The following is a 57671-nucleotide window of genomic DNA, read 5'->3' as shown; positions in this document are numbered from 1 at the left end:
CAGCGGCGGCGGGCAGCCCGCCAGTTGATCCGGTCGGCAACGCTCAGGGGACTTCCGGGGGGAAGAAAGCGTGCACGTAGACCGCGCCGAGCAACTGGCGGATGCCGCCCGAGTGATCAGCGACGGCGCCCCGCACCGGGCCCTGTTCTTCGAGGGCGACGAGGGAATCGGCAAGACCGCCCTGCTCATCGAGCTTCACCAGCGGCACGGTGACAGCACCGTCTGCCACGTCGACCTCGCCACCACCTGGGCCGCGTTCGACGTACTGAACCGCATCTGCTGGCAGGCGTCCGGGCAGGGCATCGCGATGGACTCCTTCCGCGCGCTCAAGCAGCGCTACGGCGAGGTGCCGACGGTGAACTTCCACGGGATGTCGATGGACCGCTCGCACCTGGACATCGCCCTGAGCGTCAACGCCGACCGCGAGACCCAGAACTCGGCCATGAGCGACGAACTCGTCGCGCGCCTGGCCGAGTCGGCGACCGGCTCCGGCTCCGGCTCCGGCTCCGGCCCGATCGTGGTCCTGGACGGCTTCGACCGCTGCGAGCCCCCGCTGCAGCGCTGGATCAGCACCAGCTTCCTGCCGGACCTGCTGGCCACCCGCCGCATCACCGTCTTCCTCGCCGGGCGGAGCGTCCCCAGCCTCTCGCACCCCTACGCCGGCGCCGTCCGGAACCTGATCCTGCCCCCGTTCGACGCCGCGACCGTCCAGGAGTGGATCGACCTGGTAGGCATCGAAGAGCTCAAGGGGTCCGCCGAGGAGCTGTGCAGCAGACTGGACGGGCTCCCTTCGGCGATCTCGGAGTTCCTGTCCCACTTCACCCGGGAGGGCTGACCCCTGGACACGGACCTCGTCCTGCGCCGCATCCGCGGCACGTTCGCCGCGCTGCCGCCCGCCCGGCGCTCGCTGCTCGAACACCTCTGCGTGTACGACTGGTTCGATCCGGACATCGTCGAGTACACCGCCGATGCGCTCGGGGTGCCGGCCGACAGCGGGCCACTGGTGCGGCTGCCCGTGATCGAGCCCCGCCCGATGGCGGCGACCGAGGAGTTCCGGCTGCGGCCCCTGCTGCGCAAGGACCTCCTCGACCGGCTCGGCGAGGAGAACGACTCGACGCTCAGACGCGCGCACCGGCTGGCCGCCGCGTACTACTACCAGCCGCTCGACCCGTTCAACACCGACAGGATCGGCTGGTACGTCGAGCAGGTCCGCCACCTGGCCTGCGCCAATCCGGACCGGGCCCTGGGCCGGCTGGCGGCCGTCTCCCACACGGCCCTGCTCGCCGGCCATCCGGAGGCGGCGAGCCGGGCGGCGGCCGCGGCGCTCAAGTCGGGGGCGGACACCCGCGAGCTCACCCTGCTGGCGGAGGTCGTACGGTCCGTCGCGCTGATCCTGGCCACCCAGTCGGAGGTCGACGACCGGGCGATCGTACGGCTGGACGGACTGCTGGCCGGTTCCCGGCCCCCGCGCGACCTGGCCGCCGCGCGGATCGGCCGGCTCGCCCGCGACCTGGTCACGTACTACAGCGAACGCCAGGCCCCCGCCCCGACCCTGACGGCGGCGCTGGCGCTGGAGGCCGGGCGGGGCTCGGACCGTCGGGGCATGCCGGAGGTGTCCGCGAGCCTGTCCGTCGCGGAGCAGTTCGCGCACTTCCCGCACACCGTCATGCGCCGCGACCACATGGTCGAGGTGACCGGCCGGCGCAGGGCGCACCACTCGGTCACCTCGACGCTGCACGCCTCCGGTATCCACAACACCCACGCGGTGATCGACATCTTCCCGTGGAACTACGGCGAGACGCTGGACAAGCTCGACATCAGGGATGCGAACGGCGGGGTGGTGCCCTCGCTGAAGCAGATCGAGGTGCAGTCGCACATCGCGAACGCGGTCTCGTACTGGCTCGCGGACGACAGCGGGGCCGACGACGGCGACGGCGACACCGGCCGCCGACGCGGACACGGCATCGAAGTCCGCGCCCCGCACCGCGGGCTCTCCCTCGCCCTCGGCTCCGCCGTGCAGAGCCGCCAGCACGAGGCCGTCGCCACGCTGCTGCAGACGGCGACCGAGGCGGCGGACGGCGACCTGGGCGCCCGGATCCGCGCGGCCACCCGATACCTGCCGCTGGTCGCCGAGTTGGACAATGCGTACGGCACCTCCCCGCGGCTGCACTACGGCTACGACGGCAAATGCGTCCTGCGCCGCCACGGGCTGCTCGGGGTCTCGGCGGAGCTGGAGCTCTGCCTGCCGACCGAGGCCCGCAACCGGCTGGCCGTCCCCGCGCCCGAAGGGGTCGAGCTGGCCGGCATCGGGACGTCCGATGCGCGGTGGGCCATCGAGCCGGTCGTCGCCCCGTCCGACGACTGGGAGGACGAGGCCCCTCAAGGGCTGCCGGAGCAGTTCGTCGCCCGATTCGCGGACTCCGCCGAGGGCGAGGGATCCGCCGGAGAGGGGGCCCACCGGGTCGCACGCACCACGCTCGGGCTGTACTACGTACCGCGCCGCAAGGACGTCCGCCGCGTCACCTGGGTCACCTTGCTCTGCCTGCTCGTCTGTCTGGCCGCGACGATCCTGGAGCTCTTCGTGGAGTACGCCGAGTGGTCCGGCGTGTTCCCCTTCGCCGTGGTCATGGCCAGCGTCCTGGAACAGATCCAGACCCGGCGTCAGCATCCCTCCGGCAGCGCCGAGGTGCTGCACGCCTACGCGAGCCGCCGGCTCAACCTGATCAACGCCACGGGCATGGTGGCCGCCCTGCTGGCGACCTCCGCCCTCTCGGTGGGCACACCGGCGGTGTCCCTGTCGGTCACCATCTCCTGCCTCGTCGTCTGCCTCGCCTCCACCGGCGCCCTGCTCGCCTCCGTCGCCGGACGCCGGCACCCCCTGGAGGCCCGTGCCGCGTCGCACGCCCTCGACTAGTCATACCGTGATGTCATACGGGGAAGCAGGCCGCGAGGGCGGCGGAACGGACCCGGGCGGACGTATGAGCACACCCCAGTCGGGCGCGGAGGCGGACCACGTCGGTCACCCGGAGGAGGGGCGGCACGCCGACTGGCTCGAACTCTTCCTCGACCTCGTCTTCGTCGCGCTCGCCTCCCAGCTCGCCCACCAACTGCACGGGGATCCGAGCCTGCGCGACTTCGCCGTGTTCCTGGGGCTCTACTTCCCGCCCTGGTGGCTGTGGATCAACCTGATGGTCTCGGCGAACCTCTTCGTCGACAACAGCGCCCGCCGCCGGCTGCTCATGCTGTCGGCCATGCTCTGCATCGCCGTCATGGCCTGCGCCGTGCCCGGGGCCGACACCGACCGCGGCTCCGTCTACGCCCTCGGGTACGCCGGCACCCGGCTGGTGCTGCTCGGGCTGTGGTGGCCGGCCACCAGGTACCCCGAACCCCTGCGCGTCCCGCGCTGGCGCCCGCTGAGCTACTGCCTGGCCTCCGGCCTGCTGTGGGCCGGCTCCGCAGCGGTGCCCGCGCCCTGGCAGTACGTCATGTGGGCGGTGCTCATCGCGGCCGAGATGGTCCTGCTGCTCAGCGCGCGCGGGCGCGGGCTGCCCGCCCGGCTGGACACCGGGCACATCGTCGAGCGGGTCGGCCTCTTCGTCATCATCGTGCTCGGCGAGTCCGTCATCGCGCTGGTCACCTCCGCCGACCACGCCTGGACCCTGCGGGCCGGGATCGTCGGCGTCCTCGGTTTCGTGCTCCTCGCCGCGCTCTGGTGGTCGTACTTCGACTTCGGCTCGACCTCGGCCGAGCTGATGCTCGCCAGGGCCGACGACCGCCAGGCCTACCTGCTCGCCCGCGACGTCGGCGGCTTCCTGCACTTCTTCGTGACCGCGGGCGTCCTGTGCATGGCGGCCGGGCTGGCCACCGCCGTCGAGGAGGCCGACCACGCCCATCTGCCGACCGGCGCGGTGTGGGTCCTGGCCGGCGGCCTGGCCATGTATCACGCGGCCCACGCCGCCATCGCGCTGCGCTACGGCCGCCCGCCGGCCTCCGTCGCCGTCTGGGCCGTTCCCGGAATCGGCATCCCGCTGCTCGTGGTCCGGGCCGCCGGGCACCTCGCGCCGTGGCTGGTGGTCCTGCTGCTGGCCGCCGAGGCGATCGCGCACCTCTTCTACGCGCGCGCGGTCCAGCGCCGCCGCCTGGCGGCGGCGCCGACCTCTTAAGGCACCACGGGCAGGAGCTGCGGGCGCTTGGCCGTGCGGGCGTCCCCCGAGGAGCGGCCGCGCAGGCGCCGGCCCAGCCAGGGCCCCAGGAACGCGGCGGCCCAGCGCAGTTCGGCGGCGACCGGGGGGCGGGCCGCCCGGTCGGGGGGCAGCGGGTGCGTCCAGGAGTCGTCGCTGCCCGGCAGGCCGAGGGCGTCCGCGAGCGAGGCGGCGATCCGCTCGTGGCCGAGCGGACTGGCGTGCAGCCGGTCCGCGCTCCACAGCCGGGGGTCGGTGACCACGGGATGGTGTCCCGTCTCGACGACGAGCACGCCGTGGCGCCCGGCGGCCGTGCGGATCCGGTCGTTGAGGGCGCTGACGCGCGGGGCGAGCGGACGGGCGAGCGGGGTGATCCGCCCGAGGTCCGGGAAGGTCAGCGTGAGGACCCGGGCGCCCTGGGCGGTGAGCGCGCCGAACATCGCCTCCAGGTGACCGGCGACCCCGTCGGCGTCGAACCGCGGCCGCAGCACGTCGTTGACCCCGGCGACCACGGTGGCCAGGTCGGGACGCAGGGCGAGCGCGGGGGCGAGCTGCTCGGCACGGACCTGCCCGGCGAGCCGGCCGCGGACGGCCAGGTTGGCGTACCGGACACCGGGATCGTGGAGCGCGAGGTGCTCGGCGAGCCGGTCGGCCAGCCCCCGCAGGCCGGTGGTGTCGTCGCCGTCCCCGAGCCCCTCGGTCTGGCTGTCGCCGAGGGCCACGTACCGCAGGTACGGGTGCGCGTACGGGTGCTCAGCGCGCGGCACGGGCGGCCTCCCGCTCCCGCAGGACCGCGATCGTACGCTCGCACCAGTCGCGGTTGCCCTGCTCGAAGGCGAGACCGCGCAGGCAGGTCAGGTACGGGCCGACGCGCTCGCCGTACCTCAGGAAGTCCTCCTCGGAGCGGTCGCGGCGCATGGCGCGCAGCAGGCCGCCGAACAGGTCGACCTTGGCCCGGGCGAAGGCGGCGCGCTCGGTGAGCTGCGCGATGAGCGTCGCGGTGTCGACGTGGTCGGCGGCCTGGACCTTGACGACGAGGTCGTCGCGGATGGAGGAGGGCTTGGTGGCGGAGGCGGTGAACCGCTCCAGCTCGGCGAGCCCGGCACCGGTGACGGTGTACAGACGCTTGTTGGGCCGGGTGTCCTGGACCACCTCCCGGCCCGTGATCAGCCCGTCCCGCTCCAGCCGGGTCAGCTCGGCGTAGAGCTGCTGCGGGAGCGCGTGCCAGAAGTTCGCGACGCCGAGGTCGAAGGCCTTCGCCAATTGGTACCCGCTCAGCTCCTCGTCCAGCAGCGCCGCCAGTACGGCGTGGCGCAAAGCCATCGGACCGCCTCCTTCCCGCCCCTGTTTCCGGGGTCGCCCCTGTGCACGGACACCCCTCGCATGATACTCAAGAAACTGACTAATCACATTGATGAGTAGAAGACCCTCAGGGAGAAGCCGTGACCGCAGCAGACCGCTTCCGCGCCGCCGTCGACAGCCGTGACCTCGGCGCCCTGGAGGCCCTGTTCACCGAGGACGTGCGCCTGTACAGCCCCGTGAAGTTCACGCCGTTCGAGGGGCGACCGATGGTGCTGGGGCTCTTCGGGGTGCTGCTGCGCACCTTCGAGGACTTCCACTACGTCGGGCAGTACGCCGGAAGCGCCGAGACGAGCGTCGACGGCTCCGTGTCCCCGTCGGAGATCCTGCTGTTCCGGGCGACGGTGAACGGCAAGGCGATCCACGGCATCGACCTGCTGCACTTCGCCGACGACGGCCGGATCAAGGAGTTCACGGTGATGGTCAGGCCGCAGTCCGCGGTGCACGCCCTGGGCGAGGCGGTCCTCGCCGGGCTGGTCGCCGACGGCCTGGCCCCGGCTCCGGCGGGGGGCTCCGCCGGTCGTTAGGCTGCCGGGGCAGCCAGCTCCCGTACGCACGCCCGGAGGAACCGGTGGACATCCGCTCGGCCCAGCAGCTCGCCTGGGACAACAAGCTCGCGAAGGGCTTCAACACCACCGACGTGCCACTGGAGTTCGGGCTGCTGACGGCCGAGGTCGGGGAGGCCTTCACCGCCTGGCGCAGGAAACTGCCCGACTTCGGCGAGGAGCTCGCGGACGTGCTCCTGTACCTCGTGGCGCTCGCCGAGATGAACGGCATCGACCTGGAGTCCGAGGTGGAGCGGAAGCTGGCCAAGAACCGCGACCGCGTCTACGTACGGGACGAGCGGGGCGTCCTGCTGCGCGTCGAGACCCCGGGCGGCGCCGCAGACGCGGACGACGCGTGCGAAGAGACGGGGAGTTGTCGATGACCGGAGCGATCAAAGTGGCCCTGGCCACGTCGGAGCCGGGCCTGGCCTGGGACTCCGACCTGCCGCTGTTGCTCGAGGCGCTGCGCGGCCGCGGGGTCGACGCGGTGGCGGCGGCCTGGGACGCCCCGCACTTCGACTGGTCGCGGTGCGCGGCCGTGGTCGTACGGTCCACCTGGGACTATGCCGAGCGGTGGCCGCAGTACCTGGCCTGGGCCGATGCGGTGCAGGGCGCGACGCGGCTCGACAATCCGGCCGCTCTGGTGCGCTGGAACACCGACAAGCGGTACCTCGGGGAGCTCGCCGGCCGCGGCGTCCCCGTCGTGCCCACCCGGTTCATCGTCCCCGGCGAGGCCGTCGTCCTGCCCGGGGACGGCCAGTTCGTCGTCAAGCCGACCGTCTCGGCCGGCGCCCGCGACACCGCGCGGTACACGCAGGACCACCACGGGGCGGCCGCCGGGCACATCGCGGCACTCCACGCGGCCGGATCGACCGCGATGGTGCAGCCGTACCTGGCCCGGATCGACGAGGGCGAACGGGCCCTGGTCTTCCTCGGCGGCGCCTTCAGCCATGCGATGCGCAAGGGGCCGGTGCTGACCGACGTCGGGGGCGTCGACAACGACCGCGTGCCGCATCCGGATCTGGTGCCGCACCGGCCGTCCGCGGCCGAACTGGCCCTGGCCGAGGCCGCCCTGGCGGCCGCACCGGGGTCGCGGGGCCTGCTGTACGCGCGGGTGGACATCGCGACGGCGGACGACGGGGCGCCGGTCCTGATGGAGCTGGAGCTGGTGGAGCCCAACCTGTTCCTGGGCCACAGCGAGGACGGGCTGCGGCGCTTCACCGAGCTGGTCCTCGCGCGCGCCACGTGATGTGAGCGGCGACGGGCAGGTGGTCGCTGCCCGTCGCGGGCAGCGACCGGATCCGCGTGACGCTCGCCGAGCGGGTCATGACCTGGTCGATCCGGGCCAGCGGCAGCGAAGCGGGCCAGCTGAACGCGAAGTCCCGGCTCGGCGGGTCCATGCGCGAGGTGACCGGGTCCAGCCCGCGGTCGTCCACGGTGCTGTTGAGGTCCCCGAGCAGGATCAGCGGGTCCGTCGGCTCGGCGGCGATCGCGGCGCCGAGCAGTGCGGCGCTCTCGTCGCGGCGTGCGGAGCCGAAACCGTGCGTCGGGCTCAGGCGTACGGAGGGCAGGTGCGCCACGTACACGGCGACGTCGCCCCGCGGCGTGCGGGCGGTGGCGCGCAGTCCGCGGTTCCAGTCCTCACCGAGGCCGGACGGCCTGATGTCCACCGGCCGTACGTCCGCCAGCGGGTGCTTCGACCAGAGTCCGACCGTGCCCGCCACCGCGTGGTACGGGTACTGCGGCGCCAGCACCGCCGCGTACGCCGGCTCGGCGGCGGGCGTCAGCTCCTCCAGCGCGAGGAGATCGGCGCCGGCGGCGGCCAGGGCGCGGGCGGTGCCCGCCGGATCGGGGTTCTCGTCGCTGACGTTGTGCTGGACGGCGAGGAGATCGGGTGCCCGGCCGCCGCCGGGGAGCAGGTGGCCTCCGAAGAGGGCGAGCCAGGCGGCGGCGGGCAGCAGCGCAGCGAGCCCGGCCACGGCCGAGCGGCGCGGCAGCGCCAGGGCGGCGAGGACCGGGACGGCCAGGCCGAGCCAGGGCAGGAACGTTTCGAGCAGGCTGCCGGGGCGGCCCGGCAGTGCATCGGGCACCACGCCGTGGAAGACCAGCAGGCAGGCGAGGAGAACCGCGGCCCCCGCGAGGACGCGGCCCCGGCCGCGCCACGACCACGACCACTGCCCGGGCCTGCGCCCCGCCCCCTGCTCGGCCACGCGCCCCCGCTCCCGATCGGCTCACCGTCCCACGTCGCACGCTAGGACGACGCCCGGCGCGGTGGTCCGGTTCCCGTACCCGGCGAGCGGCCGGGGACCGCGCTGATCCGGGCGAGGACCAGGACCGTGTCGTCGGTCGCCGTGTCGGGCAGCAGGTTGGCGAGGATCCGGTCGGCGCCCTCCTCCAACGAGCCCAGTGGTGCCCGCAGTTGATCGCGCAGTGCGTCGATGCCGGTGTCGATGTCCTGGCCGCGGGCCTCCACGAGGCCGTCGGTGTACAGGGCCACGGTGGCGCCCTCGGGAATCTCGATCTCGACCGACCGGTACGGTACGCCGCCCACCCCGAGCGGGACCCCGAGCACGTCGCCGACGGCGTGCACGGTCCCGTCCCGGTGCCGTACCAGGGGCGGCGGGTGGCCGGCGTTGGCGATGCGGGCGCGGCCGGTGTGGGGGTCGTACAGGAGGTACAGGAAGGTCGCCCACTCGATGCCGGCCTCCTGCGCGCACGCGTCGAGTTCCTCGATCAGGGCCGCGGGCTCGGCGGTGTGCCGGGCGAGGGTCTTCGCGGTGATCCGCAGCCGGCCCATGGCCGCGGCGGCCGGTACGCCGTGTCCCATCACGTCGCCGACGACGAGGGCCACCCGGTCGTCGGGCAGGGTGATCGCGTCGTACCAGTCGCCGCCGACCTCGGTGCCGCGGCTGCCGGGCAGGTAGCGGTGGCTGATGTCCACGTACGGGCCCGCCGCGGGGGCGCTGGGCAGCAGGGCCCGCTGGAGCGTGAGCGCGATGTCCCGGACCCTGCCGTACAGCCGGGCGTTGTCCAGGCACAGGGCGGCCCGCGAGGCCAGTTCGCCGGCGAGCCCGAGGTCCTCCTCGGCGAAGGCCGGACGGGCGGCGGAGCGGCCGAACATGGCGATGCCCTGCACCGTGCCGCGCGCGATGAGCGGTGCCATGAGGATGCAGGTCAGCCCGCTCTCCAGCAGCAGCTGCGCGCGCTCCTGGTGCACCACGGTCCGGGTGGCGAAGTCCTCGTCGACCGTGAAGCAGACGGGGCGGCCCGTGCTCAGCATCTGGTGGATGTTGGATCCTGGCGGGTACGTGACCTCCTCCAGACCGCTGACGAGTTCGACGGCGGGTTCGGGGAGGGTGGTGCCGTAGGCGATCCGGCGCGTGGTCACCGGAAGCGTCGGGTCGAAGGCCTCGTTCTCGTCCATCCACTCCACGAGTTCGACGACGGAGGCGTCGCAGAACTCCGGGACGACCGCGCCGACCAGCTCGCGCGCGGTGGTGTTCAGGTCCAGGGTGGTGCCGATGCGCGCCGCCGCCCGGTCGAGCAGGGCCAGGCGCTGCCGGGCGGCCGTGGCCTCCAGGATGGCCTGCTCGCGGTCGGTGACGTCCAGCAGCAGTCCGCCCACGCCGCGCCGGGTGTCGCCCGCGCCGCTGAGCGGGAAGAAGCTGACCGAGCGCACCTGGTCGCGGTCCGGGTGGCCCGGTGTGCGCAGGCCCACGAGGGTCCCGATCACGGTCCGGCCCTCTTGTGCCACGGAGCGCAGCATGCGCTGGTATTCCCCGCCGTCCGAGGTGATCATGATGTCCGCCATCCGGCGGCCCAGGTGCGCGTCGAGCGGGATCCCGTCCATGTCGGCCAGGGCCTGGTTGAGGTGGACGTAGCGCAGCTCCTCGTCCAGCATGACCAGGCCGATCGGGCAGGTCTCGAAGAGGGCGTCGAGGAAGGACAGGTTGGTCTTGACCCGGTCCAGCTCGTCGCCCCGGCTCGCCAGCCCGATGACCACGGAGGCACCGGAGGCCCCGGTCATCGGGAAGACCCGGAAGCCGCAGTCGAACACCGAGCCGTCCCGGTGGAGGGCGGGCAGCCGTACGCGCCAGTAACCGAGGGTCCGGGCGCGCTCCGCGAGGTGCGCGGCCGTGCCCGAGCCGCCGCCGGGGGCGTCGCCCGGGCCGTCGCCGGGGCCGTCGCCGGGGGCCGGCTCGGGGAAGAGGACGGCCGCGGGCCGGGTCAGCACCGACCCGGCCTCGTGGCCGAAGAGGTTCTGCGCTCCGGGGCCCCAGTAGCAGACCCTGTCCTCGCCGTCGATGCCGAAGACCGCCACGACCACGTGTTCCAGCAAGGACCCCGGTTCGGACCGGATCGGGCCGGGGTCGTCCGCGCCCCCCAGCCGGTCCGCTGGCATCGGCAGGCCCCCTTCTGCGCGCGTCTCTCCGCGCGCGTGGCTGACCGGCGCCCGCGCGGCGGGCACGGGCTGCCCCCTCAATTCTGCGCGCCATCGGGGAGGACGACATCACGGCGCCGGACGGGAGCCGGCCGGTGACCACCGGTGACGGTTGCCCTCGGTCCGGCGACCGGGCAGGTCAGGGAGGGTTTCCCGGCCGGGCCCGCCGATGGGCGACGGGAAACCCGTCGACCCCCGCGGGCCGCCGGGCAAGTCTGAAGACGTCAGCACGCCTGGACACCGAGGCAACCCAACAGGGGGACATGATGCGCAAGATGATCCGCGGCGCCGCCGCGCTCGCCACCGCCGCTGCGGCCGTCGTGGCACTGAGCGGCTCGGCCGACGCGAGGCCCGCCGACGACTGGGCCGGCTGTCCGTACGGTTCGGTCTGCATCTACCCGCAGGACCAGGACCCGGCCGTCAAGCCGAGCCACATCTTCACCAGCTACGGAGCCCACAACCTGAGCAACCAGTACGGCCGCCACTGGGTCCTCAACAACCAGTACGGCGGGGCCACCGCGAGCCTGTGCACCGGCTACGACGGCAAGAACTGCGGTTCCCCCATCCCCGAGGGCTCGGGCGTCTACGCGGACCTCGGGCCGATCAACTCCATCACCCTCAATCGCCCGTAACCGGGCACCTGTTCGCGGCCTTCCGGGTCCGCCGCTCCCCCGGCGGCCCCGGAAGGCTGCTGTACTGCGCGTTTTCCGCCACGCCGACCCGACGCGCGTTCTGCCGTCCGACCCCCGCGGTAGCCTGGGACGTTATATCTCACGACCTGGGCGCGCTGTGCCATGGGGGATGCCGTGGGGGACCCGGACCGCGGACGCGACACCGATCACCACACCGATCACCAGCCCGATCCACCCGAAGCGGCCGCAGCCGCCGGATCCGCCGCGGCCTTTCCCGCCCAGTTGCGGCGGCTGCGGGTGCAGCGCGGTCTGTCGCTGGCCGATCTGGCCCGTCGTACGCACTACAGCAAGGGCTACCTGAGCAAGATCGAGACCGGCGCCAAGCGCGTCACCCACGACGTCGCGCTGCGCTGCGACCGGGTGCTGGAGGCGGGGGGCTCCCTCCTCCAGCTGGTCCCGGAGGCCGAGGTGCCCAAACCCCGGGGCGCCGCGCCGGCCGGGCAGCCGCAGTCGCAGTCGCAGTCGCAGTCGGCGGGCGAATGCCCCTACCGCGGACTCGCCGCGTTCACCCCGCGCGACGCGGGCTGGTACTTCGGCCGCGACCGGGTGACCGCCGCCCTGGTCGAGCGGGTCTTCGAACGGATCGGCAGTGGCCCGCTGGTGCTCGTCGGCCGGTCGGGCGCCGGAAAGTCGTCCCTGCTCAGCGCGGGTCTCGTACCGGCCCTGCGGCGCACCGGCGGGTTCCCGATGGCGGGCGCCGACGGGTGGCCGGTCGTACGGTTCACCCCGACCGCGCATCCGCTCCAGGAGCTGCTGGACCGCACGGCGAAGGTGCTGGGCGGCCATCTGGGCATCACCGTACGGGAGCTGCTCGACCGGCCGCGGCGGCTGCTCGAAGCCGTCCGCGGGCTGGCGGACGACGCCCCCGACGGGTCCGGGGAGGGGCGGCCGCCCTCCGTGCGGCCGGTATTGCTCGTCGACCAGTTCGAGGAACTTTTCACCCTCTGCGCCGACGAGGACGAGCGGCAGGGCTTCGTCCGCGTCCTGTGCGCCCTGGCCACGGCAGGACCGGAGCCGAGTACGCCCGCCCCGGCCGTCGTGGTGCTCGGCGTACGGGCCGACTTCACCGGCAGCTGCCTGGACCTGCCCGGACTGGCCGCGGCCTGCACCGACGGGCTGTTCGTCCTCCCGCCCATGTCCGTGGCCGAGCTGCGCGAGTCGATCACCCGCCCGGCGGAGCTCGCCGGGCTCACCCTCGAACCCGGCCTGGTCCAACTGCTGCTGCGCGACGCGGGTTTACGGGAGGAGCCCACGGCGGCTGCCGACGCCGTGGCGGCCGGGCCCGGTGACACGCCGTCGGGTGCGCTGCCGCTGGTCTCCCACGCGCTGATGGCCACCTGGCAGCGGCGCGCCGGAACCACGCTGACCGTCGCGGGGTACGAGGACACCGGCGGCATCCGGGGCGCGGTCGCGCACACCGCCGAGAGCGTGTTCGCCCGCCTGTACCCGGAAGAACAACGCACGATCCGCCGCGTCCTGGTGGCACTGGTCCACGTCGCCGACGGCACGGGGGCGACACGGCGGCGCATGGCCCGTACCGAGCTGATGGAACAGCTCGCCGACGCGGACCGGGCCGCGGCGGCCCTCGACGCGTTCGTCCGGGCCCGGCTGGTCACGATGGACAGCGACACCGTCGAGATCACCCACGAGGCCCTGCTGCACGCCTGGCCGCGGCTGCGCGGCTGGATCCACGCCGACCGGGACGGGCTGCTGGTCCACCGGCAACTGGCCCACGCCGCCGAGGAGTGGGAGCGCGAGGGCCGCGACCCGTCCGTGCTGTACCGCGGGAGCCGGCTGGGGGCCGCCCTCGCCCGGGCCGGCGAACTCGACGGCAGGAGCCTGCTCGGCCCCCGGGAGGCGGACTTCCTGCGCGCGAGCCGGTCGGCCGAGGAGGCGCGCCGGACGCAGGCCAGGCGCCAGGTCCGGCTGCGGCAGCGGCTGCTGGCCCTGCTCGTCGTCCTGCTGGCCCTGGCCCTGACCGCCGGGGCGGTGGCGTACCAGCAGCGGGCGGGCGCGCTCGGCCAGGAGCGCACCGCCCGTTCGCAGGCCCTCGCCGTCCGGTCCACCTCCCTCGCCGCCGGCCGGCCCGAGGCCTCGATGCGGCTGGCGGAGGAGGCGTACCGCACGGAGGCGAACCCCGAGTCGCGGGGCGCGCTGCTGAGCACGCAGTCCCAGCAGTTCCTCACCCGGCTCGGGGGACACGGCGGACCGGTCAACGCGGTGGCGTTCGCGCCGGGGAACCGGCTGCTGGCGAGCGCCGGTTCCGACGGGAAGGTGCTGCTGCGGCGGGTCGCGGACCGGCGGACGACGGTCACCCTGACCATGCCCGGCCGGGTGCGCGCGATCGCCTTCGGGCCCGACGGGCGGACCCTCGCGGCGACGTCCACGGAAGGGCCGGTCCGGGTCTGGGACACGGACGGGCACGGCATCGCGGTGCTCCCCGCGCAGACGGCGGACGCCCGGGCCGTGGCCTTCGCGCCCGACGGGCGCACGCTCGCCGTCGCGGGCGCCGACGGGACGGTGCGGCTGTGCGATCCCGCGGGCGGCGGGGCGGCCGTCACCGAACTGGCCGGGCACACCGGGAGGGTCAACGCCCTGGCGTACGCGCCGGACGGCCGGACGCTGGTGTCGGCGGGCGCCGACCAGACCGTACGGCTGTGGGACCCGGTGGCGGCCCGTCAGCTCGCGGTCCTCGCGGGGCACACCGGTGAGGTGCTGGGGGTGGCGTTCGCGCCGGACGGGCGGACGGTGGCCTCCGGCGGCGTCGACCGGACCCTGCGGCTGTGGGACGTGGCCGAAGGCCGTACGACGATGGCGCTGACGGGGCACAACGACGACATCAACGCGGTGGCCTACCTCCCGGACGGCACCACGGTCGTCAGCGCGGGCGGCGACGGCACCACCCGGCTGTGGGACGTGCGCAGCGGCCGGCCGGTCTCGACGCTGGCCGGGCACACCGATTACGTGCTCGGGGTCGCGGTGGACTCCGGCGGCACGATGCTGGCCACCGCGGCCTTCGACCAGTCGGTGGTGCTCTGGGACCTGCGGGGTCCGGTGCTGACCTCGCGCCCGTTCAGCGAGATCTGGCACGCCGCGTACAGCCCGGACGGGAAGCTGCTGGCCACCGCGGACGCCGATCACACGGTGCTCCTGTGGGAGTTGGCCGGGCGGCGGGTGGTCGGGACGCTCACTGGCCACACCGGGACGGTGTTCTCGGTGGCCTTCTCGCCGGATGGCCGGCTGCTGGCCTCGGCGGGCTCCGACGGGACGGTCCGGCTCTGGGACGTGGCCTCCCGTACGGCGCCGGCCACGCTCACCGGTCACAGCGGGATCGTCTACGCGGTGGCCTTCTCCCCGGACGGGGGGATGCTGGCCTCGGCCGGTTCCGACCGGACGGTCCGGCTCTGGGACGTGGCCTCCCGTACCGCCCTGGCCACGCTCACCGGTCACACGGACTTCGCGAACGACGTGGCGTTCAGCCCGGACGGCCGCACGCTCGCCAGCGCCGGAGACGATCTGACCGTACGTCTGTGGGACGTGCCCGGGCGACGGCCGCTGGCCACGCTGACCGGCCACGCGGGCGCGGTGAGGGCCGTCGCGTTCGGCCCGGACGGGCGGACGCTGGCGAGCAGCGGGAACGACGGCACCGTACGCCTGTGGGACGCCCGGCGGTGGGGGGCCGGGATCGGTACCGGTACCGGGACCGGGACCGGGACCGGGACCGGGGCCGGGGCCGGGACCGGGACCGGGGCCGAAGCCGTGCTGTCGGGCCACACCGGCTCCGTCCGCGCCATCGCCTTCTCCCCCGACGGGCGATGGCTGGTCAGCAGCGGCAACGACCGTACGGTGCGGCTGTGGGAGGTGGCCGGAAGACGACTGTGGGCCGCGCTGACGGGCCACACGAGCGCGGTGTGGGGCGTGGTGTTCTCCCCCGACGGGCGGACGGTGGCCAGCAGCAGCAACGACGGAACGGTGCGGCTGTGGAACCCGGATCCCGGCGCCCGGCTGGCGGAGGTCTGCCGACTGCGCGCGGGCATCACATGGCCGAAAAACGCCCCCGCCTGCACGCTCTGAGGCGCCGGGTGCGCGGGCCGTACCCGGTGGGCACGTACGATCACAGCCCGCGGACTTGACCGCCCCGCGGCGGCGAGTTCGCGACTGCGACAGCTAAACCTTTTCCGTTACCCCGTAGTTGAGGAACACCGTGCGCCTGCCTATCGACCGACGCCTGACTCTCAGTGCCGCCCTGCTCGCCGTCGTGGCCGGGGTGGTGCCGGCAACCGCCGCCCACGCCGCCGCGAACCCGTTCTCCGCCCCGACGGGAGCGCAGACCGCCACGGCGCCCGCGCCGACGCCCGACATGGAGGCCGTGACGCAGGCGTTGAAGAACACCACCGCGGTCGGGGCCCCCGGCGCGATGGTCCGCATCACCGGTTCCGGTGCGCCGCTGACCAGTGCGGTCGGCGTCCAGGACCGGACCACGGGCGCGGCCATGGACGTGAACGGCCGCTTCCGGATCGGCAGCGTTACCAAGACGTTCTCCAGCGTCGTGCTGCTCCAGCTGGTGGACGAGGGGAAGATCAGCCTGGACGCCCCGGTCAACAAGTACCTGCCGGGCCTGCTGCCCGACGACCGCATCACGGTGCGTCACCTGCTCACCCACCGCAGCGGGTTGTCGGACTACACGAACGCGATGTTCGACAAGACCGTGCCGGGCTTCGAGGCCGTCCGGAACAAGGTCTTCACCTACCAGGAGCTGGTCGCCCTCTCGCTGCGCGAGCCGCGCACGACCGAGCCGGGCGTCTCGTACCAGTACTCCAACACCAACTTCGTGGTCGTCGGCATGCTCATCGAGAAGGCGACCGGGCGCGGTGTGGCCAAGGAGTACGAGAGCCGCATCATCAAGCCGCTGAAGCTGAAGAACACCTCGTACGTCCACCCCTCGACGGCGATCAAGGGCGCGCACCTGCACGGCTACCTGCACCCGGACGAGGCGGGGGCGCCGCTGGTCGACTCCACCGAGCAGACGGTCTCCTGGGCCCAGTCCGCCGGTGCGATGATCTCGAACGCGGCCGATCTGAACACCTTCACGTCCGCGCTGCTCGGCGGCAAGCTGCTGAAGCCGGGCACGCTGGACGCCATGCTCACCATGACCCCGACGGACGCCGCGAAGACCCGCTTCTACGGGCTGGGCCTGCGCCGCTACGACCTGTCGTGCGGTACCTCGGTGTACGGGCACACGGGCACGGTGCAGGGCTTCTACACGTACGCCTTCTCCACCCGTGACGGGAAGCGCAGCCTGGCCGCGGTGGCGAACACCTCGAACAAGGGCGAGGCCAACACCGCCCTGGGCGGCACGCTCGAAGGCGCGTTCTGCGGGAAGAAGACCCCGCCGGCGGCCCCGGCCGCGGCTCCGTCGGCGGCTCCCGCCCAGCGCAGCTTCGCGCTGCTCCCGGCCGGGACCGCGGCCCCGGCCGAGCAGGACCTGCCGGAGCACGGCTCGCGCTGACCCGGCCGGCCCGAACCGGCTCCTACCCGGTCAAGTGGTCCGGAGGCGGGGCGGGAGGCGGGGCGGAGTGCGCGGGCCCGGCTTCGGCGGGCGGCCGGGCGCGGCCGTCAGATCGCGGATGCGGTCGGTGAAATCCGGGTCGGGCAGGGGCAGTTCGAGGTCGTCGTCGACGTAGCTGACCGCGGCCGAGACGTACTCCATGACGGCCTCGACGGTGCCGGTGCCGCGCCTGGTCCCGGCTCCGCCGGGCCGCAGCGCCCGTAGGACGCGCAGGGTGGTGGGCAGGCTCGCGTCGGCGGCGAGGTCGCGCTCCGCGCCGTCGAAGACCACCGTGGCCGCGTCCTGCGCGGCCGACGGGTCCGGTGCGTCCGGTGTGCCTGCCGCCTGCCCGGTGGCGGTCGGCGCCGTCTGGCGGCGCCACCAGACCGCCTCGTGGTTCTCGCCGAGCGCGAGGTGGTGGAGGTACAGGCAGTACGAGGCGATCGAGTCCCCGGCACCGGCGGCGTACTGCCACCAGAAGCGGGCGGAGTCCTCGGCGTCGGTCAGCAGCAGGATGCAGCCGAGGACGCGGGCGCCCGAGGGCTGGGGCAGTTTGTGGGTGAGGAAGTCGCCGAGCGCGGTGACGGCGGTGCCCGTCACGGCCGTCTCGCACAGGGCGTGGAGGTCGCGGGCGGCTCCCCGCATGTCCTTCTGCGGTTCGCCGGCCGCGGCTCCGGGCGTCCGGGCGCCCGCCCCGCGGTGGGGTGCGCCGCCGGTGTCCGCGATGTCGGCGGGCGCCTGCGAAGTGGTGTGGAGGCGGGCGCGGGCCAGCAGTTGGTCAATGGTCGAGGTCACCGGAGACCTCCTCCTCGGTGGTGGTGTCCGGGTACATGGCGGCGTGCAGATTGCGCTTGGCGTGCCGCGCGGTGGACCGTACGGAGGCGAGGGAGACGCCCAGTTCGTCCGCCGCCCGGGCCTCCTCCAGTCCGCACAGGTACAGCAGGACGATGACGTCCCGCTGCATCGGCGCGAGCGCCCCGACGGCCCGGAACAGGGCCATCGACTCCTCGACCTGCCCGATCGGATCCGGGGCGAAGTCGAGGGCGACCGTGTCGAATGCGGCCTCGACGAGGGAGGGGCGGCCGTTCTCCTTCGGGGCGCGTTCGAGCACGGTCTGGCGCAGCATCGGCCACGCGAAGCGCTCGGGGTTCTCGCTGGCGAGTGCGTCGTGCCACAGCATCAGCAAGAGCGTGAAGACGTCTTCGACCGCCTTCTCGACCAGGCCGCCCCGGCGCAGGAACGCCGCCGCGTAGCTGGTGTAGTGCGGGCGGTGCATCTGCTGGAAGGCCCGGAAGTCCAGCGGGGCCGAAGCGGTGGCGGTGCGGTGGCGGGCGCCGCCCTCGTGGAGGCAGTCCTTGATCCACGAGGTGCGCTTGCCGATGTCCTGGGCCGCGATCACCCAGCGCAGCCGCATCGTGTCGTACGGCAGGCCGGGCCGCTCCAGCGCGAGGAGCACCGTACGGACGAACACCCAGCGGGGGTAGCGTCCGACGGCCCGCAGCAGTTCGGAGATGTGCCCCTTGTCCCGGCCGGTGCGTGCCTGGAGCTCGTCCAGCGTCACTCCCCTGCCGTGGATGGCGTCGCGCAGCGGCTCCAGCCAGGCGCGGTGCGCCGGTCCGGTGCCTTCGGCGATGGGGCCCAGCGGCCGGCCGGGCTTGCCGCGCCGGCCCTGGGGGAGGTCCTGGGGTGCCGAGTGGAGGTTCATCCGCGCGGCTCCTCGTCCCGGTCGGGCACCTGTGCGGCGGCCCGCTCGCGGCGGCTCTCGGCCACCCCGGTGCCCGCCTGCACGATCTGCTGCACGCCCAGTGCGACCGACGGGATCAGGGCGGTGACGGCCGCGACGGGCTGTCCCGCCACCACCATCACCACACTGAAGGCGAAGATCGCTAAGAGCGCCACCACGGTGACGATCATCCGGTTGTTCTTCATCGCGCCGTCCTCTGGCTGCTTTTGCGCCTGGTTGGTGTCTGTCCGTGATGCGGCTCATGGCGTTGCCACGCCCCCCTTCAGGAGCCGAAGCAAGCATGGAGTGAACAGAGTTGGACAGGTGCGAAAAAAGCAGAACGGGGAACAATCAGAAGCCGGTGTCCGCCCCGCTTCCGTCAGGTTCCAGGGGGATCCTGGCCACCAGGCGGGCGCCGGCCGGAGCGTCCTCGACCGTGAGGGATCCGCCCAGGCGGGTGGCGATGTCACGGGCTATGGCCAGGCCCAGGCCCGAGCCCCCCTCGTCGCGGCTGCGCGCGTCGTCGAGGCGGGTGAACCGCTCGAAGACCCGCTCCCGGTCCGCCGGCGCGATGCCCGGCCCGTCGTCGCGGACCTCCAGTACGGCAGTGCGCCGGGGCCCGTCGACGCGCAGGACGAGCCGGACGCGCCGGTCGGCGTGGCGCTGGGCGTTGTCCAGCAGGTTGGTGACGAGCCGGGAGAGCCACAGCGTGCTGCCGCGCACGACGGCCTCGGGAGCGATCTCCATGTCGACGGGGATCCGGTCCCGGCGGCGCGACCGGGCCGCCTCCCGGGCGACGTCCGCCAGGTCGACCGCGGCGTCCGGCGGCGCCTCCCCGGTGTCCAGGCGGGCCAGCAGGAGCAGGTCGGCGGCGAGGTCCTGCAGCCGTACGGTGTCCTCCAGGGCCCCGCTGACCAGCTCGCCCCACAGCGCCGGGTCGGGGTGGGCCTGCGCGACCTCCAGCTGGGTACGGAGCACGGTGATCGGGCTGCGGAGCTCGTGCGAGGCGTCGGCGATGAACCGGCGCTGGCGGATCCCGGCGGCTTCCAGCCGGTCCAGCGTGGCGTTCATGGTGACGGCGAGCCGGGCGATCTCGTCCTGGCTGGGCGGCACCGGAACCCGCCGGTGCAGATCGCGGTCACTGATCGCGGCGACCTCGGCGCGGATCGCCTCGACGGGCCGCAGCGCCCAGCCGGTCACCCGCCAGGTGACCAGGGCCACCGTGAGCACGAGCAGCGGAGCCACGACGGCGAGCACACCGGTGATGGCGTCGTCGGCGGTGTCGGCCTCCCTCAGGGAGGTCCCGGCGTACACGGTGACCAGCCCGTCCGCGGTGACGGTGGTGACCTGGACGACGCGGTGGCGGCGGTCGCCGCGCGCCGGGCCCTCCTTCCAGGTGTCGCGGACCGTGCCCGGTCTGCCCGGCCGGGCCGGGGAGAGGGCGGGGCGGCCGGCGAGATTGGGGCTCGCCGCCAGGACCCGGCCCTGGGCGTCGACGACCTGGACGAAGTCGGTGCCGCGCCCGGGGGTCACCACGGTGTCGAACCGGCCCGCGGCCACCAGCCCGGCGGTGGAGAGGGCCTGGCGTTCGGCCGCGGCCTGGGCGTCGCGCATCAGGTTGCCGTCGAGGATCCCGAGCAGGGCGAAGGACGCCGCGCCGAGGGCCAGGGCCACCACCGCGGAGGCGCCGAGCGTGGCCCGGGCGCGGACGGACCGGGGGCGCAGACGCCGCGCGAGGCCGCGTACGGACCTCGGGCGCGGGCCCCCGGACTCCGGGCGCGGGCCGCGCGCGAGGTCGCGGATCCGGCCGGAGGCGCGCAGGGCGAGGCGGCGGCCGGGGAAACGGGCGGCGGCGCCGGCGGCGCCGCGCTCAGCCACCGTCGGCCGCCAGCCGGTAGCCCGCCCCGCGGACGGTCTCCACGGCGGCCCGGCCGAAGGGTGCGTCGATCTTCCGGCGCAGGGCGCTGACGTGGACCTCGACGACGTTGAGGTCGCCCTCGTACGCCGCGTCCCAGACGTGCTCCAGTATCTCCCGCTTGGGGACGACCTCCCCGGCCCGCCGGGCCAGGTGCACGAGGACCGCGAACTCGCGCGAGGTCAGGCGGGCTTCGGTGCCGGCCCGCGTGCACCGCTGCCGGGCCGGGTCGATCAGCAGATCGCCGAACTCCATGACCTGCGGGCTGCGGCGGCCGGTGCGCCGGATGAGGGCGCGCAGCCGGGCGACGAGGACCACGTAGGAGAAGGGCTTGGAGAGGAAGTCGTCCGCGCCGGTGTCGAGGGCCTCGGCCTCGTCGTACTCGCCGTCCTTGGCGGTGAGCATCAAGATCCCCGACTCGCAGCCGCTCGCCCGCAGCCGGGCGCAGACCCGGTAGCCGTTGAGTCCGGGCAGCATGATGTCGAGCACGATGGCGTCGTAGTCGTGCTCGCCCGCCAGCCACAGGCCCTGCGGGCCGTCGTGGGCCACGTCCACGGTGAAGCCCTCGGCCCGCAGACCCCGCTGGAGGGCAGCGGCGAGCCGCCGTTCGTCCTCGACCACCAGTACGCGCATGGGGACAGGTTCTCAGGTCGCGTCGGCCGCTTGCTGAAGAGGTCTTCAGGCGGCTTCAGCAGAGCTTCAGCATCCGGCGCGCAGGATCTGCCGAGCCGGGCGGATGGCTCGGAGAACGCGAGGAGCATGTCGATGACTCAGTCCAGTCCCCAGCCCGCCGGATCGCCCGCCGAGCCGCCCGCCGGCCCGGGCGAGGCGAAGAGCGCGGCCGACGCGACCGGTGCGGCGGCGGGTCGCCGCGGCCGGCTGGTCCGGCTGGCCCGTGAGGGGCGTACCAGATGGGTGGCCCTCGGGGCGGTCGTCGTGATCGGCGGCGGGTTGGCGGCGGTGGCGGTGGCCGAGCACGGTCACCGCGACCACATGCGGGGCGGTTTCGCCGCCAAGGTCCGTGTGCACGGCCCCGGGGAGAAGCCGGCGGAGGGCTGGGCGGGCCCGATGCCGCACAAGGGCGGCGAGCCCGAGGTCGTCGACGGCGACCGCGGCTTCCCGGGCGGCCGGGGGCCGGTGGGCCGCGGTCCCGGAGGCCGGGCGGACGGCTCCGCCAAGGCCGCCGCCCCGGTGCCGCTGCCCGCGCTGCCGGCGGCGCAGGCGGTGGAGAAGGCCACGGCCGCCGTCGAGGGCGGCAAGCTCGAATCGCTGCGGACCGTGGCCCAGGAGGGCGGCGGCAGCGCCTGGCTGGCCGTCGTCCTCGGTCCGGACGGGGTCCGGCATGCCGTGACCCTGGCCGGCGCCGACGGCACGGTCACCGGCAACACCGTCACCGTCGCCGGGAAGGGGCCGGTCGGCCCCCGCTGACGGCACGAGCCGGCGGGGCCGCATCCGGCCAGCCGTCGGCCGCTGCGGCCGTCAGTCGTTGCGGCCCACGGAGTCCAGGACGGCGAGGTCCTCGGCGGAGAGGCGCAGGGAGGCCGCGGCCACGTTGGCGGTGAGGTGGTCCGGGTTCCCCGTCCCGGGGATGGCCAGGACGTGCGGTCCGCGGTGCAGGGTCCACGCCAGCCGGATCTCGGCGGCGCCCACCCCGTGGGCGCGGGCCACGGCGAGCACCTCCGGGTGCTCGGCGCCGCCCGCGCCCGCTTCGCGTCCCGTGCCGGCGATCGAGTAGAACGGCACGTACGCCACCCCCTGCTCGCCGCAGGTGCGCAGGAACGCCTCCTGCTCGGGCAGGGCGCCGAGCCCGTACAGGTTCTGTACGCAGACCACGGGCGCGATGGCCCGGGCCTCGACGAGGTGCTCGGGCTGTACGTTGGACAGGCCGAGGTGGCGGATGAGCCCCGCCTCGCGCAGGTCGGCCAGGGCGCCGAAGCGCTCGGCGATCGAATCGCTCCCGACGATGCGCAGGTTCACCACGTCGAGGTGGTCGCGGCCGAGCTGGCGCAGGTTCTCCTCGACCTGGCCGCGCAGTTGCCCGGGGGTGGCGTGCGGCAGGAACTCCCCCGACAGCGCCCGGCCGGGGCCGACCTTGGTGGTGATGACGAGGTCGTCCGGGTAGGGGGCCAGGGCCGCGTTGATCAGCTCGTTCGCGGAGCGCAGCGGGGAGAAGTAGAAAGCGGCGGTGTCGATGTGGTTCACGCCGAGCTCGACGGCGCGGCGCAGGACGGCGATCGCCCGGCCGCGGTCGCTGGGGGCGGCGCCGGGGGCGAACGCCGGGCCGTTCTGGGTCAGGCGCATGGCGCCGAAGCCGAGGCGGTTCACTTCGAGGTCGCCGAGCCGCCAGGTGCCGGCGGCCGCCGCGGTGAGGGTCCGAGAGGTCATGGAGGTCATGCCGGAATGATCTGCGGGCGGTAGGGTCGGGGCCATTGATTCGGGCATGTGTGAATCCAAGGGGTGGTCCTGCTGGCGGAGTTGGCGTTCTCGGCGGGCGATCTGGCGCAGATGCGGTTCGCCGTCTCGCCGCTCTGGGAGGTGGTGACCAGCTTCCGCCGGCTGCTGAACGACGGGGCCGTGTCGCCCGTGTACCGGCCCTGGGCGGAGCAGGTACGGCCCCGGCTCTCGGCCGCCGGACTGGACCGGGGGTGGCTCGCCGAGCTGATCCCGGCCTCGAAGTACGTGCCCCACTTCCTCAACCCCGCGCCCGCCGGACCGGCCCCCGCCCTGGCGGCGGAGCTGGCCGAGCTGGTGGCGGCGCCCGCCGAAACGGTTCGCCGCAATCTCGACCACCTGCGCCACCACCAGGGTTCGCTCGGCCCCCGCGCACGGGCCCTGCACGCGGATCCGCCGGCCCGCCTGCCGCGACTGGCGCAGGAGGTCGAGGCGTACTGGAAGCTGGCGCTCGCCCCCTACTGGGCGCGGATCCGCGCGGTGCTGGAGGCCGATGTCTTCCACCGGGCCCGGCAGGCCGCCGAGCAGGGAGCGGGCCAGGTCATCAACGAGCTGCACAGCGCCGTGCGTTGGGACGAGAACGCGCTGAGCCTGGTGCGCCGCACCCGGCCGCTGACCCGGGAGATGGCGGGCCGGGGGCTGCTGCTGGTGCCCTCGGCCTTCCTCGGGCCGGGCCTGCTGACCCGGATGACTCCGCCGGATCCGCCGCAGATCGCCTACCCGGCGCGCGGGGTCGGCGCGTTGTGGGCGTCCCGGCCGCCGGCCGCGAAGGCGGATGCCGTCGCCGCGGTGCTCGGCCGTTCCCGGACCCTGTTGCTGACGGAGCTGGAGGCCCCGGCCTCCACCACCGAACTGGCCCGGCGTACGGGGCTGTCGGCGGCCGGGGTCTCCCAGAGCCTGACGGCGCTGCGCGACGCCGGCCTGGTCAGCGCGCACCGGGCGGGCCGCTCGGTGCTGTACGCCCGTACCGCGGTCGCCGAGGCACTGCTCGGCGCGGACACCCGCTAGGGTGCGTCGCCCGCCCATACGGCCGGCTTGCGCTCCGACCAGGGGTCGGCCTTCTCCAGTTGCGCGGCGAGCCGGAAGAGCACGTCCTCGCGTCCGTAGCCGGCGGCGAACTGGACCCCGATCGGCAGGCCGGTGGCCGGGTCGGATCCGAGCGGCACCGACATGGCGGGCGTGCCGGCGACGTTGAAGGCGGCCGTGAACGGAGAGCGGTGGAACAGGTGCTCCACCCAGCCCAGCCCGTCGGCGTTCTCCGCCCCCTGTCCATAGGTGTTCAGGGCCACGGGCAGCTCGGGGAGCGTGGGTGTCAGCAGCAGGTCCCGGGCCTCGAAGTGGGCCCCGATCGAGCGGGCGACCCGGTTGCGCACGTCGAGGGCATGCACGAACTCCGCGCCGCTCACCGTGAGTCCCCACGCGTAGCTCGCGAGCATCTCGGGCTCGACGGTGGACTCGTCCACGGGCCGGCCGAACGCCCCGGCGAAGCCGTCGATCCACTGCACCAGGTTCGCGCACCACAGGCGGGCGTTGGCGAGGACGAACTCCTCCCAGCTCACGCCGAGGTCCACAGTGGTGACGTCGACCTGGTGCCCGAGTGATTCCAGCAGCCGGGCGGCGGCCAGGGTGGCCCCGGTCACGGCCGGTTCCACGGCACGTCCGCTCTCGGGGGCGGTCACCAGGCCGACGCGCAGGCGGCCGGGTTCCCTGGTGATCTCTTCGAGGTACGGGCGACGGGGCCGCTCCGCGAAGTAGGGGTCGCCGGTCTCCGGGCCCTGGATCAGATCGAGCAGGGCGGCGCTGTCCCGCACGGTCCGGCTGAGTCCGCCGTGCACCGCGAGACCGTTGAAGACCTCGTCGGCCTCCGGCCCCAGGGAGACCCGGCCCCGGGTGGGCTTGAGCCCGAACAGCCCGGTGCTGGCAGCCGGTACCCGGATCGATCCCGCGGCATCGGTGGCGTGCGCGAGGGGAGTGACGCCGGCGGCGACGGCCGCGGCCGACCCGCCGCTGGAGCCGCCCGGTGTCCGGTTGAGGTCCCAGGGGTTGCGGGCGGCTCCGTACAGGACCGGCTCCGTGGTCGTGCTGAAGGCGAATTCGGGCGTGCCCGTGCGGCCCAGCGTCACCAGGCCGGCCCGGCGGAACCTCCGCATCAGGAAGGAGTCCTCCCCCGCCACGTTGCCGGCGGCGAGGCGGCTGCCCAACTCGACGCGCTTGCCCTTCATGGACACGGCCACGTCCTTGATGAGGAACGGCACGCCGGCGAGCGGGGTGCCGCCCGGGGCCGGGGCGTCCTCGGCGGGCCAGCTCTCCACGACGGCGTTGATCCGCGGATTCACGGCCGCCATCGCGGCCTGGGCCGCGTCGCTGAGCTCCGCCCGGGTCACCTCTCCCCGGGCCACGAGCCCGGCCAGTCCCACCGCGTCGTACCGGGTGTATTCGTGCAGCTCCACGGAGTTCCACCTCTGCTTCCGATCGGTCCCGTGCGATACCGATCGGTATCGTTTGGGGGTGGTCGGTAACGTAACATGGCCCGAGAGACGCCGGCCGGCGCGACCGAAGCGAGGCACACCATGACGAGCAGCACCCCGAGGCCGGGGCGGGACTCGAGGGTCCCCCGCCTCCCGCCGCGCGAGCGCATCCTCGACGCGGCCGAGGAGCTGTTCCTGCGCGAGGGCGTCAGGGCCGTCGGAGTCCAGGCCATCGCCGAGCGGGCGAAGACCACGAAGATGGCGCTCTACCGTCACTTCGCCACCAAGGACGCGCTCATCGAGGAGTGGCTGAGGATCGTCGCGGCGGGGTACTCGACCGCCTTCGACCGGGTGGAAGCCGAGCATGCGGACGACGGCCGGGCCCAAGTGCTCGGTGTGGCACGTTTCGTCGCCGACGGACTGCCGGACATCGTCCGGCGGGGCTGCCCGTTCGTGAACTCCATCGCCGGCCTGGGCGATCCCGGCCATCCGGCCCGCCTGCTGATCGAGACCCACAAAGCCCATCAGCGGCGCCGCCTCACGGCCATGTGCGAGCGGGCGGGCGCGCACGCGCCCGACGACGTGTCCGCCGAGGTCACCTTCCTCCTGGAAGGCGCCCAGGTCAGCGCGCAGAACGGCAGCGTCGACCGTGCGGGCGAAAGGCTCGTGGCGGCGGTCACGGCAGTTCTGGACCGGGGCACGGCGGTGCGGGAGGAACGCCGATAGGCCCTGAAGGGAGCCTCCGGGACGTATCGGCGTTCCTCCCGAAGGACTCGGCTTCCAGAAGGGATCGGATCCCTAGAAGGGCTTGGTCGGGAGGTACTTGCCGTCGAGGGTGATGACGGCGCGCTCTCCGCCGTCCGGGTCGGCGACCTTCTTGACGTCCAGCTTGAAGTTGATCGCGCTGATGATGCCGTCGCCCAACTGCTCGTGGACCAGGGCCTTGAGGGTGGTGCCGTAGACCTGGAGCATCTCGTAGAAGCGGTAGATGGTCGGGTCCGTCGGGATGCCGCCGGGGATCGAGCCGCGGGTCGGGATGGTCTGGAGGAGCCGCGCGACGTCGGCGTCGAGGCCGAGGAGCTCCGCGACGGCCTCGGCGGAGGCTGCCGGCAGCGGGTGCTGACCGAGCACGGCGGCGGTGACGAAGGCGACGGACAGGCCGGCCGCGTCGGCGATCTGCTGCCAGGAGAGGTCCTTGCGGATCTTGGCGTCGACGGCGGCGACGGCCAGGGCCTGTCGGGCGGAGGGGTCGAACTGGGCGTGGATCATGGGAGGTTCCTCTACCGGGTGGGGTGGGGTGGTTCGGGGAATTCGGCCGGGGGTCAGGCCGCGAGGGCGGCGGGCCGGCCGGTGGCCGGGGCGATCCGCTCGACCGCGCCGGTGGGGATGTCGTACACCCAGCCGTGCAGGGTGACGGCCCCGGCGGCCAGGGCGCGGGCCACCGCGGGATGCGTGGCGAGGTTCGCGAGCTGCGCGGCGACGTTGCTGCGGATCAGGGCCCCGAGCTCGTGCTGCGGCGCCTCGGCGGGAGCCTCTGCCGGAGCCCCGGCCGGGGCCGCGTGGCGCAGCCAGCGGGCGATGGCGGGCAGCTCCGCGAGGTCCTGTCCGGCGGCGAGCGCGGTCATGGCGCCGCAGGCGGAGTGTCCGCAGACCACGATGGACCGGACGCCGAGGACGGCGACCGCGTACTCGATGCTGGCGGCGACGCCGTCGCTGCCGTCGGCGCCTTCCGCGGCGTGCGGGTGGGCCGGTACGAGGTTGCCGGCGGTCCGGATGACGAACAGCTCGCCCGGCTCCTGCTGGGTGATCAGCTCCGGGACGACGCGGGCGTCGGAGCAGCCGATGAAGAGCGTCTGCGGCCGGTGGGTGGTCGCCAGGTGGGCGAAGAGCTCCGCCTTGGCCGGGAAGACGTCCTGCTGAAAGTGCGCGAGACCCTCGGTGAGATCGTGCACGGTCACTCCCTTCGGTGGTGTCGGCCCTGGTCGGGCTGACGAGATCCACCATGCACGACCTGCATCTATAGTGTCCAAGACGTGCTTTGCATGATCGCTATTGCTGCGATCTATACTTGCTCCATGCCTCTGGAACTGCGCCATCTCCGCTATCTGCTGGCCGTGGCCGAACACGGCAGCTTCACCCGCGCCGCCGAGGAGCTGCACATCTCGCAGCCCACGCTGTCGCAGCAGATCAAGCAGCTGGAGCGGACCGTGGGCGTCCAGCTGCTGGACCGTACGGGGCGCGCCGTACGCCTGACCGGCGCGGGCACGGCCTTCGTCCCGTACGCGCGCCGCGCGCTCCAGGACCTGGCCGCCGCCGAGCGGGCCGTACTGGACGTCGCGGACCTGTCCGTCGGCAGCCTGCGCCTCGCGATGACCCCGACCTTCACCGCGTACCTCCTGGGCCCGCTCGCCGCGGAACTCCATGCCCGCCACCCCGGAATCACCCTGAACGTCAAGGAGATGACGCAGGGTCAGCTGGAGTCGGCACTGCTGTCCGACTCCGTCGACCTCGGCATCGCCTTTTCGGGCGCGCACCTGCAAGGCATCGGCGCCACCGACCTGTTCACCGAAACCCTCGGCCTCGTCGTCGGCCCCGACCACCCGCACGCCGGCCGCACCGAACCGCTGCCCGTGGCCGAACTCCTCGCCTGTCCCCTCGCGTTGCTCAGCGAGGACTTCGCCACACGGGCCCACATCGACGCGTACTTCCGCCGGCACCGCGTCGCACCGCGGATCGCGGTCGAGGCCGACTCCATCAGCGCCCTCACCGAGATCGTCCGGCGCACCGGGCTGGCCACGGTGCTCCCCGACGCCCTCACCCGCGACGGCACCCCGCTGCACCCCGTCCCGCTCGCGCCCGCCCTCCCGGCGCGGACCGTGGTCCTGCTGCGCCGCGAGAGCGCGTACGAGAGCGCCGCCGCCGGCGCCTTCACCTCGCTCGCCCGGCAGTGGGCGCACCCCTGAACAGGCCGGTCAGCCCGCGAACACCACCGACGCCTCGGCGGCGTACGCCCGCAGCTGCGGTTCCAGGACGGCCGGGGCCGCGGCGCCCGCGGGCAGCAGGCGGCCGGCCTCGTCCTCGGTGGCGTGGCTCAGCAGCCAGGCCCGGGACCACACCGGGTCCGCGGACCGGTCCGCGCTGCGGATGCGGGCCTGCGCGGCGGCGTAGGCGGCGCCGGGCACCTGGCGGGCGATGACCGGGAGTACGTGCTCCTCCTCGGCTTCGATGTGCTCGGCCAGCAGGTCCCGCTGGTCGGCGAGGAGCCCGGCCAACCTCCCTGCGTGGCGGCCGGGTTCGGCGGCGAAGCGGGCGGCGACCGCGTCGCAGTCGGCCTGGAGGGCGTCGAGCGCCTGGTGGTCGGCGACGAAGCGGACGATGCCGGCCACCGCCTCGGCCGCGTCGGGCACGGCGTCCAGGACGACCGGCCACAGGATCTCATCCTCGCGGTGGTGGCCGCGTACGACGTCGTTGTAGCGGTGCACGTACCCGGCGATGGCCTCCGCCCGCGCGGGCTCGGCCGGTTCGGCGGCCGCGGCGAGAGCGGCGAGCAGCCCGGCGAGGCGCTCGATGTCGGCCAGGATCGCGCGATGGGCGACCCGGACGCCGGTGAGATCGGCAGCCGCCGGGCCGTACGGCCTCGCGGGGGCGACGTGTTCGCTGTCCATACGGACGACTGTGCGCGCCCCGGTTCAGCATCGGGTCAACGTCCGATGAACGCCACCCGTCCACCACGTCGATGAAGGCCACCCGTCCACCGCGTCATAGGCTCGGGGGTCCGTCCGGTCACCAGCCCGTCCGGTCACCGCCCCGTCCGGTCACCGCCCCGTCCAGTCACCACCCCGTCCGATCACCGCCCCGCCCAGTCACCACCCCGGGAGAACGCCCGCCATGCCGCCCACCGGCCCCCAGTCCGTCGACCGCGCACTCGCGATCCTCGACGCCGTCGCCGACGCGCCCGGACCGGTCGGCGCCAAGGCCCTGGCCCGCCGGATGGAGTGCTCCCTGTCCACCGCCTACCACCTGCTGGCCCCGCTCACCGCACGCGGGTACCTCGTCCGCACCGCGCAGGGGTACGTGCTGGGACCGCGGATCCCCGGGCTGCACCGGAGCCTGCTCCGCCACCTGGAGCCCGCGCCGCGCATGGCCGACCTGCTGACCCGGCTGCGCCGCACCACCGGCGCCGAGGCGTACTACACCGCCTACCGGGGCGGTCTGATCACGGTGGTCGACACCACCGCCCCGGTCACGGACGCGGCGCATCCGTTCACCCCCGGCCGGGAGACCCAGGCGCACGCCACCGCGCACGGCAAGGCGCTGCTCGCCGAGCTGCCCCTTCCACTGCGGCGGCGGTACCTGGCCGAGCACGGGATGGCCCGCCTCACCGGGGCCACCATCACCAGCGCCGAGCTGCTGGAGGCGGAGCTGTCCCGGGTCCGCGGGCAGGGCTTCGCCGTGTCGATCGGCGAGGCCGATCCCGCGTACACCTGCCTGGCCGTCGCCCTGCCGCGCGGCCGGGACCACGACGGCGACGCGGTGCACGCCCTGTCGGTTTCGCTGCCGACCGAGGAGTTCCGGCGGCGCCCGCGCGAGATCCGCGCCGCGCTCGGGCAAGCGGCTGCGGACTGCGTCTGAGGGCGCCCGGCGCGCGGTTTTCCGACGCTGCCGGAAATACGGCGCGATGGGGATGCGCGGGGCCCGGCGGGGTGCCAGGCTGGTCGGCATGATCTTCATCGCCGTCAGGTTCGACGTCCGTCCGGAGCACAGCGACAACTGGCTCACGCTCGTCGACGACTTCACCCGGGCCACCCGCAACGAGCCCGGCAACCTCTTCTACGACTGGTCGCGCAGCGTCGACGACCCCACCAAGTACACGCTCCTGGAAGCCTTCACCGACGCCGAGGCGGGCGCCGCGCACGTGGCGTCCGACCACTTCAAGGCCGGTATGGAGACCCTCGCCGGCGCCATCGCCAGCACCCCGGAGATCATCCACGTCGAGGTGCCCGGCCAGGGCTGGAGCGCCATGGCCGAGCTGTCCCCCCGTAGCTGAACCGCCCGGGTCGGCGGCGCCGCCGCTACGAGGAGAGCCCCAGCAGGCGGGCCGCCGTCTCGCGCATCTCGACCTTGCGGACCTTGCCGGTCACGGTCATCGGGAACTCCTCCACGACGTGCACGTACCGCGGGATCTTGAAGTGGGCCAGCAGTCCGTCGCAGTACGCGCGGACGGCCTCCGCGCTCAGCGGCCGCGCCCCTTCGCGCATCCGCACCCACGCCATCAGTTCCTCGCCGTACTTGGCGTCGGGGACGCCGATGACCTGCACGTCCATGATGTCGGGATGGCCGTGGAGGAACTCCTCGACCTCACGCGGGTACACGTTCTCCCCGCCCCGGATCACCATGTCCTTGATGCGGCCGGTGATGCTCAGGTAGCCCTCCTCGTCCATCACCGCCAGGTCCCCGGTGTGCATCCAGCGCGCCGCGTCGACGGACTCGGCGGTGCGCTCCGGCTCGCCCCAGTAGCCGAGCATCACCGAGTAGCCGCGGGTGCACAGCTCCCCCGGCTCCCCGCGCGGCACGGTCCGCCCCGACTGCGGATCGACCACCTTGACCTCCAGGTGCGGTCCGACGCGGCCCACCGTGGACACCCGGCGCTCGACCGAGTCGTCGGCGCGGGTCTGCGTGGACACCGGCGAGGTCTCCGTCATCCCGTAGCAGATGGACACCTCGCGCATGCCCATCCGGTCGATGACCTCCTTCATCACCTCGACCGGGCAGGGCGAGCCCGCCATGATGCCCGTACGCAGGCTGGACAGGTCGTACGTGTCGAAGCCGGGCGCGGCGAGCTCGGCGATGAACATCGTGGGGACCCCGTACAGGGAGGTGCACGACTCGGCCTCGACCGCGGCGAGGGTGGCCGCCGGGTCGAACGCCGGCGCCGGGATGACCATCGCCGCGCCGTGGCTGGTGCAGGCGAGGTTGCCCATCACCATGCCGAAGCAGTGGTAGAAGGGCACTGGGATGCAGACCCGGTCCAGCTCGGTGTAGTGGCACAACTCGCCGACGAAGAAACCGTTGTTGAGGATGTTGTGGTGCGAGAGGGTCGCCCCCTTGGGGAAGCCCGTGGTACCCGACGTGTACTGGATGTTGACGGGGTCGTCCGGGCTCAGCTCCGCCGCCGCGCGGACCAGGTCGGCCGGGTCACCGCGGCGGCCCCGCTCCAGGAGGGAGATCCACTCCGGTCCCTCCAGCAGGACGGTGAACTCCAGATCGGGGCAGCGCGGCCCCACCTCCTCGATCATCCCGGCGTAGTCGGAGGACTTGAAGCGCTCCGCCGCGACGAGCAGCCGGATCCCGGCCTGGCGCAGGACGTACTCCACCTCGTGCGAGCGGTACGCCGGGTTGACGGTGACGAGGATCGCCCCGATCTTGGCGGTGGCGTACTGCACCAGCGTCCACTCGGCGCGGTTGGGGGCCCAGATGCCGACCCGGTCCCCCTTGACGATGCCCAGGTCCAGCAGGCCCAGCGCGAGGGCGTCGACGTCGGCGGCGAGCTCCGCGTAGGTCCACCGGCGCCCGGCGCCGAGGTCGACGAGGGCGTCGCGGTCGGGGAACCGGCGGACGGTGCGGTCCAGGTTCTCGCCGATCGTGTCGCCCAGCAGCGGTACTTCGAAGACCCCGGACGCGTAACTCGACGACGCGGTCTTCGACGACGCGTTGTTCGATGACGCGGTGCTCGACGCGGCAGACACACGTACCTCCTGGACTCGGTGGCGGGGCGGGGCCCGGCGGGCCGGCGCCCCCTCATGATCCTCTTCGTCCCCGGCCCCGGCCACCCTCCTGACGCCGTTCCCCCCAAGGGCGTTCGGTGTTCGGTGTGCATGGTTCAGTCTTCCGTGTTCAGCGCAGGCAGCCGACGATCCTGACGGAGGTCTCCGCACTGCCGCTGAGTCCGGACGCCGGATCGGTGGCCGTGAACACCAGCTTGTACGTCCCGTCCGGCAGCAGCGGGACCAGGAAGCGGCCGGACGCGCCCGCGCCCAGCGTCACCGGCCCGTTCGGCCCGTTGATCCGCCAGCTCGTGTACTGCGGGTCGGTGAGGGGCTGGTCGCCCGGGCGGGTCCGGGCCGTTCCGGCGAACGACTCCTCGCAGCCGCGCCTCAGCTGGCCGCCGCCGGACGGCTGCTGGATGGCGACCGCCGGGGCCTGCGGCTGCTGCCGGGTCGGCGAACCGCTCTGCGACGGGTTCCCCGGCCGGCTCGGGCCCCCCTTGGTCGGGGTCCCGGGACCGTTGGGGCTGCCGGGCGTCGGAGACGTGCCGGGCGAGGCGGACGGGCTCGTCGTGGGCGAAGCACCGGGCGTCGGGGCGGAGGGCGAGGCCGAGGGCGGCGCGGAGCCCGTGCCGTCCGTCGCGCCCGGCGCCGGGGCCGGATCGAGGGCGTGCGGCAGCTCCGGCTTGGTGACGGCGGGCGGCGAGGGTGCCTTCGCGGGCTCGGTGGCCTTGGCGTCGATCGTGGCGCAGACCGCGCTGGCGACCAGCTCCTGGCTGTCCGGCACCGGCGAAACGTGCAGCTCCTGGTCGTCGGGACCGCGGCGGTGCGTGTCGAAGTAGCCGTTGCCGGTGAGCGTCTCCCGGTCGCTGTGCTCGACCCAGACCGAGTTGTAGTAGTCCAGACCGGCCTTCTGCTGGTTCCTGCCGGTGACGTGCCAGGCCGTCACCTTGCGGCCCGAGGGCTCACCGGCCGCCGGGGCGTCGGCCGGGGCGTACAGCCAGCCGTCGCCGAAGAAGCGCGTCGGGGCCTGCGAGGTGCCCGTCTCGTTGGCCGCGGGGAACTGGAATCCGCCGCCGACCACCAGCTTCCCCTTGGGACAGGACACGGCCGCGTCCGCGCTGCCGCCCGCGCTCACCGCCACCTTGACGGTGGCCACGGACACGCTCGCCAGCCGGACGCAGATCGGGCGGACGGTGACCGCGTAGTTCGCCTCCGGTGGCTGCGGGTCCTCGATCCGGGTCTGGTGCGTGATGAAGTCGGAGGAACGGAGCGGGAACGTGCCGCTGCTCAGCCGGCTGCCCGGGTTGAGCGTGACGGAGGGCACGGCCTTGGCGGCGTCGGAGAACGCCGACTTCGTGGTCAGGCCGTCGAGCGGGACCGGCGCGACCGCGCGGCCCGCCACGCTGCGGCCCGACCGGAACTCGGTGCCCAGCGAGGTGAAGTCGCCCGGGCAGGAGGGCGAGGCGGAGGCGTGCTTGGCGGCTTCCGTGAACGGCCCGTCGGTCGTGAGGTCGTGAATCGTCCCGCCGCCGCTGGCGCTGGTCATCTTGTTGCCCCGGTCGTGGAAGGCGTGCGCCTGCTCCGACCATGTGACGCCGCCCAGGAACTCGGGTTTCGCGTTGACGCACAGCGCGTACGAGGTGAGGGTGGCCGGCGCGGCGTCGGGGTTGTACGCGGCCACCAGCCAGGCATCGCCCGCGAAGAGGCTGCTCGTCGCGAAGCCGGTACCGGTGACGGCGTACCCTCCGCCGAGCGCCTTCTCGTGGGGCCGGCAGGCGGCGACCGCGGACTGCTCCCCGCCCGCCGCGACCGATACGGAGGCGCTGCGCTGGACGACCGCCAGTTGCGGGCCGCCGCCCAGCGCCCATACCCCGGCCCCCACGGCGCCCGACACCACCAGGGTGCCCGCGGCGGCCACGGCGGCCGTTTTGACAGTGATCGCGCTCCCCAGCTTCGCGAAGACTCCAGAGCCCATCGTCGATGCCCCTCCCCCGGCCGCACGGCCCGCGCACCGCCCCGCAACCGCGGGGCGTGGGCAATGTAGCGCTGCGTGCGATACACGTCACAGAGGCCTGAAGTATCGGTTCTGCCACAGACTCCCCGCCCCGAGGCAAAGCCGCCGCACCCGCCACGTTGTGGCACTGGTGGCACTGGTGCCACCACGGATGCGGATGGCAGGGATATCGAACGCGCGGGGGCCGGCGCGGGACGATCACGGAGACCAACCGGATCCCAGGGGGAGTTCAGACATGCACGTGTTCAAGACGCCCGGGCGGTGGCTCGTGGCCGCCGCCTGCACGATGCTCGCCGCCGCGGCCCTGCCCGTCGGCCCGGCGAGCGCCACCAGCACCACGAGCACTGCGAGCACCACGAGCCCCGCGGCAGCGGCCGGCGCGACACCGCCGGTGCCCGGCCGGTACCGGCAGCAGCAGCTCGACTGGCAGCCCTGTGCCGACGGTTCGCTGGAGTGCGCCTCGATGTCCGTGCCGCGGGACTGGTACCACCCGGACTCCGGACCGGGCCTGACGATCGCGCTCTCCCGGCACCGCGCGGCGGATCCGGCGAAGCGCCGGGGCGTGCTGATGGTGGCGGCCGGCGGCCCCGGGGCCTCGGGGCTCCCCCGGCCGGCCCGGCTCGCCTCGTACAGCCCGAAGCTGGCGGCCGCGTACGACATCGTCAGCTTCGACCAGCGGGGTGTGGGGGCGAGTACGAGGGTCGTCTGCTCGGACCAGGACAAGGTCGACGCCCTGTTCGGCGGCGCCGACCTGCGCGACCGCTCGGCGGCCGCCGTCCGGCGGACCTTCGACCGCGCGCGGGAGTTCGTACGGGACTGCGAGCGCAACTCGGGCGGGCTGCTGCCGTACATCACCACCGATCAGGCCGTCCACGACATGGACCTGTACCGGGAGTTGCTCGGCGCGGAGAAGATCTCATACTACGGGCCCTCCTACGCCACCTTCCTCGGCGCGTACTACGCGACCGAGTTCCCCCGCCGCGTGGACCGGGTCGTCCTCGACAGCAACGTCGACTTCACCGGGGACTGGCAGTCCTTCCTGACCGGGCAGCCGATGAGCTTCCAGCGCCGCTTCGAGCAGGACTTCCTGCCGTGGCTGGCGGCCAACGACGCCACGTACCACCAGGGGCGCACCCCCGAGGAGGCGCAGGCCTCGTACGAGCGGGTGCGGGCCGCGCTGCACGACCGGCCCCTGGACGTCGAGGGGACGGTCATCACGCCGAACCACCTCGACGCGGCGGCCACGAACGCCCTGTACAACGCGGACCAGTTCGCGGATCTCGCCTCGCTCCTGACCTTCCTGGAGCATCCGGAGCAGGCTCCGGCGCAGACGCGGAAGGCGGTCGCCGGGAAGCTCAGGCACCTGATGGGCGCGGAGTTCGTCGCCGACTTCTTCTCTGTCACCTGCGGCGACACCCCGTGGAACCGCGACAGCCGGTACTGGGTGAAGGAGAGCGCCGAGGCCACGCGCACCCATCCGCTGGCCGGGGCAAGGGAGTTGACGTACGCGGCGGTCTGCGCGAACTGGCCGCGCTCCAAGGCGCCGCGCATCAAGGTCACCGGTGAGGGGCTGCCGCCGGTGCTGATGCTCAATTCGAAGAACGACCCGGCGACGTACTACGAGGCCGCCGTTCGCGCCCACCGGGGGCTGGCCGGGTCGCGGCTGGTCACCGTCGGGGGCGGCGACCACGGCCAGTTCCAGAACGGCAACGCGTGCGTCGACGCCTTCGTCGAGGGCCATCTGCTGGACGGCGCCCTGCCGGCGGAGGACGCCGCCTGCCCGGCGGCGCGGCGGTGACCCGGCCGCGCGCGCGGTGACCCGGCCATGCCCACGAGGACCCGGCCGCGCGCACGAGGACCCGCCGCGGTGACCGGCCCTCGCCCGCCTTCCGTACGGGGGCGCCGTCACTCCTCGATGGCGCCACCCATCCGGCGCAGGTGGCGGCGGAAGGTGTACGAGGGGTCGGCCTCGCGCAGGACCAGGTAGTCGGCGAAGGCCGTCTGGCTGCGCAGCGTCTCGCCCGAGCGGATCCGGCGGGCCTGTTCGCGCTCGGTCTCGCGGATCGCGAGCGCGGTGTCCAGCACCTCCTCGACGCGGTCGGCGGGCACGAACAGCACCCCGTCGGCGTCGCCGAAGACGAAGTCCCAGCCGCCGACGAGATGCGGCCCGAACCGGGCGGTGACCAGCGCCTCGGGCTCGCGTTCGTCCAGCCGTACCGGCCCGGGCGGGTGGCTTCCGTAACTGAAGACGGGGAGGCCGATCTCCGCCAGCTCGGGCGTGTCGCGGTGCAGCCCCCACACCACGAGGCCCGACACGCCGGCGCTCTCGGCCTCGAGCGCGGCGAGGTCGCCGACGCAGGCCTCGTCCGTCCGGCCGCCGTTGTCGATGACCAGGACGTCGCCGGGCTCGGCGGATCCGTACGCCTCCAGGAACACGTCGACGCTGCCGTAGTGGCGCACCGGCAGCGCGCGCCCCGCGACCCGGTGCCCGGGCAGCACCGTGCCGATGCCGGGCGGTGCCACGCGCAGCGGCACGCCGCTGCGGACGCAGGCGTCGGCCACGAGCGGCGTGGACAGGTCGGTGAAGGCCTTCAGCATGCCGTCTCCCCTTCTTCTCCCGAACGGACGGCTTGGGTCAGCCACCGCTCCCCATGGTGCCTTCCCGGTCGCCCGGGTGCGGGGGTTCGGGGGGCGAAGTCACGGGATGTCGGTGTCCGAGGGCTGCGCCTCGTAGGTGTGCGGCTCGTCGCCCTGCCATTCGACGAGCTCCGAGTCGCCGAGGACCACGTCGTCGGGGTCGGGTACGCCGGCCCGGCGCAGGAACTCGATCACGTCGGCGTCGTTGAAGGCCAGGCCGAGGGCGTTGTCCCGGCCCTCGGCGCGCAGGGAGACGCGGCGGCCGCCGGCCGGGGCGATCGGATGGACGAGGATCGGCGCGTGGTGCATGGCCCCAGCCTCCGCCCGGACGCCCGGCGCCGCATCCGCGGGGCCGCGAGCTGGTCCGGTCGGGTGAGACCGGCTCATTCGGCGGCGATGCGGCCGCCGAGCCATTCCAGCGCGGGCGGGATCTCCCGCCGCCATGTGTTGAAGCCGTGGCCGCCGCTGTCGAGCGTGATCGACGAGACGCGTGCCGGGGCCTTCACCTTCGCGATGAACTTCTGCGTGTCCTTGCGGTTCGGCTCGCCCTGCTCCGAGGTCGCCACCAGGAAGGAGGACTTCCCCTGCGGCAGGTTGTCCAGGCTCCACAGCAGGTCGGATCGTTTCTCTTCGGCGGCGTTCCCGTGGAAGAGATCACCGGAGTCCTTGTCCAGCTCCGGTTTGTAGTCGGTCGACAGGCCCACTCCGGCCGCGTAGCGCTCCGGGTGCTCCAACGCGGTCTTCAGCGCGCAGTAGCCCCCGGTGGAGTCGCCCATCATGGCCCAGTTCGCGGGCGAGGTGCCGACGCGGTAGGTGCCGGAGACCGCCTTGGGCAGGTCGGTGGCGAAGAAGGTCTCGCTGAGCGGGCCGCCCGGCACGTCGACGCACTGGCTGTTGCGGGTCGGTATCACCGAGGGCTGCATCATCACCAGGATCATCGGCGGCATCTTCTTCTGCTTGGCGAGCCTCCACGCCGTCTTCGGGTAGTCCAGCCCCTTGAGCAGGTTCTCGGCCATCCCGGGGAATCCGGTGAGCACCACGGTGGCGGGGAACTTCCTGTTCTCGTTCCCCTTCTGGAAGTACTCGGGCGGCAGGTACACGTACGCCTGGACGACGGCCTTGGAGCCCTCGCCCCGCACCGTGACCTTCTCGATCTCACCGCCGATGTGGGGTGTTCCGCCGCCGGGTACGTCCACCGGCTGCCGGCCGAGGACGCGAACCGCCGAGGCTCCGGGCGCGTCCTGGCCGCCCATGGAGGGCATCGACCCTTCCTTCCCGGCGAGGTCCGCCCAGGAACCGTAGAGCAGGAAGGTCCGGTTGGCGGTGAGGCCGACGGAGGCGAGCAGCAGCACCTGGAGCGTCAGGACGACGCCGACCCGGCCGAGCGCCGCCCGCCCGCTGCGGCGGCCGAGGCGTGGCCAGAGCCATACCGCGGCGGCGAAGGCCAGCACCGTGGCGAGTACGAAGAGGGTCAGGAGTGTGCTGCTGGTGAGGCTCACGGATCAGGGGAACTCTCTGCGCTGGGCGGTCAGCACGGACCTGCGGCCCGGCGGCGCCGCCTGTACCGGCGCACAGGGCTAGACAGCAACGGGGATCGATCCGTTCCATGCCGTTCGCAGGAGAAGGGGAGGCGGTGGCTGACCGTGGGCCTCGGTGGTCCAGGGCGAAGTCCAGCCAATCGCTTGACATGGGCCTGACATTTCAAGGTCCCTGTGGGACCTTCCCTGGCGTGTCTCGAAAGCTCTCTCCCCCGGCCGGTACGGAACCGTCACCGTCGGGCCGGGCGCACGCCGGCGAGGCCCCCCAAGGCCCCGCTTCACACCCCACGAGGACGTGGCGAAGAGGAGCGACAGCATGAAGATCTCGACATGGCCGGGCGCGGCCGTACTGGCAGCAGCGGTGATCGTCGGCGGAGCGACGTCGGCGACGGCCCTGGGCCCCACCGCGGATCAGCGGCTCGACGGCGTCATCGTCGTCGCCGGCAGCACCTGTACGTGGACCAACGCGCACACCAGCGCCAACCCCCCGAGCGCGCTGACCGTCGACCGCACCACCATCAACGCACCCGGCGGCAACCTCGGCTGCAACGGCGGCATCACCGCCTCCCTCAACAACAATCCCGCGTTCACCTTCGACGACGCCGCCGGCCTCGCCAAGACGGACGCGATCGACATCACGGGCAAGCAGAGCTTCATCTCCTGCCGCTACAAGGCCACGAACATCACGTGGAACCGGGACGGAGCCACCCGCAAGTACGTCAACCAGGCCTTCACCGCGACCAAGACCTCGGGCAGCTTCCTCTGCCCCGGCTCGGTCACGACGGCGGCGGGCGACGCCTCGATGCTGTTCCACTGACCCCGTATCCGCGGATCCGCGCATCCGCACGCGCCGTGTGCCGCGGCCCCGCCCGGGGCCGCGGCACACCGGCACGACGGGCAGGGGTCAGGGCCGGATCTCAAGGGTGCAGCACTTGACGCTGCCGCCGCCCTTGAGCAGTTCGGACAGGTCCACGCCGACGGGGCGGAAGCCGCGCTCCCGCAGCTGCCCGGCAAGACCTCCGGCGGCCTCGGGGAGCACCACGTTCAGGCCGTCACTGACGGCGTTCAGCCCGAATACGGCGGCATCCTCCGCGGATACGAGCAGCGCGTCGGGGAAGAGCGTCTCCAGCAGGGCGCGGCTGCCGGGGGCGAAGGCCTCCGGGTGGTACATGATCTCGTCGCCGTCGAGCACGGCGAGCGCCGTGTCGAGGTGGTAGTAGCGCGGGTCGACCAGCTCCAGGCTGATGACGGGCCGGCCGAAGAAGGCCTCCGCCTCCCGGTGGCTGCGCTCGTCGCTGCGGAAGCCGTATCCGGCCAGGACGTGGCCCGCGGTGACCAGGAAATCGCCCTCGCCCTCGTTGACGTACTCGGGGTCGTGCAGCGCGGTGAACCCGTTCTCGCGGAACCAGTCCAGGTACGCGGGACCCTCGGCGATGCGCTCGGCGTTGCGGAAACGGGCACCGAGGACGCGGCCGTCGACGACGGTGGCCCCGTTGGCCGCGTACACCATGTCGGGCAGGCCGGGCACCGGGTCGATCAGGTCGACGGTGTGCCCGAGTTCGCGGTACAGCTCGCGCAGCCGCTCCCACTGGAGGACGGCGAGGTCGGCGTCGACCGGCTTCTCCGGGTCCATCCAGGGGTTGATCGCGTACACCACCTCGAAGTGGGAGGGGCGGCACATCAGGTACCGGCGCAGGCGCTGTTCGCGCGGCCGGGCGGACGGCGTCGGGGCAGAGGAGGTCATGGTCGCTCCCGGGCGGGGGCCACGGTGGTGGCCGAGATGAGGGGGGTCTTCCCCGGCCGAGCTTGCGCGCCCCGGGCGAACGCCGGATGAAGCCGGCGCGGCCGCCGGGGGCGTTCTGAAAAGAGTCCGGGAGCCGCAGAGGCCCGCCTCGGGCGACGTCACGGGCGACAAGCTCGCCGGCCTGTGGGCCGTCAGTGCGCGCCGAGCACGGCACCGCTGCCCCGTCCCCCTCCCGTAGTGCCCGGCGGCGACGGCTGACGCCGAGGAGCACCGCGAAAAGGAACCGCCCCCGGCAGTGACTGCCGGGGGCGGCTTCGTGTGGGCGCCGGCGCCGGGAGGGCGCCGCGAGGGTGGTCAGGCCTGGCAGAGGGCGCGTTCGTGGTCGATCGTGGCCGTCGCGCGGGAGTACTGCCACTGCGGGGCCAGGAGCCCGGTGTTCAGCTGGGCGGCCGCCGCCGGGCTCTCCACCACGTAGCCGAAGTCCTGGAGCCACGCCGGGTAGAGGTTCTTGGAGCCGATGTAGAAGGCCGAGTCGTCGACGGAGACCACCTTGTGGTGCTGCGCGTACGGGTGGCCGTCGGCCCAGGTCGGGCTCTGGGAGCTGCGGAAGGTGGCCAGCTGGAGGTTCGAGCACATCGTGGCCTTGGCCGTGCCCTGGTCGCCGGTCAGCAGGGCGAGGCGGTCGCGCAGGGTGTCGCTGATCTCCGAGAGCGACTTGATCTGCGAGTAGCCGCCGCTGCCCACGGCGCCGCGGTTGGCGGGGTCGCTGACGACGATGCGGACCTTGACGCCGGCCGCCATCCGCGCGGCCAGGGCGTCGTAGACGCGGATGTCGTAGCGGGGCAGCGGCGGGCAGGTCGCGTTGACGTCCTGCTGGGAGATCTCGATGTGCGCCTTCGCGCTGGAGATCAGCGTCCGCAGTGCGCTCTCCTCCGGGTTGACCGTGTCGTAGTCGCGGTCGGCGTTGGTGTTGTCGTGCAGGCCGACGACGCACTTGGTGTCGGGGGCGCTGGGCAGCGTGGGCCGGAACGCCGACGACGGGTCGTTGCGCTTGATGCCGACGCCGAGTCCGCCGACTGCGACGGCCGGTACGTCGCCCGGGCGCGCCGGAGGCGTTGCGGGGGTGGTGTCCTTGGCCATCGTCGGCATGCACGCGGCGCCGTTGGAGGAGGCGAACCAGACGCTGGCGATGTTGCTCTTGTTCTGGCAGGTCCAGGACCACAGCTCGTCCAGGTAGCGCCCCGCCGACGCGGCGGCCGGCCCGCGCAGGGCGAGGTCGACGTCGGCGACCGGGTGGGCGGTCTCCAGGTAGTCGTCCTTCCAGTCGTTGATGCCGCCGGTGATCACGGACTGGCCGTCGACCACGAGGAGCTTGGAGTGGTTCCAGGAGAACGCCGTCTTCGAGGTCGTCATCGAGGCGACGTTGAGGTCGACGTTGCGGGCGTCCGCGCCGAGCTTGGCGACGAGCTCGTCCCGGTACTTCGACGGCAGTACGTTGAGGTGGTAGACCGGAGCGGCACCGACCAGCACGCGCACCTTGACCTTGTTCCCGCGCGCGGCCGAGGACTTGAGGCCCGCGACGATCGCGTCCTGGAACGCGCCGTTGGGGAACGGCGCCAGGGTCGATATGTCGACCGTCCGCGTCGCCTGGGAGATGTTCTGCGTCATCTTCGAGAGCAGCTGCTCGGTGCCCGGGCGCGCGGTGCACTTGTCGTCGCCCCAGCAACCGGGGGTCTGCAGCAGCCAGTCGGCGCCGCCGGGCGTCGAGGCGTCGAGGACGTTGCCGCCGGTGCGTTCCCACACCTGGCCTTCGAGGCCGGGGGAAACCTGGCGGAGCGTCTGCTCCACCGCGTCGAGGTGGGGCGCCGGGGCGGCGGCGGGGCCGGAGCCGGCCGCCGGGGCGGCCGCGGCCGGAACGGTGGCGGCCGCGGCCAGGGCCAGCAGGACCGCCGGGACCGCCGCGCGCGCGGCGAGGACTGACGGACGGTGAGCGGACGGACGGTGAGCGGAGGGGCGGTGCAGGGTATGGCGGTGCACGGTGACTTCCTTGCGAGAGGGATCGCCGTCGCCGCGAGGGGGCGACCGGCAAGATCAACTCGCGGAAGTTACCACCGGGTCAGAAGGGCGCGGAACTCACGCACATCGGATTCAGCCACCGCGGTGCGGCCGCCGCACAAGACCGACCGAAAAGAAGCCGATCTGGCCGGATTGGACAAGTGGTCGATGGAGCGACCACGATGATGCGCGCTACATCGCGGCAGCTCAGGGGGGCAAACCGGATACATGGTGATGTTCCTCCGATCCATCCGCTACGTCCCCGTTTCCGACACCGGAGAGATTTCGCCATGAGCTTCGGCGACCCGAACAACCCGTACGGCCAGCCCCCGCAGGGTCAGCCCGGCCACCCGCAGCAGGCACCCCAGGGCGTGCCCCCGCAGTACGGCTACCCGCAGCAGCCCCCGCAGGGCGTTCCCCCGCAGTACGGCTACCCCCAGCAGGCCCCGCAGCAGACCCCGCCGCCGTACGGCGCCTACCCGCCGCCCGGCATGCCCGGCATGCCGGGTTCGGGCATGCCGCCGCTCGCCCACTGGGGTCAGCGCTTCGGTGCGTACCTGCTCGACGGGCTGATCATCGCGGGTCCGATGTACGCCCTCGGCTTCATCGACCTGGCCACCAGCAGCGACCCCGCGAACGCCGGCCCCGGCGTGTTCTTCATCATCGGCTGGCTGTACGCGCTGGGCATGGGCATCTTCCAGCTCTACAAGGAAGGCACCACGGGCCAGACGATCGGCAAGAAGGTCGTGGGCATCAGCCTGCGCCGCGAGGCCGACGGCGCCTTCCTCGGGTTCGGCATGGCGTTCGTCCGCAAGCTGGCCCACATCCTCGACGGTCTCCCCTGCTACATCGGCTTCCTGTGGCCGCTGTGGGACGAGAAGAAGCAGACCTTCGCCGACAAGGTGTGCAACACCGTCGTCATCCAGGTCCCCAAGGGCTGAGTCCCCAAGGGCTGAGTCCCCAAGGGCTGAGTCCCCAAGGGCTGGGTCCCCAAGGGCTGAGGCCGCCCCTCTCCCCTCTCTCCCCACCGCCCACCCGGCAGCGGAGCTCCTCCGCTGCCGGGTGGGCGCGTTTGCGTCCCCGTATCCGCTCGGCGAACACGCTCCCTCCGGAAGCCCTGCCGCACGGGCCCGAACCGGCCCAGGAGGAGGAGTCGGTCCGGCGGTACGGTCCGCAGGCATCTGCCGGCCCGTCACCTCCTTCCTCCCGGCCGCGTTATCGGGCTGCCGCCCTGCGGGGACGCCGACCCGGGAGGAACCCCGATGCCACGATCCGACCGGCCCCGGCCGTCCCTCCGGGCCGGGATCCTGGCCCTCCTCGCGCTGCCGGCCCTGGCGGCCGTCCCGGGCGGGGCCGCCGCCCTGCCCGCCCCCCGGCCGGCTGTCGCGGCCGACCCGGCCCCGGCCGCCGCGTCCGCCGAGTCGCCGCGCGCCCGTGTCCCGGCCGCCGAGGCCGCGCTCCGCCGGCTGCTGCCGCCGCGCCACGCCCTGCAGTTCACCCTCCTGCCCGGACCCCGCAGCGCCGACGGCCAGGACCGCTTCACGGTCTCCGGCCGGGCGGGCGCCGTCGTGGTGCGGGGCAGTACGCCCGCGACCGTGCTGACCGGGGTCGGCTGGTACCTCCGGCACGTGGCCCGGGTGGACGTCGGCTGGCCCGGCGACAGCCTGGACGCGCTCCCCGACGTCCTGCCCGGCGTCCCGCAGCCCGTCACCCGCACCGCCCTCGTCCGCCACCGGTACGCCCTCAACGACACCGACGACGGGTACGCGGGCGCGTACCGCACGTGGGAGGAGCGCCGGCGGCAGATCGACCTGCTCGCCCTGCACGGCGTCAACGAGGTACTGGTCCAGGTCGGCGCGGAGTACCCGTACTACGCGGCCCTCCAGCGGCACGGGTACACCGCGGCGGAACTGCGCGCGTGGATCCCGGGCCCCGCGCACCAGAGCTGGTGGCTGCTGCAGAACCTGAGCGGGTTCGGCGGGCCGGTCAGCGAGCAGCTGATCGAGGAGCGGGCCGCGCTCGGCGGGCGGGTCGCCGACGAGCTGCGCGCCCTCGGCATGACCCCGGTCCTGCCCGGCTACTTCGGCACCGTGCCGCCCGGCTTCGCCGGCCGCAACCCCGGCGCCCGGGTCCACCCGCAGGGCACCTGGGACGGCTTCGCCCGGCCGGACTGGCTGGACCCGGCCGGTCCCGTCTTCGCCGCGCTCGCGGCCGACTACTACGCCGCCCAGCGCGCCCGGTTCGGCGACAGCGCGATGTACCGGATGAGCCCGCTGCACGAGGGCGGTACGGCGGCCTCCGTCGACGTGAAGGCGGCCGCGGGCGCCGTACAGCGGGCCCTCCGCACGGCGCATCCGGGTGCGGTCTGGGCCGTACTGGGGTGGCAGGAGGATCCGACGAGAGAGCTGCTCTCCGGGGTGGACACCTCCCGGATGCTGATCGTGGACGGGATGTCCGAGCGCTACGAGAACCTGGACCGCGAGACCTCCTGGGCGCACACCCCGTACGCGCTGGGCACGATCCACAACTTCGGCGGGCACACGACGATCGGCGCCAACACCGGCGTCTGGCTCCGGCGGTTCGGCCAGTGGCGGGCCAAGCCGGACAGCGCGCTGAGCGGGATCGCGTACATGCCGGAGGCGGCCGGGGTCGATCCGGCGGCCTTCGCGCTCTTCACCGATCTGGCCTGGGAGCCCGGTCCCGTCGACCGGAAGGAGTGGTTCGCCGCCTACGCGCGCCGCCGCTACGGCGCCGAGGACGGGTACGCGGCGGCCGCCTGGGAGGCGCTGCGCAGCGGCCCGTACAGCACCGGGACGGACTCCGCGCAGCCCCAGGACGGCCTGTTCACGGCCCGTCCGAGCCTGACGGCGAACAAGGCGGGCACCTGGACGCCCGGGGACATGCGCTACCCGGCGGCATCGGTGCGCACCGCGCTGGACGCGCTGCTGAAGGTCGCGCCCCGGCTGCGCCGTTCGAGCGCGTACCGCTACGACCTCGTGGACACGGCCCGTCAGGCCCTCGCCAACCACTCCCGGGTGCTGCTGCCGCAGGTCAAAGCCGCGTACGAGGCCAAGGACCTGGGCCGGTTCCGGCTGCTGGTCGGGGAGTGGCAGCGCGACGAGCGGCTGCTGGCGGCCGTCACCGGATCCGACCGGCACTTCCTGTTCGGGCGGTGGACGGCCGGCGCCCGGGCCTGGGGCGCGGACGAGGCGGAGCGCGACCGCTGCGAGTACGACGTCCGCTCCCTGCTGACCACCTGGGGCACCCGTACCGCCAGCGAGCGGCCCTCCTCGCTGCACGACTACGCGAACCGCGAGTGGGCCGGGCTGCTGGAGGAGTTCTACGCGCCGCGCTGGGCGCGGTACTTCGCCTCGCTGGACCGGGCCCTGGTCTCGGGGGCCGAGCCGCAGGCCATCGACTGGTACGCCGTCGAGGACGCCTGGGCACACCGTACGACCGGCCACCCGACCGAGCCGAGCGGGGACCCGTACGCCCTCGCGCGCGCCGTCGCGGACGCGCTGCCGCCCGCGGACGCCCGTACGTGAGCGGGGCCGGTCAATCCCCCGGCCCGTGCGGGGCGAGCCGTTCGACGACCTCGGCCAGGTCCTCGCACACCCGCTCGATCTCCTCGCGGATGTTGTTCTGCTCGGTGACCAGTGCGGACAGCAGCAGTGCGGTCAGGGCCGCCGAGCCGTTGAGCGCCTGGAGGTTGACCATGACCTCGAAGAGGGTGTGGCCGGCGAACGGTCCGAGGCTGTTGGTCGCCGCCGAGATCGCCACGACGGACACGAGCAGCACGCAGGGCGCGCTGCCGGCCAGTTGGAAGCGTACGGCCGACCAGATCAGCAGCGGGAAGACGAGGAAGAGCAGCGACAGCGAGCTGCGGGTGGCCACGAAGGCGACGGCCCCGGCGGCGATGGTCAGCCCGACCGCCTCGGCGACCCGGTAGGCGTCCTGCGGCATCCGGACCCGGGGTACGACGAGCAGCAGCGGGGTCAGCACCAGCACCCCCATCGCGTCGCCGGCCCACCACGCGGACCACACCGGCCAGAAACCGCCGGGAGCCAGGTCCCCGGTGGCCACCAGCACCCCGGTGCCGATGGACGCGCTGATCATCATCGGCACCAGTCCGCCCAGGAAGACCAGGGCCAGGCCGTCCCGGAGCCGGTCGATCTCGGCGCGGAAGCCCACGCGGCGCAGCAGCAGGTACGCGCACAGCGGCGCGAGGGTGTTGCCCACGATGATGCCGGCGTCGGCGATCTGGAAGGTGGCGAGGTGTTCGATGGCGAGGAACGTCCCGAGGGCGATGCCCGGCCACATCCGCGGCCCGAACCACAGCAGGGCGGCGACCGCGATGCCGGTGGGCAGCCACAGGGGCGTCACCACCGCGCCGTCGACCTCCACGCTCAGCAGGAGGCCGATCCGTCCTGAGGCGTAGTAGGCGGTGGCGACGATGAGGATCCCGAGAAGGGTTCCGCTGAAACGTCGCCATTCCTCGGTGCGCACCACAGCATCAGACAACAACCGCCGCCTCCGGACGGTCCGTGACACGCGCTACCGTCACGGGGGTCCTGCGGCGTCGTGGCTGAGGACGAGGACCGCCGCGTCGTCGGCGTGGCCGGTGGAGTCGGCCACCTTCATGATTTCGGCGGCGATCTCGTCGGGGTCGGCTCCCGCCGCCTCCCTGACCACGCGGGCCACCCGGTCCAGTCCCACGTCGATCGGGAACGAGGGCCCCTCGACGACGCCGTCGGTGAGCAGGACGATGGAGCCCGCCTGGTCCAGCCGCCGCCGGGTCACCGCGTAGCGGGCCCCGGGCTCCACTCCGAGCGGCAGGCCGCCCTCGTCGTCGGAGATCCCGTAGCGGCCGTCGACGGTGGCCCAGACGGAGGGCACGTGGCCGGCCCGGGCGCTTTCGAGCACCCGGCTCTCGGGGTCGAAGCGGAGCAGGGTGCAGGTCGCGAAGAGCTCGCAGTCCATCGACAGCAGGACGTCGTTGGCCCGGCTCAGCACCTCGCCCGGATCCACGACGACGGTCGACACCGCGCGCACGCCGACGCGGACCTGCCCCATGAAGGCGGCGGCCTCCACGTCGTGCCCCTGTACGTCGCCGATGGAGAAGGCGAGCCCGCCTCCGGACAGCCGGAAGCCGTCGTACCAGTCACCGCCGATGTCCAGGCCGTGCCGGGCGGGCGCGTAGCGGGCGGCGCTGCGCAGCCCGGGCAGGGCGGGCAGGGAGCCCGGCAGCATCTCGCGCTGGAGGGCCTCGGCGAGCTCCACCCTGGCCAGTTGCAGCTCCGCTCCCGCGCGGGCCCGGGCGGTGAGCCGTCCCAGGGTGCTCAGGAGGTCGGCGGCACTCACCGACTTCGGGGGGCGGCGCGGGGTCATGGACCGCTCCCGGGTGCATCCATATGTCCCTGCTCTCGGCACTCGGCTCTCGGCTTTCGCGGCGGGCGCTGCGCCAGAGATCCGAGCACATCATATTTCCGCCATCCTGCGGTCGCGAGAGATGCGGGCCGGGCCGCCCGGCACCGGCCCGGCCCGACCACAGGGCGTGAGCTATGTTTGAAGACGAGTGACATGAGAGGGAGGCCCATCGGTGTCATCGGGGCAGCAGGCACGCGCACAGGCGGCTGCGATCACGCCGAGTGGGCAGGCGCCGCCGGTCCATGAGCGCGCCCCCGGCGACCGGGTCCGCGCCCTCTTCGACGGCCACCGGCTGTCTCCGGGGCAGCGGCGGATCGCCCAGTACCTGGTCGACCACCTCACGGAGGCCGCGTTCCTGTCGATCACCGAGCTCGCGGAGCGGGTGGGCGTCAGCCAGCCGTCGGTGACACGTTTCGCCACCTCCCTCGGGTTCAGCGGCTATCCGGCCCTGCGCGACGCCCTCCAGCCGATGGCGCTGAGCGCGGTCGCCGGCTCCCCGGAGAGCCGCGAGCAGTTCCGCCGCAACGAGCTCCAGGCGGCCGTGGACGCCGAGATCGTGAACCTGGAGAACGTACGGCGCCTGCTGGCCGACACCGACCAGGTGCTCGACATCGGCCGCGAGCTGGCCCGCTCGGTGCCGCTGACCGTCCTCGGCCTGCGGATCTCGGTCTCGCTCGCGGAGTACTTCGCGTACGCGGCACGGCGCATCCACCCCGATGTCCGGCTGGTGACACGTGGAGGCAGCGTCGCCTACGACGCCCTGCTCCAGTCCCGGGAGGCCGGCGGGACCTGGGCGCTGGCCTTCGCGATGCCGCGGCACGCCAAGGAGACCCTGTCGGCGCTCCGGGCGGCCCGCAGCGCAGGGCTGAAGATCGCGCTGATCACCGACACCACCCTGGGCCCGCTGGTGGACGAGGCGGACGTGGCGCTGACCGCCGGGACCGGGGCGCGGCTGGTGTTCGACTCGTACGCGGCCCCGGGGATGCTGTCGGCGGCCTTGCTGCAAGCGATGGCCGACGCGGATCCCGAGCGGACGCAGGCGCGGCTCGAAGGGTACGAGCAGGTCGCCGACCAGCACGGATTCTTCCTGTAAGGCCGTTTTTCAACCGGTACGGGGCAGTCCACTTTCACGCCCTGTAGGCGTATGTAATTTTTCATTCTCTTGTCTACTCGACGGTATATATGTTTACTAAGCATCGCGCCGGATCCACGGACGCCAAGGAGAGCGACCCCACGCCCTCCCAGAACGGACACCCGCGCGGGACGGCTCCTCCTCACGCCCCGCGCCGGGTGCCCGTTCCCGGCACCGGTATCCAACCAGAGCGCTTGTGGCGGCCTCGGTCAACCCCTGGGCCGAGGCCGCCCACCAACGTCTCGATCAGAGTTCGACACCATTCGGAAGCGACGAGAATGCGCCAGACGGTCTCCACCACGCTCAGCCCGGACTGGCCCTGCCAGGTCAAGGCCCCCGGTACCCATGACTGGGAACGCACGGCCATGCGCTGGCTGCGTGATCTCCTCCCGGCCCGCTACGGCAGCTACTCGACGCTGACCCGCAGCCCCGCCCTCCTCACCCGGCACGCCCAGCTCCAGCTCCAGCACGAGATGCGCGCGGTCCGGGTCGCCCTGGAGACCAGCCGGGCCGAACTGCCCTCGATGGGCGTGGCCGAGATCGTCATCGAGAGCTCGATCCGGATGTACGCCGTCGAACTCCAGCAGCTGGGCCGCCTCTCCCGCGCGGTCCGCCTGGTCGGCGACGCGCTGCGCGTCACACAGAGTTGACGCCGTTCCCGTCGACGGGGGCCTGCGGGACCGCGTAGTCCCATGACAGGCTGTCCCGTATGAAAATCCTGACAGTCGGAGCCGGCGCCGTGGGCGGCTGGTTCGGCGCCCGTCTCGCCGAGGCCGGGCAGGACGTCACCTTCCTGGTCCGCCCGGAGCGGGCCGCCGTCCTGCGCGAGCGTGGGCTGCGGGTGACGGGCCTCGGCGAAGACCTGACCCTCACTCCCGAGTTGGTGACCGCGGACGCGCTGTCGCGCCCGTACGACCTCGTCCTGCTCTCCGTGAAGTCCACGGCGCTCGACCGCGCGGCGAAGGACCTGGCCCCGGCGATCGGGCCGGGGACCGCGATCGTGCCGCTGCTCAACGGCATGGCCCACCTCGAACACCTCACGGACCGCTTCGGCGGGGCGCCGGTCCTGGGCGGCGTCGCCAAGGTGGTCACCACCCTGAACGAGCACGGCGACATCGTGCGCATGGCCCCGCCGTCCGTCGTGGTCACCGGTGAACTCGACGGCCGGCCCTCCGCCCGCGTGGACGCCGTGCGCGCCGTGCTGAGCGGGGCGGGCATCGACAGCCCCGAGACCGCGGACGTCGTCGGCTCGATGTGGCACAAGTGGGTGTTCATCTCCACCCTGGCGGCCGTCACCTGCCTGGGGCGCGGCTCCGTCGGCGAGGTCGGCGCCGTGCCCGGCGGCGCCGAGCTCGGGCGGGCCGTACTCGCCGAGGCGGCCGCCGTCTCGGCCGCGGCGGGCCGTCCCGTGCCGGACACCGAGCTCGCCTTCACCACCCGTACGGTGACCACGCCCGGCTCCCCGCTCACCCCGTCGATGTACCGGGACCTGGTCGCCGGCCGTCCCACGGAGGTGGAGCACGTCTTCGGCGACCTGATCGCCCGGGCCCGCGCGCTCGGCGTACCCACCCCGCTGCTGGACCTCGCCACCCTCCAGCTGCGGGTACACGAACGGCGCGTGTCCCCCGGGGCGTGACCTCGGGGGCGGTCCGTCGTTGTACACGGCGGTCAAGCGAAGTGCACCAGTGAAGTCCCGGGCCTCCCCGCGAGGCCCGGGACTTCGCGTGTCCGCGCGCGGGCCCTCCCGCCGATCCGGTCGGCCCGGGCCACCGCCCCGGCCCGGCCCGGGCCCCTGGAGCGGAACCCGCTGGTCAGGGGGGACGGTGGGTGACAGACTGAGACGGCTTCAGGTCGACCCAGGAGGACACATGGCACAAGAGTCGGACACCCCGCAGGACGAATCGCCGGCCGAGGAGGCCAAGCGCAAGTTCCGGGAGGCCCTCGACCGCAATGCCCGCAGTGCCCATGCACAGCAGGCTCACCAGAGCCGGGCGAAGATCCAGGGCGCCAGCGGTGGCGCGGGCGGCAAGAACAAGAAGACCCGCCGCAAGACGGGCTGACCGCCCGCGACCGCCTCCACGGCGATTCCCTGAAGACGTCGGACGAAGGGGCCGCCTCCAGCTCAGAGAGCCGGAGGCGGCCCCTTTCGCATGCCCGCCCACGGGGGACGCGCTGGGCCACTCGGGTGACAGGCGATAACCAAGCGCGCGGATTGCAGTTGATCAGCTCGTCCCGCCGGGGGCAGCCATCCCATGCAACAGCGCTAAAAGAAGGAATCTCCTCATGCTCAAGAAGCTCATGGCCACCACTGCGGTCACCGCCTCCGTGCTGGGCCTCGGCGCCGCGGTTGCCGCCCCGGCGATGGCGATCGGCAACGACAACGGCATCAACACGGTCAACGGCAACGGCGCGGCGCAGATCTACGGCAACCAGGAGACCGAGGGCGCGATGAGCCCGCAGCTCAGCCTGGTCCAGGGCACCCTCAACAAGACCTGCATCGGCCTGCCCGCGAAGGTCAACGCCCAGTCGCTGCTGGCCGTCATCGCCAACGTCGGCGTCCAGGACATCAACGTCCTGCACAACCCGATGAACCAGCAGTGCACCGAGAACTCCACCCAGGCCAAGGGCGACGACTCGGCTTCGCACATCCTCAGCAACATCCCGGTCCTCTCCGGCAACCTCTCCGCCGGCAGCTGACCGCTCGCTCTTCGGCAACCGGCAGGGCCCGTATGCGCGTCGGCGCGTACGGGCCCTGCCCGTTTGTCGTCCGAAAGGAATGAATACTGGTCTAGACCTTGACAGGTCCAGACCAGCTTCGCTTCAGTGGCGAGGAATGCCCCCCACGGCAATTCCCCCCATTGAAGGAGCAGTTACGTGATACGTGCGCTTCGCCGCCGAGCACTCGCCCTGGCCGCCGCCACTGCCGCCACCATCGGCCTCGCGGTCGCCCTCCCCGCCTCGCCCGCCTCCGCGGCCGCGGCCTGCGTCACCCCGTGGTCCTCGTCCGCCGTCTACACGAACGGCATGAGCGCCTCGTACAGCGGGCACAACTGGCAGGCCAAGTGGTGGACGCAGGGCGAAACGCCCGGCACCACCGGGCAGTGGGGCGTCTGGTCCGACCTCGGCACCTGCGGCGGAGGCGGCGGCCAGGACCCGGACCCCGGCAACCCGTCCGGATTCGTGGTCTCCCAGGCCCAGTTCAACCAGATGTTCCCGAACCGGAACCCCTTCTACACCTACAACGGCCTGGTCGCGGCCCTGTCGGCGTACCCCGGATTCGCCAACACCGGTGACGACACCGTCAAGCGGCGCGAGGCGGCGGCGTTCCTGGCGAACGTCTCGCACGAGACGGGCGGGCTCGTGTACATCGTCGAGCAGAACACCGCCAACTACCCGCACTACTGCGACGCGAGCCAACCGTACGGCTGTCCCGCCGGGCAGGCCGCCTACTACGGCCGCGGCCCGATCCAGCTCAGCTGGAACTTCAACTACAAGGCCGCCGGCGACGCCCTCGGCATCAACCTGCTCGCCAACCCGTACCTCGTGGAGCAGGATCCGGCGATCGCCATGAAGACCGCCCTCTGGTACTGGAACACCCAGAACGGCCCCGGCACCATGACCGCGCACGCCGCCATGGTCAACGGGGCCGGCTTCGGCGAGACGATCCGCTCCATCAACGGCTCCCTGGAGTGCAACGGCGGCAACCCCGCCCAGGTCCAGAGCCGGATCAACGCCTACCAGTCCTTCACGCAGATCCTGGGCGTGAGCCCGGGCGGCAACCTCGGCTGCTGAGGCTGCCGAGGCTGCCAAGGCGGCTGAGGCTGCCAAGGCGGCCGAGGCCCGGGGCCGCCGCCTCGCCCGCCCTCAGCGGGTGCGCAAGGCGGTGGCCAGCTGGGCCCGGGACCGTACGTCGAGCTTCTGGTAGATCCGGGTCAGCCGGGCCTCGACCGTCTTGACGCTGACGAACAGCTTCGCGGCCGCCTCCTGGTTGCTGGCGCCCTCCGCCACGAGCAGGGCGAGACGGGTCTCCGCCTCGGTCAGCGCCGCCAGGGCCACACCCGCGCCGCCGACCGGGGCAAGGCCCGCCTCCCGGTTCTCCGCGGCGAGTTCGGTCCAGGGCTTCGCGCCCGCCGCGGTGAACACCTCGGCCGCGGCCCGCAGCGCGGCCCGGGCGGGGGCGCGCCGGCGCCGGCGCCGTTCCACCCGGGCCAGGGCGAGCAGCGTACGGCCGCGCTCCACCGGGAGCTCCAGCGCGGCGAACCGCTGCGCCGTGGCCTCCAGCAGGTCCACGGCGGCGTCGGCCCCGCCGTGCGCGGACAGGCACAGGCCGCGGGCCCGGTCGAGGGCGGCGACCACCGCGCCGCGGCCCAGCCGGAGCGCCACCGTACGGACGGAGCCGATCAGTTCGGCGGCCTCGTCGGGCGCGTCGGCGGCCACCAGGGCTTCGGCCAGCTCTCCGTGCCAGCGCAGGATCGAGGGGTCGACGACCTGCTGGGCCTCCTCCAGTTCGGCGACCCGGCGCAGGGTGGCCACGGCTCTGGCGGCCTCCCCGGTCGCCAGCTCGGTCAGGCCGAGTGCGTACAGGCTGCGCGAGAGGAACACCTGGTCGTGTTCCTCCTCAGAGGCCTGGATGCCGCGCCGGGCGTAGCCCGCGGCGCGGGCGAAGCTGCCGCCCATGGCCTCCGCCATCGCGGCGGCGTACCAGGCGGGGCCGGGCGAGAGTCCCGCCTCGATGGTGAGTTCGAGGGCGCGGCGGGCGTGCGCGGACGCGGACGTGCACCGGCCGCGGCGCAGTTCCACCTCGGTGAGGCTGCGCAGGACCTCGAAGACGTCCTCGGCGGATCCGGTGCGCCGGACGGCGGGGAGCAGGACGAGGAGCTGGCGGCGGGCGTCGTCGAGGCGGTCGTCGAACAGGGCGTGCCGTACGGCGAGGTACTGGGGCGCGTTGCGCATGCCGAGCGGCACCTCGGGGGCGGGCAGGGCCAGGGCCTCGGCCAGGATGTCCTCGGCGTCGGGGTCCCCGAGGATGCGGCCCATCCGGGCCCGTACGGTCAGGGCCATGGCCTCGGCGACCTGGTCGCCGCCGAGGGCGGCGAGCGCGCCGGCCTCGGCCGCGGCGTCGCGGGAGCGTACGGGGTCACCGTCGCTGAGGTTGTACTTCGTGGCGATGCGCAGCTGTACGGCCGCCTGGAGGGCGGGATCCGAGGCGGCGTCGTCCATGGCGTGCGCGAAGGTCTCGTCGAGGGCGGCGAGGGCCTGTCCCGCGGCGTCGATCACGGCGAGCCGGGCCCGTACCCGGTCGGCGGGCGAGGCGTCGCGGGCCAGTACGGCGCGGGTGGCGCGGCGGGCGAGGTCGGCGCGGCCGGCCCAGCCGGCGTCCTCGGCCGCGGCGACGAGGCGGGCCAGTTCGTCCCCGGGGCGGTTGGTCGGCGTACGTTCGGCCGCGAGCAGGCCGAGCTCGGCGGCCAGGGCGCGCTGACCGCGTCTGCGGCAGGCCGCGGCGGCCTCGGTGATCTCGGCGGCGAGCCACTCGTCGGGGGTGTCCACGGCAAGCGCCCGGTGGCGTACGGCCTGGACGGGGTCGTCGACGGCGGCGGCGAGCGCGGAGTGCCCGGCGGCGCGTTCCGGCCAGCCTGCGTCGGCGGCCAGGGCCATGGGCAGGGCCCCGGCGGTGAAGGTGACGGCGCCGTCCTCCCCCACGGTGACCAGCGCGGCCCGTTCGGCCTCGGCGAGTTCGGCCTCGGCGTGGGGGCGGCCGGCGCGGCGCAGCAGGGCGGTGGTCGGGCGGGCCGCGAGGGCGGCGAGCAGCAGGGTGCGGCGCGCGGGGGCCGGGGCCTCGGCGAGGAGCCGGCGGGCGACCTCGCGGGCCTGGCCGGACAGGGGCAGCGGGTCGGCGTGGTGGGCGCTGCCGTCACGGGCCTCGGCGGCTTCGGCGAGGGAGTGGCCGAGGGCGAGGGCGAGGCGCGGGTTTCCGCCGCTGGCCTGGTGGATGCGGCCGGCGAGGCGGGCGGGGAGGCCGTGGTGGGCGAGGAGTTCGGCGATCTCGTCGGCGCCGAGCGCGGGGACGCGGATCGCGGGGGTGCCGGGGCCGCACAGGGGGCCGCCGACGGGGGCGCCGCCCTGGACGCATTCGGCCACGAGGACCCGTACGCGGGGTGGGGTCAGCCGCAGGGCGAACCGGAGCAGATCGGTGCTTTCCGCGTCCAGCCACTGGGCGTTGTCGAGGACGAGCAGGACGGGGGTGCGGGCGGCGAGGGTGCGCAGGACCTCGACGACGGCGAGGCGCAGGGCGACGTGGTCGCGTCCGGCGCGGGGCGCGTCGGTCTCCCGGCGCAGGAGGGCGATGGCGGTGCGCTGGGGTCCGGAGAGCCGTTCCAGCGCGAAACAGGGCACGGAGGCGAGCAGTGCGGCGGCGGAGGCCTCCGGTATCCACTGGTCGGCGGCCTCGGGAGCGAGTCGGAGCACGGTCTCGTGGCGGGTCGCGGCCGCGGCCGCGACTGCGCCGGCCACCTCGGTCTTGCCCGCGCCGGCGGGTCCGGTGAGGAGGGCCCGCCCGTGCGTGGTCAGCGCGCGTTCGACCTCCTTGATCAGTTCACCGTGTCCGACGGTCGTGTCAGCGTTCCCCGTCGCCGCCACCACGCAACAGCCACCAGCCTCTCGTCCCCACTTCTGTGCATGTCCTGTGAGACGCGACAATACGAGGTCGGATGCCGGGTGGACCCGGATTGTGACGCAGAATTCAGTCAGCTGTCAGGAAACGGCTGCGGACCTGCCAATACGAGGTGTATCGGCAGGTCCGCGGGCTCATTGGTCCGTACTAGCGCGCCCGGCCGGTGCTACTGACCGGCGCGGTCGTCGGGTCCTCAGAAGCCGAGGCTCCAGGAGTCGATGAAGCCGGTGTCGCCGCCCGCGTTGTCGTTGACGCGGAGCTTCCAGGTGCCGTTGGCGACCTCGGAGGAGGCGTTCACGGTGTACTGCTGGTTGATGTTGGCGGTGCTGCCGCCGGCGCGGTTGTGCAGGGTGTAGACGGAGCCGTCCGGGGCGACCAGGTCGACCTTCAGGTCACCGATGTACGTGTGCACGATGTTCACGTTCACCTTGAGCGCGGCCGGGGCGTTGCCCGCGACTCCGCTGACGGTGATCGGGCTCTCGACGGTGGTGTTGTCGAGGATGTTCACGTTCGTACCGTTCTCGAAGCCCGGGACGGGCGCCGAGGTGACGGCGGTGATGGTCGCGGCCGCGTCGGCGATGCCGGTGCCGCAGCCGCCGGTGCAGGTGCCGGGCAGCGGGCGGGCGTTGGCCTTGATGGCCGCCTCGACCTGCGCCGGGGTCAGCGAGGGCTTGGCGGCGACGACGAGCGCGGCGAGGCCCGCGATGTGCGGGGCGGCCATGCTGGTGCCCTGGTAGGGCTTGTAGATCTCGGAGCCCGGGGTGGTGGCGCCGTTGTTCAGCGTGGAGAGGATGCCGTTCTCGGGGGTGGTGACGGTGCCGGGCGTGTCGGTGGCGCGGCGGGTCTCACCGCCCGGGGCGGAGACGTCGACGCGGCTGCCGAAGTTGGAGTAGAAGGAGCGGTCGCCGGTGCGGTTGGTGGCGGCCACGGAGACGACGTTGTTGCAGCTGGCGGGCGAGAAGCCGGCCGCGTCCGCGTTGCTGTTGCCGGCGGCGACCACGACCGTGGTGCCGCGGGCGACGGCCGCGTTGATGGCGTTCTGGTAGCTGGAGGTGCAGGCGCCGGAGCCGCCGAGGCTCATGTTGATGACCTTGGCGGGGGTGGCGTTCGCCGGGATGCCCGCGACGGTGCCGCCGGAGGCCCAGGTGATGGCGTCGACGATGTCGGAGGTGGTGCCGCCGCACTTGCCGAGCACGCGGACGGGCTGGATCTTCGCGTTGTACGCGATGCCCGCGACGCCCTTGGCGTTGTTGGTGGCGGCGGCGATGGTGCCCGCGACGTGGGTGCCGTGCCAGGAGGAGCCGCTGGCCGGGGAGCCGGTGCCGCACTCGCCGGCCGCGCTCCAGTCGCCGGCGTCGGCCGGGTTGTTGTCGCGGCCGTTGCCGTCACGGGCGCCGGTGGCGTCGGAGATGAAGTCGTAGCCGGCGACGATGTTCGGGGCGACGTCGGAGTGGGCCACGTAGCCGGTGTCGATCACGGCGACGGTGACGCCGGAGCCGGTGGTCTTGTCCCAGGCGGCAGGAACGTTCATGCCGCCGGTGGGCTCGAAGAGGTCCCACTGCTTGGCGTACTCGGTGTCGTTCGGGGTGGCCATCGCGTAGGCGCGGGAGTCCGCCTCGACGTACGCGACGTCCGGGTCGGCACGGAACTGGGCCATCACGTCGGCCGCGGCGGCCGGGGCGACGGAGCCGCCCAGGTTGACGAGGGCGGCACCGGTGCCGAGGCGGCGGTCGAACTTCGCCTTCTTGCCGGCCTTCTTGCCCTTGGCGGTCGCGTCGTCGGCCGCGGCCTTGTTGGAGCTGGCCTCGGTGGCCGAGGACTTGTAGCCGACGATCAGGTTCTGCACGGGCGCGGCGTCGGGAGCGGCCGGCGCCCCCGCGGCCGGCAGGGTGGAGGCGGCGGCCGGGGCCGGCGCGGGCTCCGAGCCGGCGAGGGCCACGGAAGCGGTGGCGGAGCCGGCGAGCAGGGTGACGGACATCGCCACCACGGATATGAGCCTGCGTCTCGTTGCGTGCACGGTGTTCCCTTTCGCGAGCCCTTTCCGGGCAGGCCGGAGCGGGCGGTTGGAGCAGTGTGGGAGGTGAACCGGCGGCTACGGGGCCGGGGACGGGTCGGTCAATCCCGTCCCGGCCACCGCTGCTCGCCGCGTTGTCCCGGCCGCTTCGGCGGGGCTGGGGCAACGGCGGTGCGGGCGATCCGCCCGCCCGCACGGCTTCGCACCATGTGGGGTTGGCGCGGGATCCGTTCGGAGCGGGAGAGATCGCCGGTGGGCAGACAGTAGGCAACGCGAGGATGAACCCGATACAGGGAAAACCCTTGTCCGCACCCCTGCCGCTCCCCTGACACCTCCCCCGGACCCTACCC

The 57671-nt window shown here is 73.4% G+C and carries 51 protein-coding genes (1 of these 51 running past the window's edge); 26 read left to right on the top strand and 25 right to left on the bottom strand.

Annotated features, from left to right (window positions below; translation table 11 throughout):
* The 4 genes from IF02_RS0126175 to IF02_RS0126160 all read left to right on the top strand — a co-directional run.
* Positions 1-28, top strand: partial view of a hypothetical protein gene (locus IF02_RS0126175; protein ID WP_030161053.1) — the end only. It extends 359 nt beyond the left edge of the window; 28 of the gene's 387 nt are visible here — the last part of the coding sequence; its start codon lies beyond the left edge, outside the window; its stop codon occupies positions 26-28.
* Positions 29-70: 42 nt separating this feature from the next.
* Positions 71-835: a hypothetical protein gene (locus IF02_RS0126170; RefSeq protein WP_158708567.1), complete on the top strand. Its 765-nt coding sequence runs from the start codon at positions 71-73 to the stop codon at positions 833-835.
* Positions 836-925: 90 nt separating this feature from the next.
* Positions 926-2914 carry a hypothetical protein gene (locus tag IF02_RS32715; RefSeq protein ID WP_037837141.1) on the top strand — a complete coding sequence of 663 codons (1989 nt, stop codon included), beginning with the start codon at positions 926-928 and terminating at the stop codon, positions 2912-2914.
* Positions 2915-2978: 64 nt separating this feature from the next.
* Complete coding sequence (locus tag IF02_RS0126160; RefSeq protein ID WP_030161048.1) at positions 2979-4163, top strand: low temperature requirement protein A; 1185 nt, start codon at positions 2979-2981, stop codon at positions 4161-4163.
* Here the strand turns inward: IF02_RS0126160 and IF02_RS0126155 are convergent.
* Both IF02_RS0126155 and IF02_RS0126150 read right to left on the bottom strand, forming a co-directional pair.
* Entirely contained in the window at positions 4160-4948 is a 789-nt protein-coding gene (locus IF02_RS0126155; protein ID WP_030161046.1) for an SGNH/GDSL hydrolase family protein, read from the bottom strand. The genes IF02_RS0126160 and IF02_RS0126155 overlap by 4 nt on opposite strands.
* Positions 4935-5504, bottom strand: a complete 570-nt coding sequence (locus IF02_RS0126150; protein WP_030161044.1) for a PadR family transcriptional regulator — start codon at positions 5502-5504, stop codon at positions 4935-4937. Before IF02_RS0126150 ends, IF02_RS0126155 begins: the two co-directional genes overlap by 14 nt.
* Before the next feature lie 119 nt (positions 5505-5623).
* Here IF02_RS0126150 and IF02_RS0126145 point away from each other — a divergent pair, with 119 nt between their 5' ends.
* From IF02_RS0126145 to IF02_RS0126135, 3 genes are read left to right on the top strand one after another with little or no spacing between them, the layout of a single operon-like run.
* Positions 5624-6067 (top strand): nuclear transport factor 2 family protein, encoded by a 444-nt coding sequence (locus tag IF02_RS0126145; RefSeq protein WP_030161042.1) that lies wholly within the window; start codon positions 5624-5626, stop codon positions 6065-6067.
* A 44-nt stretch (positions 6068-6111) separates the two neighbouring features.
* Positions 6112-6468, top strand: coding sequence for a MazG-like family protein (locus tag IF02_RS0126140; RefSeq protein ID WP_051696554.1), 357 nt, complete (start codon positions 6112-6114; stop codon positions 6466-6468).
* Positions 6465-7334 (top strand): hypothetical protein, encoded by an 870-nt coding sequence (locus tag IF02_RS0126135; protein WP_030161037.1) that lies wholly within the window; start codon positions 6465-6467, stop codon positions 7332-7334. The genes IF02_RS0126140 and IF02_RS0126135 overlap by 4 nt, the downstream gene beginning before the upstream one ends.
* Here IF02_RS0126135 and IF02_RS0126130 read toward each other — a convergent pair.
* Both IF02_RS0126130 and IF02_RS0126125 read right to left on the bottom strand, forming a co-directional pair.
* Positions 7303-8295 carry an endonuclease/exonuclease/phosphatase family protein gene (locus IF02_RS0126130; RefSeq protein ID WP_030161034.1) on the bottom strand — a complete coding sequence of 331 codons (993 nt, stop codon included), beginning with the start codon at positions 8293-8295 and terminating at the stop codon, positions 7303-7305. The genes IF02_RS0126135 and IF02_RS0126130 overlap by 32 nt on opposite strands.
* A 41-nt stretch (positions 8296-8336) precedes the next feature.
* Positions 8337-10487, bottom strand: a complete 2151-nt coding sequence (locus tag IF02_RS0126125; protein WP_030161032.1) for a SpoIIE family protein phosphatase — start codon at positions 10485-10487, stop codon at positions 8337-8339.
* Between the two features lie 305 nt (positions 10488-10792).
* Here IF02_RS0126125 and IF02_RS0126120 point away from each other — a divergent pair, with 305 nt between their 5' ends.
* The 3 genes from IF02_RS0126120 (at position 10793) to IF02_RS0126110 (ending at position 16727) form a co-directional block, all read left to right on the top strand.
* Positions 10793-11158: a hypothetical protein gene (locus IF02_RS0126120; RefSeq protein ID WP_030161030.1), complete on the top strand. Its 366-nt coding sequence runs from the start codon at positions 10793-10795 to the stop codon at positions 11156-11158.
* Positions 11159-11332: 174 nt separating this feature from the next.
* Positions 11333-15292, top strand: coding sequence for a helix-turn-helix domain-containing protein (locus IF02_RS0126115; RefSeq protein ID WP_234318332.1), 3960 nt, complete (start codon positions 11333-11335; stop codon positions 15290-15292).
* Positions 15293-15422: 130 nt separating this feature from the next.
* Entirely contained in the window at positions 15423-16727 is a 1305-nt protein-coding gene (locus IF02_RS0126110; protein ID WP_051696553.1) for a serine hydrolase domain-containing protein, read from the top strand.
* A 30-nt stretch (positions 16728-16757) separates the two neighbouring features.
* Here IF02_RS0126110 and IF02_RS0126105 read toward each other — a convergent pair whose 3' ends face one another.
* From IF02_RS0126105 to IF02_RS0126085, 5 genes are all read right to left on the bottom strand, one after another.
* On the bottom strand, positions 16758-17561 hold the full coding sequence (locus tag IF02_RS0126105) for a hypothetical protein (protein WP_051696552.1): 804 nt from the start codon (positions 17559-17561) through the stop codon (positions 16758-16760).
* Positions 17545-18471: a sigma-70 family RNA polymerase sigma factor gene (locus IF02_RS0126100; protein WP_051696551.1), complete on the bottom strand. Its 927-nt coding sequence runs from the start codon at positions 18469-18471 to the stop codon at positions 17545-17547. Before IF02_RS0126100 ends, IF02_RS0126105 begins: the two co-directional genes overlap by 17 nt.
* Positions 18468-18695, bottom strand: a complete 228-nt coding sequence (locus IF02_RS0126095; RefSeq protein WP_030161020.1) for a hypothetical protein — start codon at positions 18693-18695, stop codon at positions 18468-18470. The genes IF02_RS0126100 and IF02_RS0126095 overlap by 4 nt, the downstream gene beginning before the upstream one ends.
* Before the next feature lie 145 nt (positions 18696-18840).
* Entirely contained in the window at positions 18841-20214 is a 1374-nt protein-coding gene (locus tag IF02_RS0126090) for a sensor histidine kinase (protein WP_030161018.1), read from the bottom strand.
* A 145-nt stretch (positions 20215-20359) separates the two neighbouring features.
* Positions 20360-21037: a response regulator transcription factor gene (locus IF02_RS0126085; RefSeq protein ID WP_030161016.1), complete on the bottom strand. Its 678-nt coding sequence runs from the start codon at positions 21035-21037 to the stop codon at positions 20360-20362.
* Between the two features lie 132 nt (positions 21038-21169).
* On the opposite strand from IF02_RS0126085, the gene IF02_RS0126080 reads away from it, so the two are divergent.
* The gene (locus tag IF02_RS0126080; RefSeq protein WP_030161014.1) at positions 21170-21832 is read left to right on the top strand and encodes a hypothetical protein; all 663 of its coding nucleotides are present in this window, start codon (positions 21170-21172) and stop codon (positions 21830-21832) included.
* Between the two features lie 51 nt (positions 21833-21883).
* Here the strand turns inward: IF02_RS0126080 and IF02_RS0126075 are convergent, their stop codons facing one another.
* The gene (locus IF02_RS0126075; protein ID WP_030161012.1) at positions 21884-22789 is read right to left on the bottom strand and encodes an aldo/keto reductase; all 906 of its coding nucleotides are present in this window, start codon (positions 22787-22789) and stop codon (positions 21884-21886) included.
* Between the two features lie 120 nt (positions 22790-22909).
* Between IF02_RS0126075 and IF02_RS0126070 the strand changes: the two genes are divergently transcribed.
* Positions 22910-23863 carry a DUF5937 family protein gene (locus IF02_RS0126070; protein WP_199809282.1) on the top strand — a complete coding sequence of 318 codons (954 nt, stop codon included), beginning with the start codon at positions 22910-22912 and terminating at the stop codon, positions 23861-23863.
* On the opposite strand, the gene IF02_RS0126065 is transcribed toward IF02_RS0126070, so the two are convergent.
* On the bottom strand, positions 23860-25305 hold the full coding sequence (locus tag IF02_RS0126065) for an amidase (protein WP_030161008.1): 1446 nt from the start codon (positions 25303-25305) through the stop codon (positions 23860-23862). The two genes, IF02_RS0126070 and IF02_RS0126065, sit on opposite strands and share 4 nt — an antisense overlap.
* 120 nt (positions 25306-25425) lie before the next feature.
* Between IF02_RS0126065 and IF02_RS0126060 the strand changes: the two genes are divergently transcribed.
* Positions 25426-26049: a TetR/AcrR family transcriptional regulator gene (locus tag IF02_RS0126060; protein ID WP_030161006.1), complete on the top strand. Its 624-nt coding sequence runs from the start codon at positions 25426-25428 to the stop codon at positions 26047-26049.
* A gap of 72 nt (positions 26050-26121) precedes the next feature.
* Here IF02_RS0126060 and cynS read toward each other — a convergent pair whose 3' ends face one another.
* Both cynS and IF02_RS0126050 read right to left on the bottom strand, forming a co-directional pair.
* Complete coding sequence (cynS, locus tag IF02_RS0126055; protein ID WP_030161004.1) at positions 26122-26592, bottom strand: cyanase; 471 nt, start codon at positions 26590-26592, stop codon at positions 26122-26124.
* A 53-nt stretch (positions 26593-26645) separates the two neighbouring features.
* Positions 26646-27275 carry a carbonic anhydrase gene (locus tag IF02_RS0126050; RefSeq protein ID WP_030161002.1) on the bottom strand — a complete coding sequence of 210 codons (630 nt, stop codon included), beginning with the start codon at positions 27273-27275 and terminating at the stop codon, positions 26646-26648.
* A gap of 123 nt (positions 27276-27398) precedes the next feature.
* Here IF02_RS0126050 and cynR point away from each other — a divergent pair, with 123 nt between their 5' ends.
* On the top strand, positions 27399-28286 hold the full coding sequence (gene cynR, locus IF02_RS0126045) for a transcriptional regulator CynR (RefSeq protein ID WP_030160999.1): 888 nt from the start codon (positions 27399-27401) through the stop codon (positions 28284-28286).
* Positions 28287-28295: 9 nt separating this feature from the next.
* On the opposite strand, the gene IF02_RS0126040 is transcribed toward cynR, so the two are convergent.
* Positions 28296-28988, bottom strand: a complete 693-nt coding sequence (locus IF02_RS0126040) for a hemerythrin domain-containing protein (RefSeq protein WP_030160997.1) — start codon at positions 28986-28988, stop codon at positions 28296-28298.
* 223 nt (positions 28989-29211) lie between these two features.
* Between IF02_RS0126040 and IF02_RS0126035 the strand changes: the two genes are divergently transcribed.
* Positions 29212-29955, top strand: coding sequence for an IclR family transcriptional regulator (locus IF02_RS0126035; protein WP_030160995.1), 744 nt, complete (start codon positions 29212-29214; stop codon positions 29953-29955).
* Positions 29956-30043: 88 nt separating this feature from the next.
* A complete protein-coding gene (locus IF02_RS0126030; RefSeq protein ID WP_030160993.1) occupies positions 30044-30370 on the top strand; it encodes a putative quinol monooxygenase in 327 nt (108 codons plus the stop codon).
* Between the two features lie 25 nt (positions 30371-30395).
* Here IF02_RS0126030 and IF02_RS0126025 read toward each other — a convergent pair whose 3' ends face one another.
* Positions 30396-32069, bottom strand: coding sequence for an AMP-binding protein (locus tag IF02_RS0126025; protein WP_051696550.1), 1674 nt, complete (start codon positions 32067-32069; stop codon positions 30396-30398).
* 148 nt (positions 32070-32217) lie between these two features.
* Positions 32218-34065 carry a hypothetical protein gene (locus IF02_RS33295; RefSeq protein WP_158708566.1) on the bottom strand — a complete coding sequence of 616 codons (1848 nt, stop codon included), beginning with the start codon at positions 34063-34065 and terminating at the stop codon, positions 32218-32220.
* A gap of 274 nt (positions 34066-34339) precedes the next feature.
* On the opposite strand from IF02_RS33295, the gene IF02_RS0126015 reads away from it, so the two are divergent.
* On the top strand, positions 34340-35902 hold the full coding sequence (locus IF02_RS0126015; RefSeq protein ID WP_106977361.1) for an alpha/beta hydrolase: 1563 nt from the start codon (positions 34340-34342) through the stop codon (positions 35900-35902).
* 107 nt (positions 35903-36009) lie between these two features.
* Here the strand turns inward: IF02_RS0126015 and IF02_RS0126010 are convergent, their stop codons facing one another.
* From IF02_RS0126010 to IF02_RS0126000, 3 genes are all read right to left on the bottom strand, one after another.
* On the bottom strand, positions 36010-36702 hold the full coding sequence (locus IF02_RS0126010) for an RraA family protein (RefSeq protein ID WP_030160984.1): 693 nt from the start codon (positions 36700-36702) through the stop codon (positions 36010-36012).
* A gap of 99 nt (positions 36703-36801) precedes the next feature.
* Entirely contained in the window at positions 36802-37050 is a 249-nt protein-coding gene (locus tag IF02_RS0126005) for a hypothetical protein (RefSeq protein WP_030160982.1), read from the bottom strand.
* A gap of 74 nt (positions 37051-37124) precedes the next feature.
* On the bottom strand, positions 37125-38240 hold the full coding sequence (locus tag IF02_RS0126000) for an alpha/beta hydrolase (RefSeq protein ID WP_030160980.1): 1116 nt from the start codon (positions 38238-38240) through the stop codon (positions 37125-37127).
* Positions 38241-38595: 355 nt separating this feature from the next.
* On the opposite strand from IF02_RS0126000, the gene IF02_RS0125995 reads away from it, so the two are divergent.
* Entirely contained in the window at positions 38596-39096 is a 501-nt protein-coding gene (locus tag IF02_RS0125995) for a hypothetical protein (RefSeq protein ID WP_030160978.1), read from the top strand.
* An 87-nt stretch (positions 39097-39183) separates the two neighbouring features.
* On the opposite strand, the gene ddaH is transcribed toward IF02_RS0125995, so the two are convergent.
* Positions 39184-40023 carry a dimethylargininase gene (ddaH, locus tag IF02_RS0125990; protein ID WP_051696548.1) on the bottom strand — a complete coding sequence of 280 codons (840 nt, stop codon included), beginning with the start codon at positions 40021-40023 and terminating at the stop codon, positions 39184-39186.
* A 354-nt stretch (positions 40024-40377) separates the two neighbouring features.
* A complete protein-coding gene (locus IF02_RS0125985) occupies positions 40378-42060 on the bottom strand; it encodes a phospholipase D-like domain-containing protein (RefSeq protein WP_234318331.1) in 1683 nt (560 codons plus the stop codon).
* Positions 42061-42368: 308 nt separating this feature from the next.
* Between IF02_RS0125985 and IF02_RS0125980 the strand changes: the two genes are divergently transcribed.
* Positions 42369-43019: an RDD family protein gene (locus tag IF02_RS0125980; protein ID WP_030160970.1), complete on the top strand. Its 651-nt coding sequence runs from the start codon at positions 42369-42371 to the stop codon at positions 43017-43019.
* 321 nt (positions 43020-43340) lie between these two features.
* Positions 43341-45623: an alpha-N-acetylglucosaminidase gene (locus tag IF02_RS0125975; RefSeq protein WP_051696547.1), complete on the top strand. Its 2283-nt coding sequence runs from the start codon at positions 43341-43343 to the stop codon at positions 45621-45623.
* Between the two features lie 10 nt (positions 45624-45633).
* Here IF02_RS0125975 and IF02_RS0125970 read toward each other — a convergent pair whose 3' ends face one another.
* Positions 45634-46587, bottom strand: a complete 954-nt coding sequence (locus IF02_RS0125970) for an MASE1 domain-containing protein (protein ID WP_037837138.1) — start codon at positions 46585-46587, stop codon at positions 45634-45636.
* Between the two features lie 51 nt (positions 46588-46638).
* A complete protein-coding gene (locus IF02_RS0125965) occupies positions 46639-47466 on the bottom strand; it encodes a PP2C family protein-serine/threonine phosphatase (RefSeq protein ID WP_030160963.1) in 828 nt (275 codons plus the stop codon).
* Between the two features lie 211 nt (positions 47467-47677).
* Between IF02_RS0125965 and IF02_RS0125960 the strand changes: the two genes are divergently transcribed.
* From IF02_RS0125960 to IF02_RS0125935, 6 genes are all read left to right on the top strand, one after another.
* Complete coding sequence (locus tag IF02_RS0125960; protein WP_030160961.1) at positions 47678-48598, top strand: MurR/RpiR family transcriptional regulator; 921 nt, start codon at positions 47678-47680, stop codon at positions 48596-48598.
* A gap of 317 nt (positions 48599-48915) precedes the next feature.
* Complete coding sequence (locus IF02_RS0125955) at positions 48916-49287, top strand: hypothetical protein (RefSeq protein WP_030160958.1); 372 nt, start codon at positions 48916-48918, stop codon at positions 49285-49287.
* A gap of 59 nt (positions 49288-49346) precedes the next feature.
* A complete protein-coding gene (locus IF02_RS0125950; RefSeq protein ID WP_030160956.1) occupies positions 49347-50273 on the top strand; it encodes a ketopantoate reductase family protein in 927 nt (308 codons plus the stop codon).
* A gap of 232 nt (positions 50274-50505) precedes the next feature.
* Positions 50506-50697, top strand: coding sequence for a DUF5302 domain-containing protein (locus IF02_RS0125945; RefSeq protein WP_030160954.1), 192 nt, complete (start codon positions 50506-50508; stop codon positions 50695-50697).
* A gap of 223 nt (positions 50698-50920) precedes the next feature.
* Positions 50921-51334, top strand: coding sequence for a rodlin (locus tag IF02_RS0125940; RefSeq protein WP_030160951.1), 414 nt, complete (start codon positions 50921-50923; stop codon positions 51332-51334).
* Between the two features lie 177 nt (positions 51335-51511).
* Positions 51512-52429 (top strand): glycoside hydrolase family 19 protein, encoded by a 918-nt coding sequence (locus IF02_RS0125935; RefSeq protein ID WP_030160949.1) that lies wholly within the window; start codon positions 51512-51514, stop codon positions 52427-52429.
* A gap of 72 nt (positions 52430-52501) precedes the next feature.
* Here IF02_RS0125935 and IF02_RS0125930 read toward each other — a convergent pair whose 3' ends face one another.
* Together IF02_RS0125930 and IF02_RS0125925 are read right to left on the bottom strand one after the other, a co-directional pair.
* Positions 52502-55276, bottom strand: a complete 2775-nt coding sequence (locus IF02_RS0125930; protein ID WP_037837134.1) for a helix-turn-helix transcriptional regulator — start codon at positions 55274-55276, stop codon at positions 52502-52504.
* A gap of 224 nt (positions 55277-55500) precedes the next feature.
* The gene (locus IF02_RS0125925) at positions 55501-57285 is read right to left on the bottom strand and encodes a S8 family peptidase (RefSeq protein WP_051696546.1); all 1785 of its coding nucleotides are present in this window, start codon (positions 57283-57285) and stop codon (positions 55501-55503) included.
* Between the last annotated feature and the right edge of the window lie 386 nt (positions 57286-57671).

Origin of the sequence: Streptomyces sp. NRRL S-244 (assembly GCF_000717915.1) — a bacterium.
GTDB lineage: Bacteria > Actinomycetota > Actinomycetes > Streptomycetales > Streptomycetaceae > Streptomyces.
This window is presented reverse-complemented; position numbering and strand designations above follow the sequence as displayed.

Coding starts and splice junctions, on each gene's coding strand:
- IF02_RS0126095 (WP_030161020.1), bottom strand. CDS start 18,695: ATGAAGAACAACCGGATGATCGTCACCGTGGTGGCGCTCTTAGCGATC.
- IF02_RS0125940 (WP_030160951.1), top strand. CDS start 50,921: ATGCTCAAGAAGCTCATGGCCACCACTGCGGTCACCGCCTCCGTGCTG.
- IF02_RS0126030 (WP_030160993.1), top strand. CDS start 30,044: ATGATCTTCATCGCCGTCAGGTTCGACGTCCGTCCGGAGCACAGCGAC.
- IF02_RS0125925 (WP_051696546.1), bottom strand. CDS start 57,285: ATGTCCGTCACCCTGCTCGCCGGCTCCGCCACCGCTTCCGTGGCCCTC.
- IF02_RS0126075 (WP_030161012.1), bottom strand. CDS start 22,789: ATGACCTCTCGGACCCTCACCGCGGCGGCCGCCGGCACCTGGCGGCTC.
- IF02_RS0125980 (WP_030160970.1), top strand. CDS start 42,369: ATGAGCTTCGGCGACCCGAACAACCCGTACGGCCAGCCCCCGCAGGGT.
- IF02_RS0125955 (WP_030160958.1), top strand. CDS start 48,916: ATGCGCCAGACGGTCTCCACCACGCTCAGCCCGGACTGGCCCTGCCAG.
- IF02_RS0126015 (WP_106977361.1), top strand. CDS start 34,340: ATGCACGTGTTCAAGACGCCCGGGCGGTGGCTCGTGGCCGCCGCCTGC.
- IF02_RS0126160 (WP_030161048.1), top strand. CDS start 2,979: ATGAGCACACCCCAGTCGGGCGCGGAGGCGGACCACGTCGGTCACCCG.
- IF02_RS33295 (WP_158708566.1), bottom strand. CDS start 34,065: ATGGGCTCTGGAGTCTTCGCGAAGCTGGGGAGCGCGATCACTGTCAAA.
- IF02_RS0125975 (WP_051696547.1), top strand. CDS start 43,341: ATGCCACGATCCGACCGGCCCCGGCCGTCCCTCCGGGCCGGGATCCTG.
- IF02_RS0126085 (WP_030161016.1), bottom strand. CDS start 21,037: ATGCGCGTACTGGTGGTCGAGGACGAACGGCGGCTCGCCGCTGCCCTC.
- IF02_RS0125950 (WP_030160956.1), top strand. CDS start 49,347: ATGAAAATCCTGACAGTCGGAGCCGGCGCCGTGGGCGGCTGGTTCGGC.
- IF02_RS0126125 (WP_030161032.1), bottom strand. CDS start 10,487: ATGCCAGCGGACCGGCTGGGGGGCGCGGACGACCCCGGCCCGATCCGG.
- IF02_RS0126005 (WP_030160982.1), bottom strand. CDS start 37,050: ATGCACCACGCGCCGATCCTCGTCCATCCGATCGCCCCGGCCGGCGGC.
- cynR (WP_030160999.1), top strand. CDS start 27,399: ATGCCTCTGGAACTGCGCCATCTCCGCTATCTGCTGGCCGTGGCCGAA.
- IF02_RS0126120 (WP_030161030.1), top strand. CDS start 10,793: ATGCGCAAGATGATCCGCGGCGCCGCCGCGCTCGCCACCGCCGCTGCG.
- IF02_RS0126035 (WP_030160995.1), top strand. CDS start 29,212: ATGCCGCCCACCGGCCCCCAGTCCGTCGACCGCGCACTCGCGATCCTC.
- IF02_RS0126040 (WP_030160997.1), bottom strand. CDS start 28,988: ATGGACAGCGAACACGTCGCCCCCGCGAGGCCGTACGGCCCGGCGGCT.
- IF02_RS0126080 (WP_030161014.1), top strand. CDS start 21,170: ATGACTCAGTCCAGTCCCCAGCCCGCCGGATCGCCCGCCGAGCCGCCC.
- IF02_RS0126060 (WP_030161006.1), top strand. CDS start 25,426: ATGACGAGCAGCACCCCGAGGCCGGGGCGGGACTCGAGGGTCCCCCGC.
- IF02_RS0126070 (WP_199809282.1), top strand. CDS start 22,910: ATGCGGTTCGCCGTCTCGCCGCTCTGGGAGGTGGTGACCAGCTTCCGC.
- IF02_RS0126010 (WP_030160984.1), bottom strand. CDS start 36,702: ATGCTGAAGGCCTTCACCGACCTGTCCACGCCGCTCGTGGCCGACGCC.
- IF02_RS0126135 (WP_030161037.1), top strand. CDS start 6,465: ATGACCGGAGCGATCAAAGTGGCCCTGGCCACGTCGGAGCCGGGCCTG.
- ddaH (WP_051696548.1), bottom strand. CDS start 40,023: ATGACCTCCTCTGCCCCGACGCCGTCCGCCCGGCCGCGCGAACAGCGC.
- IF02_RS0126150 (WP_030161044.1), bottom strand. CDS start 5,504: ATGGCTTTGCGCCACGCCGTACTGGCGGCGCTGCTGGACGAGGAGCTG.
- cynS (WP_030161004.1), bottom strand. CDS start 26,592: ATGATCCACGCCCAGTTCGACCCCTCCGCCCGACAGGCCCTGGCCGTC.
- IF02_RS0125945 (WP_030160954.1), top strand. CDS start 50,506: ATGGCACAAGAGTCGGACACCCCGCAGGACGAATCGCCGGCCGAGGAG.
- IF02_RS0125965 (WP_030160963.1), bottom strand. CDS start 47,466: ATGACCCCGCGCCGCCCCCCGAAGTCGGTGAGTGCCGCCGACCTCCTG.
- IF02_RS0126100 (WP_051696551.1), bottom strand. CDS start 18,471: ATGAACCTCCACTCGGCACCCCAGGACCTCCCCCAGGGCCGGCGCGGC.
- IF02_RS0125995 (WP_030160978.1), top strand. CDS start 38,596: ATGAAGATCTCGACATGGCCGGGCGCGGCCGTACTGGCAGCAGCGGTG.